Source organism: Nocardioides sp., assembly GCF_030150155.1.
In the GTDB taxonomy this organism is placed as follows: domain Bacteria; phylum Actinomycetota; class Actinomycetes; order Propionibacteriales; family Nocardioidaceae; genus Nocardioides.
In genome coordinates, this window is the sequence record NZ_JASLGR010000035.1 from 1 (window position 1) to 56885 (window position 56885).

Here is a 56885-nt window from a genome sequence, read left to right on the forward strand (position 1 = left end):
TCGGTGGGCACGGTGGCGCCGCCGCTGATGAGCTCGAAGGTAGCCTCGGGCGCTTCGGCCTCGACCATCATGATCGCGACGTCACCGGTCTCGGTGACCCGGCCCGCGACGACCATGTCGAACACGGCCTTCTCCAGCTGGCTGTGGGTCGGGAACGCCACCCACTGGCCCTCGATCAGCGCCACGCGGGTGGCACCGACGGGACCGGAGAACGGCAGGCCGGAGAGCTGGGTCGACATCGACGCGGCGTTGATGGCCAGCACGTCGTAGGGCATGTTCGGGTCGAGCGCCATCACGGTGATGACGACCTGGACCTCGTTGCGCAGACCCTTCTTGAAGGTCGGGCGCAGCGGGCGGTCGATCAGGCGGCAGGTGAGGATCGCGTCCTCGCCCGGACGACCCTCGGACCGGAAGAACGAGCCGGGGATCTTGCCCGCGGCGTACATCCGCTCCTCGACGTCGATCGTCAGGGGGAAGAAGTCGAAGTGGTCCTTGGGCTGCTTGGAGACCGTGGTCGCCGACAGCAGCATGGTCTCGTCGTCGAGGTAGGCGGTCACCGAGCCGGCGGCCTGCCGGGCCAGGAGGCCCGTCTCGAACTTGACGGTGCGCTTGCCGAATTTGCCGTTGTCGAGAACGGTCTCGACAGCAGAGATGACAGGTTCAGTCACTATGTTCTCTTGTTCCTACTGTGTGGGGCCGCGTCTTGAGTGGGCCGCCACGATGAATTGGATGTCGTAGATCACGCCGATTCTATCCGGGTCGCGCAGAAAATGACGAAAGCCCCTGACCGAAGTCAGGGGCTTCCGTGGACTGACGCAAGGCGTCAGAAGATCAACGGCGCAGGCCGAGACGCTCCACGATGCTGCGGTAACGGTTGATCTCCGTCTTCTGCAGGTAGTTGAGCAGGCGGCGACGACGACCCACGAGCAGGAGCAGACCACGACGGCTGTGGTGGTCGTGCTTGTGCTGCTTGAGGTGCTCCGTCAGGTGCGAGATGCGGTGCGAGAGCAGCGCGATCTGGACCTCGGGCGAGCCGGAGTCACCCTCGGTGATGGCGTACTCCGCGATGATCTTCTTCTTGGTCTCCGCGTCGGTACCGATCGACATGTGGCGACTCCTATCCCCCATTGCTGGGCCTCGTTGCACGGCGCGCCCGGGCTTGTTCACCGGGGCACTCTTCATCCGTGGCCGTTCGACGGCATGCTGTCCGAAGACAACCCGAGAACTCTAGCGCCGATCACTCCAGGCGCCCAATCACAGCGACGGGGCGGTCGCGACACCCGCGACCACCCCGCCTCTGCACACCCGACCTGGCGACTCAGCCGCCCGAGCCGACCAGGACGGGCTCCACCACCCGGTCCCCCACCGGGCGGCCGATCCGACCGGGCCACCAGACCCGCTCGCCGAGGACCACCAGGGCCGCCGGCAGCAGCACCTGGCGGACCAGGGTGGCGTCGAGCAGGATCGCGACCGCGAGCCCGACGCCCATCGTCTTCATCTCCAGCATCGACAGCGTCGCGAAGATGGCGAAGACCGAGACCATCACCGCGGCGGCACTGGTCACCACCCCGGAGGTGTCGGCGATCCCGCGCTGGACCGCGAGCCGGGGCGGCAGCCCGGCGGCGACGTGCTCACGGACCCGGCTCAGCACGAAGACGTGGTAGTCCATCGAGAGCCCGACCAGGACCACCATCACGAACAGCGGCAGCCAGTCGACGATGAAGCCCGGCGAGTCGAAGCCCAGCAGCCCCGAGCCGACGCCGTGCTGGAAGACCAGGGTCAGCACACCGAAGGCCACCCCGACCGAGGCCAGGTTCAGCACGCAGGTGAGCAGCGCCAGCGCCACGCTGCGGAACGCGAGCCCCATCATCACCACCGTGAGCAGCAGCACCAGCCCGATCACCCAGGGCATCCGGTCGTGCAGCTGGTGGGTGGCGTCGTACCCCTGCGCGGCCATGCCGCCGACGGCGACGTCCCCGGCATGCTGGCTGCCGAAGGCGGTCGGCACCAGGGTGTGGCGCAGGGCCAGGACGGCGTCGTCGGCGCGACCGTCGTCCTCGGTGTACGTCGTGGTGAGGTCGAGCACGGCGAGCCGACCGTCCTGCGACCAGCGCAACTGGGAGCCACCGGGGAGGAAGTCGGGAGTGGACTCAGCGGCCTTCTGCAGGGCGCTCAGCGAGCGGCGTACGTCGGCCTGCTGACCGGCCCCGACCGGGACCACCACATCGGCACCGACCAGCTGGGACGGGAACGCCGCCTCGATCGCCCTGAAGGTCTGCACCTGCGGGATCGACTGCGGCAGGGTCGCCAGGTTGGACTGGTGCAGCCGCATCCCCAGCGCCGGGGCGGCCAGCGCCAGCACCAGCACGCCACCGCCGACCAGGGCGGCAGCCGGGTGCCGCAGCACCGGACCGAGGAGGCGACGGCTGATCGCGCCGCTGCCCATCCGGCGGGTCAGGCGCCACAGCAGCGGCACCCGCGGTCGGTCGACCCAACGCCCCAGCCCGGCGAGCAGGGCGGGCAGGACGGTCAGGGAGCCCAGCACCGCCACGGCAACGACGATGATCGCGCCCGAGGCCAGCGAGCTGAAGGTGGCGGCGCCGACCAGGTAGAGCCCCGACATCGCGGCGATCACAGCACCGCCGGAGATCAGGATGGAGTGGCCCGAGGTGGCGGCGGCGATCTCGACGGCGTCGACGGTGGTGCGCCCGGCGGCCCGCTCGGCGCGTTCGCGCTTGAGGAAGAACAGGGAGTAGTCCACGCCGACGGCCATCCCGATCAGCACGATCATGCTGCTCACGGTCGGCTCGGAGTGGATCAGGTGGGACAGCGGCGCCATCAACCCGATCGTGGCGGCGACGCTGGTGGCGGCCACCAGCACCGGGATCCCGGCGGCGATCAGGGCCCCGAAGGCGAGCAGCATCAGGATCAGCGTGATCGGCAGGCTGATCCCCTCGGCCGAGGAGAGGTCGCGGGCGACCTGCTCGCTGACCGCGTCGTTGACCGAGACGTCCCCGGTCTGGCGGACCTGCAGGTCAGGGTGGGCGGCCTGGACCGCGTCGGTGGCGGCCTGGATCGCCGCGACGTCCTCGGTGCCGTCGGTGAGGTCGACGGTGACCAGCACGGCGGTGCCGTCGGGGCTGGTCACCGGGTCGCCGATCGAGGCCACCCCGGCGGCATGGCCGGCGCGACGGGCGAACTGGGCGGCAGCCGCCGTGCGTTGGGCGGCGTTGCCGCCGGTGATCAGGACGTTCTCGGTAGCGGCGGGGTCCATCCCGGCGCCGCGGACCAGGGCGGCGGCACGGCCGGACTCGCCCATGTCGTAGTCGGCGTCGCTGGTCTGGGTGGTCGGGATGGCTACCGCCAGCCCGACGGCGACGGCGACGAAGGCGAACCAGGCGGCGACCGCGCGCCAGGGATGGGTGGCGCTCCAGCGGGCGACGCGGAGGGGGACGCCCTGGTGGTGTGGGGTGCGAGCTCTCATCGGAGGACTCCTTCTGAAGGGGAGCCTCCAGCCTCGCGATCAGCGGCGCCGGTGTCGGTGGTCCCTGCGCCCGAACCGATGGTGGTGCTGGCACTACTGCGCCGGCCCAGCCAGCACGACAGGATGGACCGGTGACCTCCCTGCTCCGCGTCCCGGCGCCGGTGACCGCCTCCCCGGGGCGGGCTCGCCTGACCCTGTACGCCGCCACCCAGCTGCTGCTGTGGACGCCGACGTTGCTCGCCTTCCTACTCACCCTGATCGGTGGGGTGCTGGCCCTGGCCTGGGTCGGCCTGGCGATCGTGGTGTGGGCGCTGCCGCTGCTGCGCTGGAACGCCGACCGGCACCGCGCGATGGCAGCACGGACCCTCGGCGTGGAGCTACCCGACGAGCACCTGCCGGTCCCCGATGGAACGCACCTGGTCGGCCGGGTGATGCTGTGGGCCCGCGACCCGATGACGTGGCGCGAGCTGGCCTGGGCGCTGGCCTCGATCACGCTCGGCCTGGTGCTGTCGATCCTGGTCGTGCTGCTCTTCGTCTGCGTCGTCACCGGCGCGCTGTGGTGGTTCGGCACCGAGCCGATCATGCGGGCCCGCGCCCAGCTCGACTGCTTCTTCCTCACCTCGGGGCGTACCGAACGGCTCGAGCAGCGGGTGGCGCACCTGACCGAGAGCCGCGCCGAGGCCGTCGACCACTCCGCAGCGGAGCTGCGCCGGGTGGAGCGGGACCTGCACGACGGCGCCCAGGCCCGTCTGGTCGCGGTGACGATGAGTCTCGGCCTGGCCGAGCACGCCCTGGACGAGGACCCCGACCAGGCCCGGCGGCTGATCCACGAGGCCCGCTCCACCGCCTCGGCGGCCCTGAGCGACCTGCGGGCCGTCGTACGCGGCATCCATCCGCCGGTGCTCGCCGACCGGGGGCTCAGCGGGGCGGTGCAGGCGCTCGCCCTCGACCTGCCGTTCCCGGTCGCCCTGGACGCGGCCGTCGAGGGACGGCCCCCGGCCCCGATCGAGTCGGCGCTCTACTTCGCCATCGTCGAGTGCCTGACCAACGTCGGCAAGCACGCCGAGGCGGCCAACGCCTGGGTCCGGCTGCGCCATGCCGACGGCGTCCTGCACGCCACCGTCGGCGACGACGGGGTCGGGGGCGCCGAGCCACGCGGCGGCACCGGGATGCTGGGAGTGATGCGACGGCTGAGAGCGTTCGACGGGACAATGGCGGTGTCCAGCCCACCCGGTGGCCCCACCCTGATCGACCTGGAAGTGCCATGCGTCTTGTCCTCGCCGAAGACAACGCCCTCCTCCGCGCCGGCCTGACCCAGGTCCTGGAGGGGTTCGGCTTCACCGTCCTGCACGCCGTGGACAACGCCGGTGACCTCGCCGACGCCCTGACCGATCCCGCAGCCGAGGCGGCCGTGCTCGACGTACGGATGCCGCCGACGTTCACCGACGAGGGCCTGCGGGCCGCGATCGAGGTCCGCCGCACTCGACCGCGCTTCCCGGTGATGGTGCTCTCGCAGTATGTCGAGCCGCTGTACGCCCGGGAGCTGCTCGCCTCGGGCACCGGCGCGATCGGCTACCTGCTCAAGGACCGGGTCGCCGACGTCGCGGAGTTCGCCGACGGGGTACGTCGGGTCGCCGCGGGCGGCACCGTGGTCGACCCCGAGGTGGTGGCGACGGTGCTCGCCCGCCAGCGGGTGGAGCCGTTGGACCGGCTCAGCCCGCGTGAGCGCGACGTGCTCGGTCTGATGGCCGAGGGCCACTCCAACCTGGCGATCGCGCAGCGTCTGAGCGTCACCGAGAAGGCGGTCGCCAAGCACATCAACGCGATCTTCACCAAGCTCGACCTGCCCCTGGACGAGGACGATCACCGCCGGGTCAAGGCGGTCCTGGCCTGGCTGGGGATCTGAGGCACCCCGTTCCGCTCCCTCACGGGACGGGTACCCTCAGAGTGCGAGGACCTCGCGGGTCTTGGCGACGTCATCGTGCATCTGCTCGATCAGCGGGTCGATGCCGGTGAAGGCGACCATGCCGCGCAGCCGGTCGACGAACTCGACCTGGACGTTGACGCCGTAGAGGTCGAGGTCGGTGCGGTCCAGCACGTAGGACTCGACCCGGCGGCCGACCACGCCCTCGAACGTCGGATTGGTGCCGACGCTGATCGCTGCGGGGAAGCGCTCGGTGGTGTCCAGACGCGTCAGCCAGCCGGCGTACACGCCGTCCGGCGGGACCGCGTCGAGAGCCTCGGTGGGGACGTTGGCGGTCGGGAAGCCGAGCTCGCGACCACGCTGGTCGCCTTTGACCACGACACCACGCACGGAGTACGGCCGGCCGAGGGCCTCGGCGGCACCGGCGACGTCGCCGGCGGCGATGCAGGTCCGCACGTACGTCGAGGACCACACCTGCGGGCCCCCGTCGAGGGCGACCGCCTGGACGTCGAAGTCGTGGCCCAGCCCGAAGTCGGCCAGGCAGGCCACGTCACCGGAGGCCTTGTGCCCGTAGCGGAAGTTGGCGCCGACCACGGCGTGCTTGGCACGCAGGGTCTCGACCAGCACCCGGCGGGCGAAGTCGTCGGCCGACCAGCCGGCCACCTCACGGTCGAAGGGCACCGAGAGCACCGCGTCGGCACCGTAGAACTCGAGCAGCTCGGCACGGTGCTGGAGCGAGGTCAGCGTCGTCGGGGCATGCTCAGGACGGAGCACCGCCATCGGATGCGGATCGAAGGTGACCGCGATGACGTCGAGCCCCTCAGCATCGGCCTTGGCACGGGCGGTAGCCAGCACGTGCTGGTGCCCGCGATGCACACCGTCGAAGTTTCCGATGACGACGACCGTGCGACCGAGATCGGCAGGCACCTCATCGAGCGAACGCCACAACACGCGGACCACTCTAGCGAGGCCGGGTTCAAGACCCGTGACCCGTCCCACGTCTGGGACGTCGTGAAGGTGTGACATCGGCGTCAGACGAAGACGGCCAGGGCCTTGGCCCGGCCACCCGAGATCGGCTCGTACAGGGCCAGGAACTCCCCCGTCGGCGCGAACAGCGCGCTCAGCGCCGCCAGGTCGAGGGTGAGCTTGCGTCCGAGACGGACGTCGGCGGCCTGCTCGGCGCTCAGCTCCACGCTGGGGAACGCCGCGCGGGCCGCGTCGGCGATCGGGAGCTGGACGTAGGACTCCTGCAGCTCTTCGATGGAGTGCGCCTGCACGACGGTGTAGGGACCCACGGCGGTACGCCGCAGCGCGGTGAGGTGTCCGCCGACGCCGAGCAGAGCACCGACGTCGCGGGCGATCGCCCGGATGTAGGTGCCCGAGGTGCACCGCACGGTGATGTCGACGTCGGTGACGCCGGGAGCGTCGGCCGGGGCCGGGCGGACGGCGTGCACGGTCAGCTCGTGGATCGTCACCGCCCGCGCCTTGAGCTGTACGTCGACACCCTCACGCACCAGGGCGTAGGCGCGCTTGCCATCGACCTTGATCGCACTGACCGCGGTCGGAACCTGCTGGATCTCCCCCACCTGGGTGGCGAAGGCAGCACGGATCTGCTCCTCGGTCAGGGCCGCGACGGCAGCGCCGTCAGCACGGACGAGCAGGTCGCCCTCGGCGTCGTCGGTGTGGGTGGTCTCCCCCAGCCGGACGGTGGCGGTGTAGGTCTTGTCGGTCAGCATGAGGTGACCGAGCAGGCGGGTCGCCCGCTCCACGCCGACGACGAGCACGCCGGTGGCCATCGGGTCCAGGGTGCCCGCGTGGCCGACCTTGCGGGTGCCCGCGAGACGGCGGACGCGGGCCACCACGTCGTGAGACGTGAGGCCCGCGCCCTTGTCGATGATGACGAGGCCGGAGTCAGCCACGGTGGTGGCTCACTCCTCTTCCTCGTCGAGCTCGTCGTCGTCGAGCTCGTCGTCCTCGTCCTCGTCACGAGGCTTCTTGTACGGGTCGGCCTCACCGGCGTACTCCGTGCCGCGGGTGGCGGCTACGGCGTCGTCGGCGGCCTTGGCCCGCGCGAGCACCTCGTCGAGGTGTCGCGCGGTCTCGGGCAGCGCGTCGTGGATGAACTCCAGCGACGGCGCGTGCCGCATGCCGAGCTGCTTGGCCACCTCCGAGCGGATCAAGCCCTTGGCGGACTCGAGCGCTGCGGCGGTGGAGGCAAGCTCGGCCGGGTCGGCCGACATCGCGGTGTAGAAGATCGACGCCTGCTGGGAGTCGCCGGAGACACGCACATCGGTCACGGTGACGAAACCGATGCGCGGGTCCTTGATCCGGCGCTCCAGCATCTGAGCGACGATCACCTGGATCCGATCCGCGATCTTGCGAACACGGGGACTAGCCATGCTTCAACAACCTCACTTACGCGGGATCTCGACGAGCTCGAAGGCCTCGACGATGTCGCCTTCCTTGACGTCCTGGAAGTTCTTGACCACCAGACCACACTCGAAGCCCTCGCGGACCTCGGAGGCGTCATCCTTCTCGCGCTTGAGCGAAGCCAGGTCGGCGTTGTTGTACACCACGTTGCCGTCCCGGATGACCCGGACCTTGGCGTTGCGGCGGATGACACCGTCGATGACCATACAACCGGCGATGTTGCCGATCTTGGAGCTGCGGAAGATGGCGCGGATCTCGGCCTGGCCGAGCACCTTCTCCTCGTACTCCGGCTTGAGCATGCCCTTGAGCGCTGCCTCGATCTCCTCGATGGCCTGGTAGATGACGGTGTAGTACCGGATCTCCACGCCTTCCTTGTCGGCCATCTCGGTCGCCTTGCCCTGCGGGCGGACGTTGAAACCGATGATGATGGCGTCGGAGGCGGCGGCCAGGTCGACGTTGGTCTCGGTGATCGCACCGACACCGCGGTCGATGACGCGGATGCCGACCTCGTCGCCGACGTCGATCTTGGCCAGAGCGTCCTCGAGCGCCTCGACCGAACCGGACACATCGCCCTTGAGGATGAGGTTGAGCTCCTGGCTCTCGCCCTTCTCCATGGAGGCCATGAAGTCCTCGAGCGTACGGCGGACACGACGCTTGGCCTGGTTGGCCGCACGCTCACGTGCCTCACGCTTCTCGGCGATCTGGCGAGCCATCCGGTCGTCCTCGACGACCAGGAAGTTCTGGCCGGCACCGGGGACCGCGGACAGACCCAGGACCATCGCCGGGCGTGCCGGGGTGGCCTCGGTGAGCTCGTTGCCGAACTCGTCGATCATGGCCCGGACACGACCGTGCGCCGGACCGGCCACGATCGAGTCACCGACGCGGAGCGTTCCGCGCTGGACCAGGACGGTCGCGACCGGACCGCGACCACGGTCGAGGTGCGCCTCGATGACCAGACCCTGGGCGTCCTGCGTCGGGTTGGCGCGCAGGTCGAGGCTGGCGTCAGCGGTGACGACGATCGCCTCGAGCAGCTTGTCCAGGTTGAGGCCGGCCTTGGCCGAGACGTCGACGAACATCGCGTCGCCGCCGTACTCCTCGGGAACGAGGCCGTACTCCGAGAGCTGGCCACGGACCTTGGTCGGGTCGGCCTCGGGCTTGTCCATCTTGTTGACGGCGACCACGATCGGCACACCGGCGGCCTTGGCGTGGTTGAGCGCCTCGATCGTCTGCGGCATCACACCGTCGTCGGCCGCGACCACGAGGACCGCGATGTCCGACGACTTCGAACCACGGGCACGCATGGCGGTGAACGCCTCGTGACCGGGGGTGTCGATGAAGGTGATCTTGCGCTCTTCGCCGGCGACCTCGGTCTTGGTCTGGTAGGCACCGATGTGCTGCGTGATGCCACCGGCCTCGCCCTCGACCACGTTGGCGTGGCGCAGGGCGTCGAGCAGGCGGGTCTTACCGTGGTCGACGTGACCCATCACGGTCACGACCGGCGGACGGACCACGAGGTCGGAGTCGTCGCCCTCGTCGGCGCCGAACTCGATGTCGAAGCCCTCGAGAAGCTCGCGGTCCTCGTCCTCGGGCGAGACGACCTGAACGTCGTAGTTCAGCTCCTCACCGAGCAGCTCCAGCACCTCGTCGGAGACAGACTGGGTGGCGGTCACCATCTCGCCCAGGCTGAACAGCATCTGGACGAGCTGAGCGGCGTCGACGTTGATCTTCTCGGCGAAGTCGGTCAGCGAGGCGCCACGGGAGAGACGGACCGTCTCACCGTTGCCCTTGCGGACCCGGATGCCGCCGATGGTCGGGGCCTCCATGGCCTCGAACTCCATCCGACGGGCACGCTTCGACTTCCGTCCACGACGCGAGGGACCACCGGCGCGACCGAACGCACCCTGGGTCTGGCCACGCTGGCCGGGGCGGTTGCCACCGCCACCGGGGCGACCGGCACCAGCCGGGCCACCACCGAAGCCACCGGGACGAGCGGCACCACCGGCGCCACCACCGGGACGGCCAGCGCCGCCACCGGGACGACCGGCACCGCCGGCACCCGGGCGACCGGGACCGCCGGGACGACCGCCGCCACCCTGACGGGCACCGAAGGCGGCAGGCGACTTCGGCATCATCGCCGGGTTGGGGCGCGGCATGCCGGGACGCGGGGCGGCGCCGCCCTCACGGGCAGCCGGCGGACGCGGCGGACGCTGGGCGTCGTTCGGCGTCGGGGCGTTGTCACGCGGAGCCGGGGCGGGCTTGCGGCCCATGCCCTGGCTCGAGGCGAACGGGTTGTTGCCCGGGCGCGGAGCACCCGGACGGGGGGCGGGACGCGGGGCCCCACCAGCAGAGCCACCGGGCTTGGGGCCGGGGGCGGCGGGCTTCTCGGCAGCCGGCTTGGGGGCCGGAGCCGGGGCCGGCTTGGGCGCGGCCTTCTTGGCCGGGCCGGGGACCGGGGCCGACGGCGCAGCCGGGGCGGCTGACGCAGCGGGCGCGGCGGTCTCGGCAGCAGGCGCGGCGGGGGCGGCCGGAGCGGCCGGAGCCGGCTTCGGGGCAGCCTTCTTGGCCGGGCCGGGCTTGATCCCGGGGGTCGGCTTCGCCTCGGCGGCGGGCTTCGCCTCCGGGGCGGACGGGGCGGCCGGGGCCGGCTTGGCCGCGGGGGCCGCGTCAGCAGCAGGCGCGGCCGGCGCAGCGTTGGCGCGCAGCTCGGCGCCGTACGTCGCCTCGAACTTCTTCTCGGCGGGCAGCTCGATGCTCGACGACGCCGTCTTGACGAATTCGCCGATGGCGTTGAGCTTCTCGACGGCCTCCTTGGACGGGATGCCGTACTTCTTAGCGAGTTCGGAAACTCGGGTCTTAGCCACAATGCTCCTTGCGTGGGCGGCCACAGACCCGGTTCTCGGGTTGCGACCTAGGGGATGAACATGCTCATCGGGAGGTACTCATCGAGTGCTCATGAGCTGCTGCTCCGATTCCTGGACGATGGGTGAACGGTCACGGTCGCGACGTACTCCCGCACGGCATCGCTCGGGGGGCCGTGTCCGAGCTTGAGAGCCCGTCCGAAAGCCTTCCTGCGCACCGCGAGGTCGTAACACGCGGTCGTGGGGTGCAGATGCGCTCCACGACCAGGTGCGGTGCCCGCAGGATCCGGCTGCACGACCTCTCGGCTGTGCTCGTCGACCCCTGAGGTCACCCGTAACAACTCGCTTTTGGCGGCCCGCTGCCGACATCCGATGCAGGTCCTGACCGGACCGTGCGCGGAGGTTTGATCGAAGAGAGTCACCAGGGCAGAACTCTACCGGCTCGGCGGTACGGATGACGAACCGGTAGAGCCCTGCCGGGGTTTCAGGCCTGAGCCGTCTCCTCGTCGGAGCGGATGTCGATCCGCCAACCGGTCAGACGCGCGGCCAGACGGGCGTTCTGGCCCTCCTTGCCGATGGCCAGGGAGAGCTGGTAGTCCGGCACCACGACACGGGCGGCCTTGGCGTCGGCGTCGACGATCTCGACCGAGTTCACCCGGGCCGGCGAGAGCGCGTTGGCGACCAGGGTTGCCGAGTCGTCGCTCCAGTCGATGATGTCGATCTTCTCGCCGTGCAGCTCGGCCATCACGTTGCGCACCCGCTGGCCCATCGGGCCGATGCAGGCGCCCTTGGCGTTGACGCCGGAGACCGAGGACTTCACCGCGATCTTGGTGCGGTGACCGGCCTCACGGGCGATCGCGGCGATCTCGACGGTGCCGTCGGCGATCTCGGGGACCTCGAGCGCGAAGAGCTTGCGCACCAGGTTGGGGTGCGAGCGCGACAGGGTCACCTGGGGGCCACGCATGCCCTTGCGCACGCTGGTGACGAGCGCCTTGATCCGGGCGCCGTGGACGTACTCCTCGCCCGCGACCCGCTCGGCCAGCGGCATCACTGCCTCGAGCCTGCCCAGGTCGACCAGGACGTCGTCGGGGTTGCGGCCCTGCTGGATGACGCCGCTGATCAGGTCGCCCTCGCGGCCGGAGAACTCGCCGAACTTCACGTCGTCCTCGGCGTCACGCAGGCGCTGCAGCATGATCTGCTTCGCCGTGGTGGCAGCGATCCGGCCGAAGTCGGCAGGCGTGTCGTCGTACTCGCCAACAGCATTGCCCTCCTCGTCGACCTCGGTGGCGAGCACGCTCACGTGCCCGCTCTTGCGGTCCAGGACCACGCGGGCCTTGGCCTGCGACCCGGGGGTCTTGTGGTACGCCGTCAGCAGTGCCTGCTCGATGGCCTCCACCAGTACGTCGAAGGAGATCTCCTTCTCGCGCTCCAGCGTGCGCAAGATGCTCATGTCGATGTCCATGTCAGTCCTCCTTCTCGTTGTTCTCGTTCTCAGACACGTCGGTGTCGTCGTGCTCGGACACGTCGGTGTCGTCGTGCTCGTCGTGCTCGTCGCTGTCGGGGTCGATCTCGGCCTCGTCGCTCATCTCGGCGGCCACCGGGCCGGGCCGGTTGAACTCGATCTGGACCATCCCCTTAGTGATCTCCGCGATCGCGACGGTGCGCTGGCGCCCCGTCACCTCGAAGGTCACCGACTCCTCGTCGGCGGCCACGATCCGGCCGGTGAAGACGGCCCCCGTGGTCGGCGTGACCTTGACCAGCCGGGTGACGTTGCGCCGCCAGTGCCGCGGCAGGGTCAGCGGCCGGTCCACACCACGCGAGGTGACCTCGAGCGTGTAGGGCTGCTCCCCCATCACCGGCGACTGGTCCAGCACCTCGTTGATCGCTCGGGTGGCCTCGGCGACGTCGTCGAGCGTCACGCCGCCGTCCTTGTCCACGGCGATGCGCAGCATCCGCCGCTTGCCGGCAGGACTCAGCTCCACGGCTTCGAGGTCGAAGCCCAGGTCAGCGAGCGGAGGGGTGAGTGTGTCGATGATCCGCTGTGTGGTGGCGTCATTCCCTGTCGTCACGGGTGAGCCTCCCTTTCGTGTCGCTGTCCTGTTGTGCGGTGCAGTTGTGGGGGCCAGCCTATCGGTTCACAGCAGGGACGCGAACCGCACGCGCGGCTGCGTGGCGCCGTCGGCCGCTCGGTAGGGTCGTGCCATGCTCACCGTCTCCCGTCGCGCCGTCGGCGGCCTCGCAGGGCTGGCAGGACTGGTCGTCTCCACGGCCGCCTGCGACCCGCTGCACCGCAGTTCCTCGGGTACGACGAAGCCCTCGGCCGACGCCACCCTGGTCGCCCAGGTGATCACCCAGATCGGTGTCGCCCGGGAGGCGGCCGCCGGCTCCGACATGAGCGCCCTCGTCGCGATGCACGACGCCCATCTGAGCCTGCTCGGAGCGGCGCCCGCGCCGTCGGCGTCCGCTTCGGCGTCTACCTCGGCCTCTGCCTCGGCGTCGGGGACGGCGACGGGATCCGCGACCGGATCGGCGGGCGCCTCCGGGTCGGCCGCTGCGACGCACGCGCCCGCGACGATCGCGCCGGTCACGGCCGAGACCCAGTTGCAGGCCCAGCTGAGCGCTGCGGCGCTCCAAGCCAGGTCCGGGTCGCTGGCCCGTTCGCTGGCCTCGATGGCCGCCGCCGTGGCCCAGCGGGTGGAGCTGCTGCGATGACCGAGAGCCTCTCCCCCACGCCCGACGCGAGCACCAGCACCAGCAGCGCGAGCCTGCCGGCTGACGATCCGCGTCAGGAGGCGCTCGCTGCCGAGCATGCGGCGGTGTGGACGTACGCCGTGCTGGCGGCCCGCACCAGCCGCTCGGCCGACGCCGCTCTGCTGCACCGGTTCAAGGCGAACTACGACGCCCACGAGATCGCCCGGGACACGCTGCTGGCCGCCCTGGCCGACGTCGAGGGCGGCCCCGTGGTCGCCTCGCCGGCCTATCCGCTGCCGGCACGGCTCTCCACGCCCGCGACGCTCAAGGCGGCCGCTGCCGACGTGGAGAAGCACTGCAACGAGGTCTACGCCTGGGTGGTCTCCCGGACCACCGGGGCCCAGCGCGCGGCGGCCATCACCGGCCTGAACAGGGGTGCGGTCCGCGAGCTGGGACTTCGAGGAACTCCCGAGATGTTCCCCGGAGCCGAAGAGCTCGCGGACCGCGTTGGCCTGGACACTGGGCCGTTGGAGGGCTCCGCCTGATGTGGGGACCGACGGTGGGACCGCCCTCGCGTTCTCCATCTTGCAGGGTCCGGCGGCCCGAGACCATGCACTGACTTCCCCAACTCTTTGCAGTGCAGAAACCTGCAACTCCGTGCCGAAAGTGTGCTACGGGTGAACGCACGATGACGCGAGCAGGCCGAAGCCTGCCCGCGTCATCGGGTGAGCCGGTGGACCGGCGGCGCTCAGCGGCGCAGGTCAGCCCCGCACGATGCTGGTCAGCGTCGCCACGGCGTCGTCGATCGCGATCTCGGTGCGCTCGCCGGTGCGACGGTCCTTGGCCTCGATCAGGCCGTCGGCCAGGCCGCGCCCGACGGTGACGATGGTCGGCACACCGATCAGCTCGGCGTCCTTGAACTTCACTCCGGGGCTGATCTTGCCCTCACGGTCGTCGAGCAGGACGTCCAGCCCGGCCTCGCGCAGGTCCTCGGCGAGCTTCGCGGCCCCGGCGAGGACGTCGGCGTCCTTGCCCGCAGCGACCACGTGGACGTCGTACGGGGCGATGTTGCGCGGCCAGGCCAGACCGATCTCGTCGAGGGTGCCCTCGGCGATGGCGGCGACGGCGCGGGTGACACCGATGCCGTAGGAGCCCATCGTGACAGTGACCAGCTTGCCGTTCTCGTCGAGCACCTGGAGTCCGAGGGACTCGGCGTACTTGCGACCGAGCTGGAAGACGTGGCCCATCTCGATGCCCTTGGCGGTCTCCAGGATGCCCTCTGCGCAGTTCGGGCAGCCGTCGCCGTCACGGACCTCGGCGGCCTCGATGGTGCCGTCGGGGGTGAAGTCGCGGCCCGCGACCAGACCGATCACGTGCGCACCCTCGGCGTCGGCGCCGGTCACCCACGAGGTGCCCTCGGCCACGCGGGGGTCGACCAGGTAGCGGATGCCGGTGGCGCTCTCCTCGCCGAGCACCTTCGGGCCGATGTAGCCCTTGACCAGCACGTCGAAGGACTTCAGCGTGGTCTCGTTCATCGGCTCGACCTCGATCGGCTCGAGCTGCCCCTCCAGGCGCTTCGTGTCGACCTCGCGGTCACCGGGCAGACCGATCGCGAGCGGCTCGCGGGTGCCGTCGGGGTGGTGCAGCATGACGAGCACGTTCTTGAGGGTGTCGGCGGCGGTCCAGGCCCGACCGTCGGTGCGCGGGTGCTGGGCGTTGAGCACCGCGACCAGGGACTCGATCGTCGCCGAGTCGGGGGTGTCGACGACCTGGGCCGCAGCGGCGTCGTCGTACCCGATCGGCGCGGGCCGACGGGCGGTGACAGCCTCGACGTTGGCCGCGTAGTCGCAGTGCGTGCACCGGACGTAGGTGTCCTCGCCGACGTCGGCCTTGGCCAGGAACTCCTCCGAGGCCGAGCCGCCCATCGCACCCGAGGTCGCCTTCACCACGGCGTAGTCGAAGCCGAGCTGGTCGAAGATCTTGATGTACGCCGCCCGGTGAGCGTCGTAGGAGGCCTGCAGGCCCTCGTCGGTGTAATCGAAGGAGTACGAGTCCTTCATGATGAACTCGCGCCCGCGCAGCAGACCGGCCCGCGGACGGGCCTCGTCGCGGTACTTGGTCTGGATCTGGAACAGGCTCACCGGCAGGTCCTTGTAGGAGCCGTAGAGGTCCTTGACCAGGAGCGTGAACATCTCCTCGTGGGTGGGCCCGAGCAGGTAGTCGGCGTCCTTGCGGTCCTTGAGCCGGAAGATGCCGTCGCCGTACTCCGTCCACCGGTTCGTGGCCTCATAGGGCTCACGCGGCAGCAGCGCCGGGAAGTGCACCTCCTGCGCACCGATCGCCTGCATCTCGGAGCGGATGATGCCCTCGACCTTGGCCAGCACCCGCAGCCCCAGCGGCAGCCAGGTGTAGATCCCCGGCGCGGCCCGACGGATGTAGCCGGCACGGACCAGCAGCTTGTGGCTGGGGACCTCGGCGTCGTTGGGGTCCTCGCGCAGCGTGCGCAGGAAGAGCTGGGACATACGATCGAGCTGAGAGGTCACCGTCCAAGCCTACGGCCGCAGCACCGTCGGGCCCTACTCGGTTATGGCCTCGACCACTACAGCGCGTCGAGGATCGCCCGGCGCTTGGCCTCGTACTCCTCGGCGGTGATCAGCCCCTTGTCCCGCAGCGCGCCGAGCTCGGCCAACCGGGACTCCGCGCTCGGGGCGGTCGCGGAGGTCTGTCCGCCGCGGAGCTGCTGGGCCAGGTACGCCGTCTCCAGGCCGTGCTCGCTGGTCAGCGCCAGACCGGTGGCGTCGGCCTCACTCAGCCCCGACTGCTGCGCGAGCCGCTTGGTGGTGCGGTAGCGCACCACGCCGGACACGATGGCGCTGCCGAACCCCAGCACCACGATGATCCCCATCACGATCAGCGCGACCTTGAAGAACGTCGGCATGCCGGTGTCCAGCACCGGGTCGTTGAACTCGTCGAGGCGGAGGACCTGAGTGAGCATGCCTGGACGCTACGACCTCGGCGCCCCGCCGTCGAGCCCGGCGCGCCAGCGCACCGCAGCGCATCTCCCCTGCTCAGCCCCAGCGCAGGGCGAGCACGGTGCTGACGTCGGAGGGCGACTCTCCGCCGACGAGGTAGCCGACCCCGTGGTCGGTGGCGACGGCCGCGTCGCTCAGCGGCCTCGGCAGCCGGCCCGCGGGCGAGGTGCGCAGCGTGGCCGGGTCGAACCAGGTCATCCGGTCGGTGATCGCATCGGTGCTGGTCCGGCCGCCGGCGATCAGGATCCGGCTGCCGAGGACGACGGCCGACGCGTGCCCGATCCGGTGCGGCAGGTGCGCCACCACGGTGGCGGCTCCGGTCGCCGGGTCGACCTTCTGCACGGCGGTCTGCATGGCGTGGGAGACCTCGCCGCCGATCACCCAGATCTTGCCGTCTGCCACCGCCGTGGCGGCGTAGCGCACCGGCACCGGGAGATGTCCGATCGTGCGCCAGGTGCGGCCATCGGTCGAGGCGAGGATCGCCGGCTCGGCGGGTCGGGTGCCGTTGTAGCCGCCGACCACGACGACCTTGCCCCCGACGTCGAGCGCCGACAGGTCCGAGCGGGCCGCCGGAAGGTGGCCCATCACCCGCCACGCTCCGCCGGCGAAGGACTGGACCACGTCCTGCTCGCTGGCGTTGCCTCCGCCGATCACCAGGCCACGGATCCCGGCCTGGCCCCCGGCGGTGTCGTGCACCTTGACCGCGAGGTTGGGCAGGGCCGTGGTGGCACCGGTACGCAGGTCGAGCCGATAGGCCTGGTCCGTCGAGCCGTCACCGGGCAGCAGCCCGCCCGCGACCGTCACGACCGGGCCGGAGCCGATGATCGCCTCGCGGGCAACACCAGCCGGCAGGTGATAGCTGGCCCGGTGGACGTGCAGGGTCGGTGCCGCAGCGGCGCCGGTCGCCGCCGCGCTGCTGGAGCCGGTGGAGCCGGTGGAGGCGGTGCCGGTCGTGGCCGCGCCGGCGGGGCTGGCGGTGCTCGACGTCCCACCGACGGCCGGGGTGGAGCCGCCCGTGGCCGACGTACCCGCGCCACAGCCGGCCAGCAGAGCCAGCCCCGCCAGTCCCGCCACTGCCGGCACCCAGCGCGGGCTCATCGCATGTTCCCGGTGTGGCCGAGGGAGTACGTGCCTGGCTGCGGCCAGACCAGCAGGCCGTGCGGACTGGAGCCGGGCACCTTGATGTTCGCGATCAGCTTGCCGGTGGTGGTGTTCCAGCCGTAGACCCGGCCGTCGTAGCGCCCCGAGAGCCACAGCGTCGAGCCGTCGGCCGACAGGCCGCCCATGTCGGGTGAGCCACCGCCGGGGATCTTCCAGGTCCGGGTGAAGCGATGCGTCGCCAGGTCGAAGACCTGGACCGCCCCCGACATCCGCATCGAGACGTAGAGGTACTTCTCGTCCCGGCTCGGGTAGATCCCGTGCGGCATCATCAAGGTCTTCCACGAGCGACGTACGGCGAAGTGGTTCCACGGGATCCACAGCAGCCGGTCGCGCCCCATGTCGGCGACATAGAAGCCACGTCCGTCGGGCGCCAGCCGGACGTCCTGCGGCTTGGCACCGCTGGGCAGCGCGATCCGGCCGAGCACGCGGTGGGTCAGCGTCGACACCTTGAGCAGCGAGCCGGAGAACTCGCAGCTGACCACGAAGTAGCGCCCGTTGGCGGAGAAGTCAGCATGGTTCGGGCCGCTGCACGAGGGATCGGTGAGGACGTCGCGCCGGGCGAAGGTGCGCGGGTTGGACCACACGATGCCCTGGTGCTGCTCGTCCATCACGATGGCGTTCTTGCCATCAGGGGTGAAGTAGAGGTTGTAGGGCCGCTCGACCGGGATCGTCTTCCTCATCTTCCCGGTGGCGGGGTCGATCACCGCGAGCCGGTTGGCCTCGCTCGCCTCGACGTAGAGGTGGCGCAGGTCGTAGGACGGCGTCACGTGCTGGGAGAGCATCCCGCTGGGCAGGGTCCTGATGATCTTGTGCGTGTGCTGGTCGATCACCCAGGTGACGCCGGGGCCCTCGGGTGCACTGTCGGGGACGTAGAGCAGCTGTGGGTCCGAGGCGACCGAGGCGGCCACGTTCCCGGGGGCATCGGCGGCGTAGACGTGGCCCGGCGTCCCCACCGGCATGCCGGGCAGCGGGTTGGCCCAGGGGCCGGTGGCGGCGACCGCGGTGCTGGAGCCGGTCGCGGTGGCGCCGGGGGTGGCCGCGGTGCTGGCCGAGGCTGCCGCCGACGAGGTCGCCGGGGACGTGGAGGCCGTCGGTGCCGTGGCTGTCGACGTCCCGCATCCGGCGATCACCGAGGCGAGAGCGAGCAGGCCGAGGGCAGAGGAGATGCGGGACACTCAGCGACCCTAGCCACGCCGGAGGGTCGGGCCAACGGTTCTGCCTGACTACAACATGACTGCCGTGGGTCAGAACATCACGGTGGAGAAGCTCGCACTCTGCCGGAACCCGACGCGCTCGTACGCCGTGCGCGCCGGAGCGTTCCACTCGTTGACGTAGAGGCTCACCACCGGGGCGATCTCGCGCCGTACGATCTCGGCGACGGCGGCCATCCCCGCAGTCGCCAGGCCGTGGCCACGACGGTCCGGGACGACGTACACGCCCTGGATCTGCGCCGCCGAGCCCGAGGTGCAGGCGACCTCGGCCTTGAACAGCACCCGGCCGTCGTCGTCGTCGAAGCGGGCGAAGGACCAGCCCCGGCTCATCAGCTGGAGCACCCGGGCGCGGTAGAGCTCGCGGCCACCGCCGAGCTCGGGCGAGACGCCGACCTCCTCGGTGTACATCGCCACGCAGGCCGGGTAGACGGCCTCGAGGTCCTCGCGGGTGGTGCGCCGCACCAGCGGGTCGGCGGCGACCAGCGGCGGCCCGACCAGCTCCAGGTGCGGCTGGCGCCAGCGGATCTCGCGCGGACTCCCCCACACCCCGGCCACGGTCTGCCACAGCGCCTCGACGGCCTCGTGCGGACCGACGATGGTCGACACGGTGCGCGGACGGGCCAGCGCACGCTCACCGAAGGCGCGGGCATCCTCGGCGGTGCAGCCGATCGGCACCAGGTTGGCGCCGACGTGGCAGGCCGCCACCAGCTCACCGTCGCGGAACCGGCCCCACATCTCCCCGCCGAGCCAGCGCGGCTCCAGCCGGGTCGAGCGGCCCCGGTAGTCGGCGAACACGTTGACCACCGGGTCCCTCGCGACCAGGGCGAGGAACGCGTCGAGATCGGCGGGGCCGAGCACCCGGATCCCCTGACGCATCGCAAGCATGGGCGCAACCCTAGTGGCCACAGCGCCGGCTGTACGCCGACCCGGCCCGCAATGGGACTACGGCCCCGTGCGGCTCCCTCAGCCGACGGTGACCGAGGGCGCGGCGCCGTCGGCGGGCTCCATCGACTCGGCGAGCTTCATCGCCTCCTCGATCAGGGTCTCGACGATGGCGTGCTCGGGGACGGTCTTGATCACCTCGCCCTTGACGAAGATCTGGCCCTTGCCGTTGCCCGAGGCGACGCCCAGGTCGGCCTCGCGGGCCTCGCCGGGACCGTTGACGACGCAGCCCATCACGGCTACCCGCAGCGGCACCTCGAGACCGTCCAGACCGGCGGTGACCTGCTCGGCCAGCGTGTAGACGTCGACCTGGGCGCGACCGCACGAGGGGCACGAGACGATCTCGAGCTTGCGCGGGCGCAGGTTGAGGGACTGCAGGATCTGGATGCCGACCTTGACCTCCTCGACCGGCGGGGCCGAGAGCGAGACCCGGATGGTGTCGCCGATGCCCTTGCTCAGCAGGGCACCGAAGGCGGTGGCGGACTTGATCGTCCCCTGGAACGCCGGGCCCGCCTCGGTGACACCGAGGTGGAGCGGCCAGTCGCCACGCTCGGCGAGCAGCTCGTAGGCCCGCACCATCACGACCGGGTCGTTGTGCTTGACCGAGATCTTGAAGTCGTGGAAGTCGTGCTCCTCGAAGAGGCTGGCCTCCCAGACCGCGGACTCGACCAGCGCCTCGGGGGTGGCCTTGCCGTACTTCTCCAGCAGGCGCTTGTCCAGGGAGCCGGCGTTGACGCCGATCCGGATCGAGGTGCCGTGGTCCTTCGCGGCCGCAGCGATCTGCTTGACCTGGTCGTCGAAGGCGCGGATGTTGCCCGGGTTGACCCGGACCGCGGCACAGCCGGCCTCGATCGCGGCGTAGACGTACTTCGGCTGGAAGTGGATGTCGGCGATCACCGGGATGTTCGCCTTCTGCGCGATCGCGGGCAGCGCGTCGGCGTCGTCCTGGCTCGGGCAGGCCACCCGGACGATGTCGCAGCCCGAGGCGGTCAGCTCGGCGATCTGCTGCAGGGTCGCGTTGACGTCCGAGGTCAGCGTGGTGGTCATGGACTGCACCGAGATCGGGCTCTCCGAGCCGACTCCCACCTTGCCGACCTTGATCTGGCGGGTCTTACGGCGAGGGGCGAGCACCGGCGCCGGGGCCTCCGGCATTCCGAGGGAGATAGCAGTCACGAGATCGATTCTAGGCCGCGGGGCCACGGAGGGCTCAGGAGGTCAGATGCACCGGGACGACCAGGTCGCCCACGATCAGGACGACCCCCATCACCAGCATGGCTGCGGCGACGACGTACGCGATGGGAAGGAGCTTCGCGGCGTCGACGAAACCGGGGTCGGGACGCCGCCACAGTCGGGCCCAGCCGCGCCGGATGCCCTCCCACAGCGCCGAGGCGATGTGGCCCCCGTCCAGCGGGAGCAGCGGGATGAAGTTGAACAGGCCGATGAAGAGGTTGAAGCCGGCCACCAGGCTGAGCAGGAAGACCAGCTTGTCGACCAGCGGGAAGTTCTGCTCCGAGACCGTCTCGCCGGCGATCCGGCCGCCGCCGACGATCGAGACCGGGCCGTTCGGGTCGCGCTTCTCGGCGCCGACGATGGCCTTGGCCACGCCCCAGACCTTGGTCGGCAGGTGCACGAACGAGGAGACCGATTCCTTGGTCATGGTCCACATCTGCTTGACCGTGAAGATCGGGCCGCCGTGGGTCACGGCGGTGTGCGAGGTCGGCGTCACGCCCAGGAAGCCGACCTGGTGCAGCGTCTCGCTGGTCGCCGAGGTGGGCCGGGCCTCGACGGTGGTGTTGGTGGTGGCGGTGTGCTCGGTGCCGTCGCGCAGGTAGCCGATGACGGCCGTTCCCGAGGCGTTGGCCTGCACCATCGAGCGCAGCTGGTCCCACGACGTCACGGCGGTGCCGTTGAACGAGGTGACCTCGTCACCGGGCTTCAGACCCGCGATCGCCGCCGGGGACTCGGGGTCGGTGCTGGTGCAGGCGGTGCGCTGGTCGGCGTACGGGATCACGCACTGGGTGACACTGGCCAGGACCGGGCGACCGTCGTTGACCACCGTCTCGCGGACGCCGTAGGCGCCGAAGATCAGCACGTAGCAGACGAAGGCGATCAGGATGTTCACGCTCGGCCCGCCGGCCATCACGATGGCCTTCTTCCACCACTGCATCTTGTAGAACAGCCGCGGCTCGTCCTCGGGCTGGACCAGGTCCCACTCGGCCTTGCGGGCGTCGCTGATCAGCTGGGTGAACATGCCGGTGTTGGAGTCGCGCTGCTCCCCGTCACGCCCCGGCGGCAGCATCCCGATGATCTTGACGTAGCCACCCAGCGGGATCGCCTTGACCCCGACCTCGGTCTCGCCCCGTCGGCGCGACCAGACGGTCGGGCCGAAGCCGATGAAGTACTGCGTCACCTTGGCGCCGAACCTCTTGGCAGGGATCAGGTGACCGAGCTCGTGGAGGCCGATCGAGACGAGGATCGCCGCGAAGAAGACGACGATCCCGAGGGTGTAGAGCAGCGCTGTCAACGTGATCCGATCAGGCGGGTGGCTTCGGTCCGGGCCCAGGCGTCGGCGGCGAGGATGTCGTCCACGGTGAGGGTCGCATCTGAGGGTACGTCGGCTGCCTGAGCAACCACTGAGGCCACGGTGTCGACGATGCCGGTGAAGGGCAGCAGGCCGGTACGGAACGCGTCCACGGCGATCTCGTTGGCCGCGTTGTAGACCGCAGGGACGGTGCCGCCGCGAGTGCCTGCGGTGCGGGCCAGGCCCACGGCGGGGAACGCCTCGTCGTCGAGCGGGAAGAACTCCCACGTGTTCGCCGTGGTCCAGTCCACCGCCGGCGCGGCGGCCGTGACCCGCTGGTCGACGTCGAGGCCGAGCGCGATCGGGATCAGCATCGTGGGCGGGCTGGCCTGGGCGATCGTGGAGCCGTCGACGAACTCGACCATCGAGTGCACCACGCTGGTCGGGTGCACCACGACCTCGATCCGGTCGAACGGGATGCCGAAGAGCAGGTGCGCCTCGATCACCTCCAGGCCCTTGTTGACCAGGGTGGCGGAGTTGATCGTGATCACCGGCCCCATCGACCAGGTCGGGTGGTGCAGCGCCTCGGCGACCGTGACCGTCTCCAGCGAGGCCCGGCTACGGCCGCGGAACGGTCCGCCCGAGGCGGTCAGGACGAGCTTGTGCACCTCGTCGGCGCGGCCCGCACGCAGGCACTGCGCGATCGCGGAGTGCTCGGAGTCGACCGGCACGATCTGGCCGGGCTTGGCCCGCTCCAGGACCAGCGGTCCCCCCATGATGAGGGACTCCTTGTTGGCCAGTGCCAGGGTGTTGCCCGCATCGAGCGCCGCGAGCGTGGGTCGCAGCCCGACCGCACCGGTGATGCCGTTGAGCACCACGTCGCACGCCCGGCTCGCCGCCTCGATGCTGGCCTCCTCCCCCAGCCCGGAGAACGCCGGAGCGAACTCGGCGACCTGGGCCTCGAAGAGCTCCTTGTTGCCGCCCCCCGCCGTCAGCCCGACCACCCGGAACCGTCCCGGGTTCGCCCGGACCAGGTCGAGTGCCTGGGTGCCGATCGAGCCGGTGGAACCGAGGATGACGACGTCGCGTGGAGCAGCCTGCATGGGGTCATCCTCCCAGGAGTGCGGAGGGCACGCGACATGCCCCGACTCTGGTCGTTCGCCCTCCGTCGCCCGTTCCTGTGCCTAGGCTGTGACCCCGGCACCAGCGCCCGTCTATCTCGGAGGACACTCGTGGATCACCCCCGCCGCAACCGACTGGTGCGACGACTTGTCAGCGTCCTAGCCCCTGGCGGCCTCATTGCTGCCTTGCTGACGCTGCCAACAACCGCTGCATCGGCAGCGCCAGTCTTGGATGTGCCCGACGCGCCAAGCGGCGTCATCGGGGTGACCGCCCACCTGGCGCCGCAGGACGCACCGTACGTCGCGGTGGCGATCAACCACAGCACTGTCTTTGCCTCCGCCACGGCAGCGGTCACACCGCTCGTGCCGACCGATGTCGGCGGGAGCACGCCGATCACGGTGGAGACGTGGGGACTGACCGGGAGCTCTGCCTTCACGCTCATGGGCTGCGCAGCCGACGATCCCTCCACCTGCCTCCCGATCGGCGATCCGGTGACGCGTGACGTCCGGCAACCTGCACAACCGAAGATTGTGTACAGCGCCGAAGGTGTCATCTTCACCCCCGAAGAGACCGTGACCGTGACCATCCCGACGACCATCGGAGGGGTACGCCGAGCGTTCCTCACCGCACAGGGCGCGACCTCCTCCGTGACGTTCGACGCGAGCGCCCCCTACTCCTTCAACCTGTCGCAGGTCTCTGGCAGTGCTCGCCTTGATATCGACGTGTGCAGCACCTACAACACCACCCTGTGCACCGTCCTCAGCGGACGGACGGTCACGGTGAGCCCCGCGCCTGCCCCCTGGAGCGTCAGCCGGACCGATGGGGATCATCCGCTCAGCACCGTCCGCGGCAACCCCGGAGCAGCCCTCCATCTCGCCAGCGTCAACGCCGGTTCCACCGCCACCAGCCCCCTCGTCCAGTGGTCACTCGACAACGCGTCTGGCCACACCGTGATCGCCCCAGTGACTGCCACGACAGCCATCCAGCCCTCGGGCGTCATTGCCTTCACCGCGATTCCTGCCAACGCTGCCACGTCGGTCCTACCCGATGGGCTCTACACCTTGCGGACGACGGTGACGTACTCCAACGGCCGCATCACCCGCACCGCCGCGTCGACGCTGCCGGTGACCTTGTTGGCGAAGCCTTCGGCTCCGCCGGCCCCGAAGGTCGTGAACGCCAAGAACGATGTGCACATCGACGCCTACACCGAGACCAGTCCCGACCAAGCACACTGGACCGTCACCCCTCACCCGTTGGAGAGCCAGGTCCTCACCCTGACGATCACCAACACAGCCGGCACCGCCGTGCACCGGGAGACCTTCGGATGCGCCTCCTGCGGCGCCGCCACCTACGCCATGACCTGGGACGGCACCGTCGACGGCACCAGGACACAGCGGCCCGGCATCTACGTCGCCACGGTGACCTCGGTCGACACCTACGGCCGCCTCCAGTCAGTCTCCCTCGGGCGTGTCCGCGTTCTCGCCCAACATGTCGAGACCAAGCGGGTCGTGATCCGAGCCGACAGGGCCATGATCGCGTCGGGCCACTTCGTCGGTCGGTGTTCGTCGATCAGGACGTCCGCCGCCGGGACCCGGCAGGCCCGCGTCGTCCTGACCTCGAACTCACGCTGCGCCTCGCGTCGCGGGAGGGCTGATGAGGCAGTGCAGCGGTTCTCCGTACCGACGCCCTCCGTCCCCGCGGACGCATCGGTCTACCAGGTCTCGAGCCGCATCGTCGCCCGCTCCGCCCGCCCGCACCGCTCGGCGACGGCGTGGCGCCGCATCGCACTGCCGAGCCGGAACACCGGATGGTCGCCCCCCAGCAAGACCAGCGTGCCGTCCTCGGAGCCGCTCTGGTGGGCAGACAGTCGGGCCACCGATCCCACCCTGCACCCGCTCCGACAGTGGCGCAGCGGCAGTCCCCTGCTGCTCGAGCTGGCAGTGCACAACGGCAACTGGGTGGGGATTCACGCGATCGAAGTGACGATTCGCTCATGGCGCTGGACCACCGATGCCGCGACCGCCCGCCCCGCCGTGCCGATGGTCTGAGGCTCGCGACCGCGGCCGTGTCGAACACAGCGTGCGACCCCCCTTCAGACGGTCTGCCCCGAGCCGTACGCTGAGGCCATGACTGAGACCGGCGGCCCCGCCCTCGCCCAGAAGCGCAACCTCGTCACGGCCATCCCCGGCCCCCTCTCGATCGAGCGGATGGAACGGAAGAAGCAGTACGTCGCCGGAGGCGTCGGCACCAGCCTGCCGGTCTTCATCGTGGCCGGTGGCGGCGGGATCCTGGTCGACGTGGACGGCAACTCCCTGATCGACCTCGGCTCCGGGATCGCCGTGACGACCGTCGGCAACGCGGCCGAGCGCGTCGTGGCACGTGCCACCGAGCAGGTCGCGGCGTTCACCCACACGTGCTTCACGGTGACGCCGTACGACGGCTATGTCGACGTTGCACAGAAGCTGGCCGAGCTCACCCCGGGCGACTTCGCGAAGAAGTCGGTGCTGCTCAACTCGGGGGCCGAGGCGGTGGAGAACGCGATCAAGATCGCCCGCCACCACACCGGGCGCAACGGGGTCGTCGTCTTCGACCACGCCTACCACGGCCGGACCAACCTGACGATGGCGATGACGGCGAAGAACATGCCGTACAAGGACGGCTTCGGGCCGTTCGCCGGGGACGTCTACCGGGTGCCGATGTCCTACCCGCTGCGCGACCAGCTCAGTGGCGAGGCGGCCGCCGCCCGGGCGATCGACGCGATCAAGGTCCAGGTCGGCGCCGAGCGTGTCGCCGCGATCGTGATCGAGCCCATCCAGGGCGAGGGTGGCTTCATCGTGCCCGCCCCCGGCTTCCTGGGCGCGCTGGCCGAGTTCGCCCGCGAGAACGGCATCGTCTTCATCGCCGATGAGATCCAGGCCGGCTTCTGCCGTACCGGCACCTGGTTCGCGGTCGAGGAGGAGGGCATCGTCCCCGACCTGATCACCACCGCCAAGGGCATCGCCGGCGGCCTGCCGCTGGCGGCGGTGACCGGCCGCGCCGAGATCATGGACTCCGTCCACGCCGGTGGCCTGGGCGGTACCTACGGCGGCAACCCGGTCGCCTGCGCTGGTGCCCTCGGTGCCATCGAGGAGATGGAGACCCACGATCTGGCAGCGCGCGCCCGCGAGGTCGGCGCGATCATGCAGACCCGCCTCGACGCCCTCAAGGACGCCTTCGGCGTGATCGCGGAGGTCCGCGGCCGTGGCGCGATGATGGCGATCGAGCTGTGCCGTCCCGGCACCCTGGAGCCCGACGCCGCCCGCACCGCCGCGGTGGCGACGTACTGCGCCGAGCAGGGCGTGCTGATCCTGACCGCAGGCACCTGGGGCAACGTCTTCCGGTTCCTGCCGCCGCTGTCGATCAGCGACGACCTGCTGAACGAGGCCTTCGACGTGGTGGTGGAGGCGTTCGCCGCCACCGCCTGACCCCTTGTGAGTGTCTGGACGGCCGATAGACCGTCCAGACACTCACAAGGCGGATCAGCGGACTGGGTCGTCGGAGCCCGACAGCTTCTGCGCCAGCCAGATCGGGATCACCGAGAGCACGATCAGGGTTGCGGCGACGACGTTGACCACCGGCGCCTGGTTGGGCCGGAACAGGTTGGCGAAGATCCAGATCGGCAGGGTCTGGCTGTTCGGCCCCGCCGTCAGCGTGGTCACCACGATCTCGTCGAAGCTGAGCGCGAAGGCGAGCAGGCCACCGGCCAGCAGCGCCGAGCGCAGCAGCGGGAAGGTGACCAGCCGGAACGTCGTCCACGGGCCTGCGCCGAGGTCGGCCGAGGCCTCGGTCAGCGAGCCCTGCAGCCGCCGCAGCCGGGCCTGGACGTTGTTGAAGACCGTCACGATGCAGAACGTGGCGTGCGCGATCACGATGGTGAGCATGCCGAGCTGGAGTCCCAGCACCGAGCCGAACATGTTGTTCAGCGCGACACCGGTGACGATGCCCGGCAGCGCGATCGGCAGGATGATCAGCAGCGAGACGACGTTGCGGCCGAAGAAGGCCCGACGTTGCAGGCCGAAGGCGGCCAGCGTGCCGAGCACCAGCGAGATCGCCGTGGCCAGCAGGCCGACCTCGACCGAGACCAGCAGCGCATGGCGTGCCCCGGTGGAGTGTGCCGCGGCGTCCCACCACTGGAAGGTGAACCCGGTCGGGGGCCACGCGAACGAGCGCGAGACGTTGAACGAGTTCACCACCACCAGCAGCAGCGGCGCGTAGATGAAGACCAGCACCACCGCGGTGGCCAGCCCGTAGAAGCCCTTCAGGCGCGAGGTCAGCATCAGAGGTTCTCCAAGGCTCCGGTGCGCCGCACGGCCCACAGATAGACCAGCATCACCACGACCGGGACGAACGACAGCGCCGCAGCGAACGGCAGGTCGTTGGCGGTGCCGACCGACTGGTAGATCACCCCACCGAGCACCTGGACCGGCCCGCCGACGATGCTGACCGCGACGTAGTCACCCAGCGTCAGCGAGAAGGTGAAGATCGACCCCGCGACCAGCGAGGGGAAGATCGCCGGCACGATCACCCGCCGGAACGTCGTCCCCGCCGAGGCCCCGAGATCGGCCGAGGCCTCCAGCAGCGAGCCCGGCAGCCGCTGCAGGCCGGCGTACACGGGAAGGATCATGTAGGGCAGCCACAGGTAGGACAGTGTGATCACCAGGGCCGGCAGCCCGTAGCCGACATGGATCCCGATCGAGCTCAGCGGTCCCTCGGCGGAGAACAGCGCCCGCCAGGCATAGGCCTTGACCAGGTACGACGCCCACAGCGGCATCAGAACGGCGATCACCAGGACCCGCTGCCAGCGGGCCGAGGCCACCTTCGCCATGAAGAACGCGATCGGCAGCGCCAGCACCGCGTCGATCAGCGTGACCGCGATCGCGATCCCGATCGTGCGCAGCGCGACGGTGCGGTAGACCCCGTCGGTGAGCAGCGTGGAGAAGTTGTCCAGGTTGAAGGTGTGGATGACCTGCGGGGTGTACTCGTTGACGGTCCAGAAGGCCGTCAGGAGCAGGGCAGCCAAGGCCCCGAGATAGGCGACGCCCAGCCACAGCATCGGTGGCGTCAAGAATGCCGCCGTCACCCAGCCCGCACGGGACCCTGGCTGCTTCGGCATCGATCAGCCCTTGATCTCGGTCCAGGCCTTCGCCCAGTCCGAGTACGGCACGCACGTGGTGTCGGTGCGGCCGTCGAGGCACTGGGAGATCGGCGTGGTCCAGTAGTAGATCTTCTTCGCGTACGCCTCGTCGCCGGCGTGGAAGGTGTCGCAGAACGTCGGGTCCTTGTCGACCGTCGCGATCGTGTCGCAGGCCTTCGCGTTGGCCGGAGCCTCACCGAAGTAGTACGCCGAGGCCGCGTTGCCCTCGGGCCCACCGATGTAGTCCAGCCAGGCGTAGGAGCAGTTCGGGTTCTTGGTCTTGGAGTTGATCATCCAGGTGTCCGACCAGCCGGTCGCGCCCTCGCTGGGGATCAGGCTCTTGATCGGCTTCTTGGAGGCCTCGATGCCGTTGACGATCACCTGCCACGACGTGCCCAGCACGTCGTCGCCCTTCTCGAAGGCGCTCTGCTGGGCGGCGTAGTTCGACCAGTACTCCCCCACGATCTTGCGCTGCCCCTTGAGCAGGTCGACCGCAGCGTCGAACTGCTTCTGATCCAGGGCATAGGGATTAGTGATCTTGAGCTCGGGCTTGGTGCTCATCAGCACCACGGCCGCGTCGGCGATGTAGATCGGACTGTCGTAGGCCGAGATCTTCCCGCTGTACGGCGAAGACGGGTCGAACATCGCCGACCACGAGGTCGGGGCAGGCTTGACCACGTTCGGGTTGTAGGTCAGCAGGTTGGCGCCCCAGCCCTGCGGCATGCCGTACATCTGGCCGTTGACCGAGTTGTACGACGTGTCCTTGAGGAACGGCTGGATGTCGGCGTAGTTCTTCAGCAGGCTGGTGTTGACCGGCTGGACGTAGCCGCCGGCGATCAGGCGAAGCGTCGCGTCGCCGGAAGCCGACACCACGTCGTAACCCCCGTTCTTCATCAGGTTGAGGGCCTCGTCGGAGGAGCCGAAGTACTTCACCGTGGCCTGGCACCCCGTCGCCTTCTCGAAGGGCGTCACCCAGTCCACGGCCTTGTCGGTGGAGCCGTCCTCGGCGTAGCCGGGCCAGGCCAGGATGTTGACGGCACCCTCTCCGGCACCCAGGGACTTCACCATCGGGACGTCGGGGGCGGTGAACCCGCCGCCGGCCTTGGTACCTTCGGAACCGGACGAGCCACAGGCCGAGAGCGCGAACGCCCCGGCTGCGACCACGGCGCCGGCCCGCACTGCGAGCGACTTCTTCATCAACTTCCTCCTTGGATGGGGGTCAGCGCTCAGGCTGTCCCGAGGGAAACCAGGTCGTCGGGCCGCCAGCAGACGGTGACGGGGGCACCACGCTCGACCGTGACGGCGACGTGGTCGGCGCGGGTGTTGGGCCGCGAGACCGTCACCGAGCCACCGCCGTCTAGCGCGACGATCGCGTGCGTCGAGGAGCCGAGGAAGACGATCTCGCTGACCGTCCCGCGGGCGCTCTGGTCACCGGGCTCCGGGGTGCCGAGGCGGAGTCGCTCGGGGCGGATCGCGACAGCGGTCTCGCGTCCGGTCAGCGCCGGGTCGAGCAGGTTGGAGGTGCCGACGAAGCCGGCCACGAACTCGCTGGCCGGGTGCTCGTAGAGCTCCACCGGCGAGGCGACCTGCTCGATCCGGCCGGCGTTGAAGACGGCGATCCTGTCGCTCATCGTCAACGCCTCCTCCTGGTCGTGGGTGACGAAGACGAAGGTGATGCCGACGTCGCGCTGGATCTCCTTGAGCTCGAGCTGCATCTGCCGACGCAGCTTGAGGTCGAGGGCGCCCAGCGGCTCGTCCAGGAGCAGCACGGTGGGTCGGTTGACCAGTGCCCGGGCCAGGGCCACGCGCTGGCGCTGCCCACCGCTGAGCTGGTGCGGCTTGCGGTCGCCGTACCCGTCGAGGCGGACCTGCGCCAGTGCTGCCTCGGCGCGCTCGCGGCGCTCCTTGGCGGGGACCTTGGCCACCCGCAGGCCGTACTCGACGTTGCCCCGCACGGTCAGGTGCGGGAAGAGCGCGTAGTCCTGGAACACGGTGTTGACGTCACGCAGGTGGGCCGGGCGGGTGGTGACGTCCTTCCCGCCGAGCTCGATGGTCCCGGCCGTCGGCGTCTCGAACCCGGCGATCAGCCGCAGCACCGTGGTCTTGCCCGAACCCGACGGTCCGAGCATGGAGAAGAACTCGCCCTCGCCGATCTCCAGGGTGAGGTCGTCGACCGCCGTGACGTCGCCGTACTCGCGCCGCAGGCCGTTGAGTCTGATCGCCATCGCGCCCATGCTTCTCCGCTCACCGGGGACTGAGAACTAAATCCTATGGATCCATATGTTAAGTCTGGTGGTAAACCATGTCAGCAGGTCGTGAAAAGTGCGACCGTGACATGCCGGCAGTCGGCCGAAAGGTGGAGCAGATGGGCGCTGAGGTTCGGCCCGCGCTGAGCCCGGCCCGAGCGGCGATCTTCTCCCCGATCGGCGACGAGGGCCGCGCCCTCCTGGTGGAGCGACGGATCGCCGAGGCGATCCACACCGGCCTGCTCAGTGACGGCGAGCGCCTCCCGACCGAGGCCGAGCTCGCCCAGCTCTTCGGCGTCGCCCCGGTCACCGCCCGCGAGGCACTGGTCGCCCTGCGCGCCGACGGCCTGGTCACCACCGTCCGTGGCCGCAACGGCGGCTCCTTCATCACCGCCCCGCACGGCGACGACATCACCCACCGCCGTCTGGCGGCGATGTCACGCGTCGAGTTGCGCGACCGGGCGAGTCAGTACCTCGTCGTGCTGACCGGCTGCGCCGAGCTGGCCGCCGAGCGGGTCGACCCCGACGAGGCCGAGTACATCCGCGGCCTGATCCCCGACCTCGACGACCCCGATGTCGGCGCCTGGCGCCGGGCCGAGACCGAGTTCTGGCTCGCCGTCGCGGCACTCACCCAGTCCGCACGGCTGACCCGGGAGGTGATCCGGCTCGAGGCCGACTTCGGCACCCTGCTCCGGCTCCCGCTCCAGGTCGCCGAGCACCGCGCCGCCACCACGACCCGGCTCACCGCCCTAGCCGATGCCCTCGAGACCGGTGCCGCAGCCGACGCCCGCCGACTCACCCGCGAGCAGCTGAAGGATGCGATCGAGGGTCTAGCCGACCTCCACGCCGCGATGCCATGATGCCCGAATGGTGCTGGCGACGGCGACGGGCGTGCAGGAGACGGTGCGCGCCGTCGAGAGCCACTTCAGCCGGATCTTCACCGAGCTGGCCCAGTGGCACGACGCGCTGAGCGAGCTCTTCGCCGCCGGCCCGGTGACCGCCGCGATGGCCTCGGCCGCCCTGATGGCACGCGCGATCACGTTCCTGGACGGCCCGCACCACGTCGTCGGCGGCGGCTTCGTCGCCTCCCGTGACGCCCTCGCCGACCAGTCGCTCTACCTCGCGTGGTGGCAGGGAGAGCACCGCCAGCTCCTCGCCGAGCCGGCCCTCAACGCCGCCACCCCGCTGGCCTACGACTACACCCGGCGCCCGTGGTTCTCGAACCCGGAGCGCACCGGTCGCCCGACCCTGACCGGTCCGTACGTCGACTTCGTCTGCACCGACGAGTACACCGTGACCGCGACGGTGCCGGTACGTGCCGCGGGCAGGATGGTCGGCGTCGTCGGGGCCGACACCCTGGTCGAGACGCTGGAGCGCGTGCTGCTGCCCGGCCTGCGCACCGTCGGCGCCACCCTGGTCAACGAGCACGGCCGTGCGGTGGTCTCCGCCGACCCGCACATCGGGCCCGGCGACCGGGTCACCGGGCACCCGCACCCGATCGGCGACCTCCCGCTCACCCTGGTGTTCCCCGTGTGAGTGTCTGGACGGTCTATCGACCGTCCAGACACTCACACGCCGAGGGCTCTCAGGTCCCGCGCCAGCCTGGCCGGGTCGTCGCGCAGCTCCCGCGCCGTGCACCGCACCACCACCCGTCCCGCACCGCTCAAGGCTCGTTGGCGAGCCAGATCCGCCTCCCACTGGTCGACGTCCATGTGGAAGAGCCCGTCGACCTCCAGGATCAGCGTCCGACCATCACTGAGTAGCCACTCACTGTCGGTGTAGCGCAGCTGGCCCTCGCTGTCGCGCCGCTTCACCTGCCGACGCGGTGCAGGGAGGCCGAACCGTCGACACACCCGGGTGAGGTCGATCTCGGCCAGTGACTGGGCGCCGCCGGCCATCTGGGTCAGCGCCTCGCGCAACAGCGGCGCCCTCCGCAACGGCGTCAGCCGGTCGAGCCAGTCCAGCAGGCCCTGAGGTGTCGCCAACCGCTGCTGCACCACTGCCGCGAGCAGCCCCTGCGCCGTCCTGGGAGAACGATCGCCGGCGGCGAAGAGCAGGACCGCGGGCTCGACGCGCAAGCGCGGCACCCCCGATTCGCCGCTGCCCATCGCCACCAGGTCCCGCCGCGACCGGGTATAGGTGACGCCCTGCATCCGTGGCGGCACCTGGTCGCGGTAGGGCACCAGCACCGCGATCTCGTCGCGTTGCCAGTTCTTCAGTCCGGCGTGTGCTGCCGCCGAGATCCCCGCCAGCCGCGCCCCCTCGCCACCGTGCAGCACCGCAGCCCACTGCTGCTGCTCCAGCGAGGGCGGGCCCGTGGTGGTGGCGATCACGGTCGGGGACAGCACCGCCCACCGATCCGTCCTGACCCGATGGCTGACCGCATCGGCGTCGACCCCGACCTCGCGCAGCTGCCGGCGGGTGACCACACCGGCCTGCCCCGCTGCCACCTCCCGCCACCGATCCATGCGCAGAAGGGTGCCGCAGATCAGCCAGGCCCGTCGGTCGTCCTCCACAGGCCCTGCCTTGTGAGTGTCTGGACGGTCTATCGACCGTCCAGACACTCACAACACGCTAGTGCCCGATGTAGCTCATCACGTGCTTGATCCTCGTGTAGTCCTCGAGCCCGTAGACCGACAGGTCCTTGCCGTAGCCGGAGTGCTTGAAGCCGCCGTGCGGCATCTCGGAGACGAACGGGAGGTGGGTGTTGATCCAGACCACACCGAAGTCGAGCCGCTTCGCCATCCGCATCGCCCGGCCGTGGTCCTTGGTCCACACACTGGAGCCGAGGCCGTACTTCACCCCGTTGGCCCAGCGCAGTGCCTCGGCCTCGTCTCTGAACCGCTGCACCGTGATGATCGGGCCGAAGATCTCGGACTGGATCTGCTCGTCGTCCTGGCGCAGCCCGCTCAGCACGGTCGCCTCGTAGAAGTAGCCGCCCTCGCCGCCGGCCACGGTGGCGCGCCGGCCCCCGGCGGCGATCTCGGCGTGATCGGGCAGCCGGTCAACGACGCCCTCGACCCGGGCCAGCTGGTCGGGGTTGTTGAGTGCCCCGAAGAAGGTGGAGTCGTCGTACGGCAGTCCGGTGCGGGTCGCGCGGGCGGCCTCGGCCAGGGCCGCGACGAACTCGTCGTGGACGGCATCGGCGACCAGCACCCGGGTCGCCGCGGTGCAGTCCTGGCCGCCGTTGAAGTAGCCGGCCTCCGCGATCGCGGCGGCGGCGGCAGCGAGGTCGGCGTCCTCGAAGACGACCACCGGGGCCTTGCCGCCGAGCTCGAGATGGACCCGCTTCACGTCGTCGGCAGCCGCCTTGGCCACCTCGATCCCGGCCCGCACCGAGCCGGTGATCGCGATCATCTGCGGCGTCGGGTGGACGGTCATCGCCCGCCCGGTGTCACGGTCCCCGGCGATCACGTTGAGCACGCCCGGGGGCAGGAACTCCGCGGCGATCTGGCCCAGCAGCAGGCTCGCGGCCGGGGTGGTGTCACTGGGCTTGAGCACGATCGTGTTGCCCGCCGCGAGCGCGGGGCCGATCTTCCAGGCCATCATGTTGAGCGGGTAGTTCCACGGCGTCACCTGGCCCACCACGCCGATCGGCTCGCGCCGGATGATGCTGGTGTGGCCGGCGAGGTACTCCCCCGCCGAACGCCCCTCCAGCGTCCGGGCCGCGCCGGCGAAGAACCGCAGGTGGTCGATGGTGGCCGGCATCTCCTCGGACTTGGTCAGGCCGTAGGGCTTGCCGGTGTCCTTGACCTCGGCCGCCAGCAGCTCCTCGGCCCGGTCCTCCATCGCGTCGGCGAGCCGGAGCAGCCGCTCCGAGCGCTCCCGGGGCGTGGTCTCGCCCCAGGTCTCGAACGCCTTCTCCGCAGCCCGGTAGGCACGATCGACGTCAGCCTCGCGCGAGAGCGGCGCAGCGGCGTAGACCGCCCCGGTGGCCGGGTCGACGACGTCGTAGGTCGCCCCGTCGGCGGCGTCGACGAGCTCGCCGTCGATCAGGTTCTGGAACTGCTGGTCAGCCATGCGTGGCACCTTCGTGGGTGGGGTCGGTCGGGTCAGCGCTGAAGACCAGGGTGCCACCGACCCAGGTCGCGACGACCCGGGTGGCGGCGATCTCGGTGGTCGCGGCGGCGAACGGGTCACGGTCGTGGAGCGCGAGGTCGGCGACGTACCCGGGCGCAATCCGGCCGGCGTCGTCACGGTGGTTCACCCAGGCGCTGCCCGCGGTGTAGGCGCTCAGCGCGGTCGCGAGGTCGATCGCCTGCTCGGGGTTGAGCGGCTCTCCCCCGTACGTCGGATCCGTGCGGTTGACCGCGACGTGCAGCGCCTGCCACGGGTCCGGGGTGGAGACGGGCCAGTCGCTGCCCGCCACCAGCCGGGCTCCGCTGTCCACCAGTGCGGCCCACGGGTACTGCCACCCGGCCCGCTCGGCACCGACCTGCGGGATGACCAGGTCGGTCATCTCCTCGTCGTGACAGGCCCACAGCGACTGGACGTTGGCGGCCACGCCGAGGGCACCGAAGCGCTCCCGATCGGCGGGCCTGACGAACTGGAGGTGGGCGATGTGGTGACGCAGGTCGGCCCCGGGGCAGGCGGCCTCGGCACCGGCCAGGGCGTCGAGCGCCTCGGCCACGGCGGCGTCGCCGATGGCGTGGATGTGGATCTGGAAGCCCTCGGCCGCCAGGGCCGGGGCCGCCTCGCGCAGCACGGCGGGGTCGACGAAGGAGTGGCCGCGGTTGTGGGTGGCGTGGCCGCAGCGGTCCAGGTACGGCTCGGCCATCGAGGCGGTGCCATTCTCCGGGACGCCGTCCTGCATCACCTTGATCGAGGTCGCCCGGAAGCGCCCGTGGCTGAGCGTGGCCCGCTTGTCCACCAGCTCGGGGATCTGCTCCAGACCCCGGTCACGGTCCCACCACAGCGCCCCGACCACGTCGGCGGTGAGGGCACCGGAGCGCGCGGCGGCGCGGTAGGTCTCACCGGCGTCGTCGACCCCGGCATAGTCGCCGATGATCGCGTCCTGCCAGCCCGTCACGCCGACGGAGTGGAGGTAGCGCTGCCCCTCGGCCAGCGCTGCCTCCAGCTCGGCGGCGCCGGTCGCGGGGACCAGCTGGGAGACGAGGTCCATCGCTCCCTCGTGCAGGGTGCCGTTCGGTACGCCGTCGGCGTCACGCTCCAGCCGGCCGTCGGCCGGGTCGAGGGTGTCGGCGGTGATCCCGGCGAGCCGCATCGCTGCGGTGTTGACCCAGGCTCCGTGATGGTCGCGGTTGGGCAGGAAGACGGGGCGGTCGGCCACCGCGGTGTCGAGCTCGGCCGCGGTCGGTGCCCCGCCGGGGAACGCCGCCATCGCCCAGCCGCCGCCCAGGATCCAGGGCAGGTCCGGGTGCGCGTCGGCATACGCCCTGATGGCATCGAGATAGGCCTGCCGATCCTCCAGGTGGCTCAGGTCGCAGCGGATCCGCTCCAGGCCGCCCTGGACGGCATGCACGTGTGCGTCGACGAACCCGGGGGTGAGCAGGCCGCCGCCCTGGTCGATCACCTGATCGGCTGCGGGCCGTTCCTCACCCACGGCGAGGATCCGATCGATCCGGCCGTCGACGACGAGCACGCCGCCGACGGCGTCGAGGTAGCGGTGTCCGTCGAAGACCGGACCGTTGCGGAAGAGGGTGGTCACCACGGGACCTGTCTATCAGGCCCACGCCAACTTCGCATCAGGACGGTGTTACGGAGTCGTGACAACGAAATCAGTTGTCTTCATCACCACCGGATACTGAATCGGTGGCTTTCGCGGGGATCGGGGCTACAGTGTCGTCATGGCTCTCGACTATGACCAGATGCAGCGCGCTGCGAAGGACAACCTGTGGATGCACTTCACGCGCCACTCGTCCTACCAGGACGCCGACGTGCCGATCATCGTCAAGGGCGAAGGTGCCTACATCTGGGACGCCAAGGGCAAGAAGGTCCTCGACGGTCTGGCCGGCCTCTTCGTCAACATGGCCGGTCACGGCCGCACCGAGCTCGCCCAGGCCGCTGCCAAGCAGGCCGAGGAGCTCGCCTTCCACCCGCTGTGGTCCTACGCGCACCCGGCCGCGATCGAGCTGGCCGCCCGGCTCGCCGAGGAGGCGCCCGGTGACCTCAACCGGGTCTTCTTCACCAGCGGCGGTGGGGAGGCGGTCGAGACCGCCTGGAAGCTCGCCAAGAACTACTTCAAGCTGGTCGGCAAGCCCGGCAAGCACAAGGTGATCTCGCGCGCGATCGCCTACCACGGCACCACCCAGGGCGCCCTGTCGATCACCGGCATCCCCGCGCTCAAGGAGCCGTTCGAGCCGCTGGTGCCCTCGACCTTCAGGGTGCCCAACACCAACGTCTACCGCGCCGGCGAGATCACCGGCGGCCTGCTCGACGGCTCCGACCCGGAGCGGTTCGGCCGCTGGGCCGCCGACCAGATCGAGATCGCGATCCTCGCCGAGGGCCCCGACACGGTCGCGGCCGTCTTCCTGGAGCCGGTGCAGAACGCCGGTGGCTGCTTCCCGCCGCCGGCCGGCTACTGGCAGCGCGTGCGTGAGATCTGCGACCAGTACGACGTCCTGCTGGTCTCCGACGAGGTGATCTGCGCCTACGGCCGCCTGGGCACGATGTTCGGCGCCCAGAAGTTCGACTACGTCCCCGACATCATCACCTCGGCCAAGGGCCTCACCTCGGGCTACTCCCCGCTGGGCGCGATGATCGCCTCGGACAAGCTGATGGAGCCGTTCCTCACCGGCGGCACGACGTTCTACCACGGCTACACCTTCGGCGGTCACCCCGTCAGCTGCGCCGTCGCGCTGGCCAACCTCGACCTCTTCGAGTCCGAGAACCTGCTCGGCAACGTGCTCGAGAACGAGGACGCGTTCCTCGCCACGCTCTCCAAGCTCAAGGACCTCCCGATCGTCGGCGACGTCCGCGGCTCGGGCTACTTCTACGGGATCGAACTGGTCAAGGACAAGGCCACCAAGGAGTCCTTCAGCGACGAGGACTGCGAGCGGATCCTCTACGGCTACGTCTCCAAGGCGCTGTGGGACAACGGCCTCTACTGCCGTGCCGACGACCGTGGCGACCCGGTGATCCAGCTCGCCCCGCCGCTGATCATCGGCCAGCGCGAGTTCGACGAGATGGAGCAGATCATCCGCACCGTCCTGGAGAAGGCCTCCACGATGCTCTGAGGCCGACCGCACGGAGCCAGGCAAGGCCCGGACCAGTTCGTCACCGAACCGGTCCGGGCCTTGCTCGTTCCGGCCTCAGGAGTCGAAGCCGAAGCCGAGCCGGTCCATCGACCTCAGGAACAGGTTGCGCCGCCCCTGATGGGCGTCGGAGGACTCCAGCGACTTCGTCATCAGCTTGATCCCGGTGTAGCGCAGCGGCTCGGGCGGGAACGGCAGTGGCTTGGAGCGCACCATCTCCAGGGCGGTGCGCTCGGTCGCCTCCCCGCTCAGCAGGTCGAGCATCACCTGCGCCCCGAAGCGGGTGGCGCCCACCCCGAGACCGGTGTAGCCGAGCGCGTACGCCACCCGGCCGCCGTACGCCGATCCGAAGAAGGCCGAGAACCGGGTGCAGGTGTCGATCACGCCCGCCCAGCGGTGCGTGAACCCGAGCCCCTCCAGCTGCGGGAAGGTGGTGAAGAACTGCTCGGCGAGCAGCTCGTGGGTGCGCCCGGCGGTCTCCAGCACCGGCGAGATCGCCGAGCCGTAGTGGTACACCGCGTCGTAGCCGCCCCACAGGATCCGGTTGTCCCGGGTGAGCCGGTAGTAGTGGAAGAGGTTCGCCGAGTCGCCGATCCCCTCGCGCCCCTGCCAGCCGATCGCTGCCATCTGGGCGTCGCTGAGCGGCTCGGTCATCAGCACGTAGTCGTAGACCGGCACCGTCATCAGCTTGAGCCGGCGCAGCAGCGGCGGGAAGGCGTTGGTGGCCAGCGCGACCTGCCCGGCCGTGACCCAGCCCGCCTCGGTCCGCACCTGCATCCCGGCACCGTCACGCTCGATCCCGGTGACCCGCGATCCCTCGTGGATCACGACGCCGAGGTCCAGGCAGGCCCGGCGCAGGCCCCAGGCCAGGCGGGCCGGCTCGACCAGGGCGGTCTCGTCGGGCAGCGCGATCCCACCGAGGTACGTCGGCGAGTCGACGCGTCCGCGCAGGGCCGCCTGGTCCAGCACCTCGTTCCTGACCCCGTGCTCGGCCATCGCGGCGGCGTACTCGACCAGTTCCTCGACCTGGTGCGGCTGGGTGGCCACGGCGAGCTCGCCGGTGCGCTGCCAGTCGCAGTCGATGCGATGCCGGGCGATCGTCTCCCCGATCTCGGCGAGGTTCTGGGCACCGAGGCGGTCCAGGGTGGCGAGCTCGTCGGGCCAGCGCTCCAGACCGTTGCCGAAGCCGTGGGTCAGGCTGGCCGAGGCGAAGCCGCCGTTGCGACCGCTGGCCTGGTCACCGCACTGGCCGCTCTCCAGCAGCAGTACCGACAGGTCCGGGAACCGCTCGCGGGCCAGCAGCGCCGTCCACAGCCCGGAGTAGCCACCGCCGACGACCACCAGGTCCGCGCTCGCCTGTCCCACCAGGGGCGGCAGCGGGTCGGGGCGGTCAGGGTCGTCGAGCCAGTACGGGAGAGCGTGCGCCTCCCGCAGAGCGGCATGCATGGTCAGGCCTTTCGCCGTCGGGAGGAGAGCAGTTCGCCGGAGACCACGATCGCGATCGCCAGCACGAACATCACGGTACCGATCACGTTGACCTGCATCGGCAGACCGCGCAGGGCGGCACCCCAGACGAAGATCGGGAACGTGGTCACGGTGCCCGCGTTGAGGTTGGTGATGATGTAGTCGTCGAAGGAGAGCGAGAACGCCAGCAGCGACGCTCCGAGGATGCCCGGGAAGACCAGCGGGAAGGTGACCCGCCAGAACGTCTCGGTCTCGTTGGCGTACAGGTCCATCGCCGCTTCCTGCAGCGTGTCGTCGAAGCCCGCCAGCCGGGCCTTGACCGTGACCACCACGTAGGAGAGGCAGAACGCCACGTGGGCGATGATGATCGTCACGTAGCCGAGGTGGCCGCCCTGACGCAGCGCCACGAAGAAGGCCAGCAGCGAGGTGCCCATCACGATCTCGGGGGTCGCCATCGGCATGAACAGGATCGTGTTGCTCGCACTGCGCCCGACGAACCGGTGCCGGACCAGGGCGAAGGCGGCCAGGGTGCCGATCACGGTGGCGATCAGGGTCGCGACCGCGCCGATCCACAGCGAGGTCACCACCGAGGAGCACATCTGGGCCGGCTTGCAGACGTGCAGCCAGTTGTCGAAGCCGAAGCCGTACCACTGGTACGTCGTCTTCTTGCCGTGCTCGATGTTGAAGCTCATCGCGGCCACGACGACGTTCGGGATGTAGAGGTAGGCCATCACCAGCAGGCCGAGGAAGCCGATGATGTTGCCCCGGATCCACCGGATCACGTTGAGGATCGGGGCCCGGCCCTCCAGCCACCGGCTCGACTCCGAGGTGGAGATCAACGCCAGCGAGGCTGCGCTCGCCACGGCCCACAGGCCGGCGATCACGGCGGCGACGTCGTACCCCAGGTTGGCCAGCTTCACGGTCAGGATCACCAGCAGCACGACGGCCGCGGCACCGAAGCCGAAGAGCCGGTCGCGGGCGCCGGTGTCGTCGGCCAGGGTCTTGTTCGCCGAGCGCACCCCGAGGGCGGCGACCACGGCGAGGGCGACCAGCACCAGCATCAGGAAGCCGAACGCCGGTCCGGCGAAGTTCAGCGAGGTGCCGTCGACCTGGTAGCGCCGGATCGAGAGTCCGACGGCACTGGCGATCAGGGCCACGGCACCGGCGGCGCTCAGCGCCCGGGCGATCTGGACGCCCCAGTACAGGCTGGCGGGGCGTCGCATCGTCTCCGTCATCTGAGGAGTGCTCACAGCAGTTCCTCCGTCCCCGCCTTGCGGATGTAGACCAACGTCGAGACCAGGATGACCATCAGCAGGATCACCGAGAGCGCGCCTGCGGAGGCGTAGTCGCCACCGGAGGTGAAGAGACTCTGGATGTCGGAACCGATCACCCTGTCGTTGGTGCTGCCGAGCAGCTGGGCGTTGATGTAGTCGCCGACTGCGGGGATGAACGTCAGCAGGGTCGCGCTCACGATGCCGGGCATGGTGAGCGGCAGGGTCACCTTGAGGAAGGCACGGAACGGGCTGGCGTAGAGGTCGCCGGCGGCCTCGATCAGGCGCTGGTCGACCTTCTCCACGCTGGCGTACAGCGGCAGGATCGCGAACGGCAGGAAGTTGTAGGTCAGACCCGCGATCGCCGCCACCGAGGTGGCCAGCAGGCGCCCGTCGGCCGGCATCAGGTGCAGGTCCTTGAGTGTGGTGACCAGCCAGCCGTGGTCGGCCATGATCAGCTTCCAGGCGTTGGTGCGGATCAGGAAGCTGGTGAAGAACGGGGCGACCACCATCACCAGGACGACGTTCTTCCAGCGCCCGGTCTTGAACGCGATCGTGTAGGCCAGGATGTACCCGAGTACCAGGCACAGCGCGGTGGCGATCAGCGCCCACCACACCGAGCGCCACAGGTGCGGACCGTACTCGCTGATCACGTGCGGGAAGTTCCCGAAGTGCCACGACATCGAGTAGCCGGTGAGCACCGACCCGTTCGGGTCGTAGAGGCTGGTGGCGATCAGGGACAGGAACGGCACCAGGAAGAAGAGCAGGAGCCAGATCCCTGCCGGCAGCAGCAGGAAGTACGGAAGCTTCTTCGAAGTGCGCATCATTCCTCCCCGATACCGGCGGAGGCGTCCTGGTCGGGCGGGAGCAGGAAGGCGAACTCGGGACGCCAGGAGAAGTCCACCGACGTGCCCGGGGCCATCACGCCCCGAGCGCCGGTGTTCTGCTCGAAGGCCGAGATCTCCTGGCCCCACGCGGTCTTGACGACGTACTGCGTGGAGACGCCGATGAAGCTGGTGTCGACGATGGTGCCGCCGGTGAAGTGGTTGCCCGGCGCGTCGATCGGCTCGCCGGCGGGCGCGACCAGGACCTTCTCCGGGCGGATGCCGACCCAGCCCTCACCGGAGGTGACCCGGGCCCGCTCGCGCGGGATGGAGACCACGGTGCCGGCCATGTCGACGCTCACCACGGCAGCGCCGGCGTCGGTCCCCTCGCCACGGACGGTGCCACGGATCAGGTTCGACTGGCCCAGGAAGTTCGCGACGAAGGTGGTCTGCGGGTTCTCGTAGAGCTCGGTGGGGGTGCCCATCTGCTCGATCCGCCCGGCGTTCATCACCGCGATGGTGTCGGCCATCGTCATGGCCTCCTCCTGGTCGTGGGTGACGTGCACGAAGGTGAGGCCGACCTCGGTCTGGATCCGCTTGAGCTCCAGCTGCATCTGGCGCCGCAGCTTGAGGTCGAGGGCACCGAGCGGCTCGTCGAGAAGCAGCACCTCGGGCTGGTTGATCAGCGCCCGGGCCAGCGCGACCCGCTGCTGCTGGCCGCCGGAGAGCTGGCCGGGCTTCTTCCGCGCCTGAGTGTCGAGCTCGACCAGCTGCAGCATCTCGGTGACGGTGCTGTCGGTGTTCTTGATCCCCCGGCGCTTGAGGCCGAAGGCGACGTTGTCGGCGATCGAGAGGTGCGGGAAGAGGGCGTAGTTCTGGAAGACGGTGTTCACCGGCCGCTTGTACGGCTTCTCGTAGGTGATGTCGGAGCCGCCGATGGTGATCGCACCGGCGGTGGGGATCTCCAGCCCGGCGATCATCCGCAGCGTCGTGGTCTTGCCGCAGCCCGAGGGACCCAGCAGCGCGAAGAAGCTGCCTTGGGGGACGACCAGGTCCAGCGGGTGCACCGCGGTGAACCCGTTGGTGTAGGTCTTCTCCAGCTGGGAGAGCTGGAGGTCGCGGGAGTCAGACGCCTGAGACATGGGTGTAGTCCCTTTCGTAGTCACGGATCTGGGCCTCGGTCAGTGACATGAAGCCGTGGGTCTTGGCCAGGTAGGCATCGTCGGGCAGGATCAGGTTGGCCAGAGCCGGCTTCGCCAGTACGTCGGGGTCGAGCTCCTCCATGAAGGGCCGGATCCCCTGCACCGGGCTGACGTAGTAGTTGTAGTCGGCGAGCTTCGCCGCGACCTCGGGCTCGTAGTAGTAGTTGATCCACTTCTCGGCGAGCTCCTGATGCTGGGCCAGGTTCGGGATCAGCATGTTGTCCGACCAGATCATCATCCCCTCCTCGGGGACAAGGAAGCCGAGGTTCGGATCCTCCGACGCGGCGATGTCACCCGACCACGCCGTGCACGCCACGACGTTTCCCGACGTGAGGTCGTCGGTGTACTCCTGACCCTGGAAGGCGCGGATCTGACCATCGGACTTCGCCTTCTGCAGGAAGGCGATCGCCTCCTCCCACTGCGCCTGGGTGAACTTCTCCGGGTCGTAGCCCAGGGTCAGCAGCACCAGCCCGATCGTGTCGCGCATCTCGGTCAGCACTGAGACCTTCCCCTTGAGGTCGGGGCGCGTCAGCATCTCCTTGATCGTGCGTGGCGGATTCTTGATGTACTTCTTGTTGTAGCCGATGCCGGTGAAGCCCGCCTGCCACGGTGCGGAATACTTCCGCTCCGGGTCCCAGGTCGGCGCCTTCAGCGAGGAGATGATGTTGGCGTGCAGGTTGGGCACGTTCGCCGGGTTGTACTGCTGGACCCAGCCCATCTGGATCATCCGTGCAGCCATCCAGTCGGTGAGCATGAACATGTCACGCCCCGTCGACGCGCACGAGCCGAGCTGGTTGACCACCTTGTTGAAGAACACCACGTTGTCGGTGACGTCGGTGTGGTAGTTCACCTTGGCGCCGTACTTCTTCTGGAAGCCGGTCAGCGTCGAGACGTAGTCGTTCTTCGGATCGTCGGCGTCGATGTAGAGCGGCCAGTTGCTCACCGTCAACGTCGGGTCGCTGGCGGAGATGTCCTTGGCCGTGCAGGTCGCCGGGTTTTGGTGCCGGTCCGGGGTCGAGAAGAGCGGCAGCGAGGCGATCCCCGCGACGCCGAGCAGCGCCGCACCTCCGCCCGCGACGACAGTCCGGCGGCCGACACCCGCTCGGGGCACGATTGGCTGACTCAAGTCTCCCCCTCACTGCGTGTCCGGCTCGGGGATCCCACGATCACCCGGGTCATCGGATCGTTGCATGACACCGCTGTCACGACAAGCGATTCCGTCGCTAGGAAACATAAAAGCAACGAACTGCGAAGAACCGTGGGGTGCAAACTGCGGAAAACATCATCCACAATGGGCGCATGTCCCGAGACCTGACGCGCGACCGCTCGAAGGCGACGATGCCCCTGGATGACGTCAGCAAGGCGATCATCGAGCAGCTCCAACAGGATGGACGACGATCCTACGCCGCGATCGGCAAGGTCGTCGGCCTGTCCGAGGCGGCAGTGCGCCAACGGGTGCAGCGACTCACCGAGTCCGGGGTGATGCAGGTCGTGGCCGTGACCGACCCCCTGCAGCTGGGCTTCGCCCGCCAGGCGATGGTCGGCCTCAAGGTCACCGGCCAGCTCGAAGGCGTCGCCGACGCGCTCGAGGCCCTCGACGAGGTCGACTACGTGGTGATCACGGCCGGCCCCTACGACATCCTGGTCGAGGTGGTGTGCGAGTCCGACGACCACCTGCTGCACTTGCTCTCCACCCAGATCCGCACCATCCCGGGCGTGGTCAGCAGCGAGACCTTCATGTACCTGCGACTCCAGAAGCAGGTCTACAACTGGGGTGTGCGATGAGCCGGTACGACGACCTGTCGCTGTGGCACGCCACCGCCGGCGACCCACTCCTGCCCCGGCCGGCCCTGTCCCGGGACCTGACCTGCGACGTCGCGATCGTCGGCGCCGGGTTCACCGGGCTCTGGACCGCGCTCTACCTCGCCCAGGCTCGCCCCGATCTGCGGATCGCGGTGATCGAGAAGGAGATCGCCGGCTTCGGCGCCTCGGGCCGCAACGGCGGCTGGGCCTCGGCGCTCTTCCCCGCCGGACTCGCCACCCTGGCCCGGATGGGGAGCCGCGACTCGGCGCTCGCGCAGCACCAGGCGATGCGGGCCTCGGTCGACGAGGTGATCGCCCAGGCGAGCGCGCTCAGCATCGACGCCGACATCGCCAAGGGCGGCACCATCGTGCTGGCCCGGTCCGCACCCCAGGCGGCACGCGCACGGGCCGAGGTGGCCGACGCCCGGTCGTGGGGCCGGGGCGAGGACGACGTACGGCTGCTGTCGGAGTCCGAGGCGCGGGCGCTGCTCAACGCCACCGACACCGTCGGTGGCACCTTCACCCCCGACTGCGCGGCGATCCACCCGGGCAAGCTGGTCCGCGGGCTGGCTGCGGCGGCGGAGGCGCACGGCGTCACGGTCTACGAGGGCACACCCGCCCTGGAGATCGGCGACCACCGGGTCCGCACCCCCGGCGGCACCGTGAGCGCCGACGTGGTGGTGCGGGCCACCGAGGGCTACACCGCCACCCTGCCGGGCCACGAGCGCGACGTGATCCCGGTCTACTCCCTGATCATCGCGACCGCGCCACTGCCGGCCTCGGTCTGGGACGAGATCGGGCTGCGTCGCCGCGAGACGTTCAGCGATCACCGCAACCTGATCGTCTACGGCCAGCGCACCGCCGACGACCGGCTGGTGTTCGGCGGTCGCGGCGCGCCGTACCACTTCAACTCCGCGATCACGCCGGGCAACGACCGCGACGAACGGGTCTTCGCCTCGCTCTACGCCACCCTGATCGAGATGTTCCCGGTGCTGCGCGGCACCACCGTGACGCACTCCTGGGGCGGTGCGCTGGGGATCGCGCGGGACTGGTGCGCCTCGGTCGGGCTCGACCGGGCCACCGGCCGGGCGTGGGCCGGAGGCTACGTCGGCGACGGCGTCACCACCACCAACCTGGCCGGACGCACGCTGCGGGACCTGATCCTGGGTGAGACCACCGGGCTCACCACCCTGCCCTGGGTCGACCACCGCTCACCGCGGTGGGAGCCCGAGCCGTTGCGCTGGCTGGCGGTCAACGCCGGGCTGCGCACGATGACGTTCGCCGACACCGAGGAGCGGCTCAGCGGTCGACCCTCGCTGGCGGCACGGCTGATGGCGCCGTTCCTGGGCGGTCACTGAGCCGCTGCGGTCCCCCGGGTCGCCCAGGCCCGTTCGATCGGGACCGGGCGGCCGAGCACGTTCTCGGCGGCGCGGTGCCCGGAGTAGAACGCTCCCGCCACCGTGGCCGGGTCGTCGGTCCAGGTGGCCTCGCCCGCCAGGTGCAGCACGCCCCCGATCGGGACGGCGAGGGCGTCGTGGTCGGCGGTCGTCGCGCCGGGGCGCATGAAGGCGTACGACCCGAGACTGAACGGGTCACGCCACCAGTCGGTCACGGTGACGTCGATCGGTTCGGGCACGCCGGCGCCGTACAGCCGACGCAGCTGGACGAGCACCGAGGCCGCGACGTCGCGGTCGCTCCATCCCCGGATCTCCCGAGCGGCCGGGCCGGCGGCGAAGGTGAGCAGGGTCGGGGTGCCGTCCAGCGCGGTCAGGTCGTACCAGGAGTGCCACCACCGGCCCTCGGGTCCGAGCTGGCGGATCACCCTGACGTCGTCGTCCCAGAACCGCTCCTCGAACCGGAGCACGACCTTCTCGAAGGCGTTCATCTCCAGCCGGTCCAGGGCTGCGGCGTGGGCGGCGGGCAGCGGCGGGTCCAGGGTCAGGCCATCGGCCTGGAGCACCCCGACCGGCACCGTCACCACTGCCTGTCGGGCGGCGATCTCCTCCCCGGCCCGCACCTCGACACCGTCAGCCTGCCAGCGGACCTGGGAGACCTCCTCCCCCAGCCGTACGTCGATCCCGCGCGCCAACGCGGCGGCCAGGGCGTCATAGCCCTGCGGGAAGACGACCTCGTCGCCCTCGACCTGGTCGTCGTCGAGGCCGTGCGCGGCCAGGTCCGCGATCCAGACGCCGTACTGCTCCTCGGCGCGGTGCTCGAGGAACTCCCGCACCCGTGCCGTCCGCTCCGCGGGCCAGCCCATCAGGGCCAGTGCCGCGTCGGTGACGTCGCGATAAGTCGCCTCGGGAGCCGACGTCGCGACCACCTCGACCAGGGCCGCGTCCAGGGCGTGCACGTCGGCGGCGAAGGCGTCCTGCTCGGCCTCGGACAGGCGGTGGCCGTCGGGACCGAGGTAGGCCATCGGTCGGCCGTCGACCTGGTAGGAGCCGACGGTGAGCTCGACGGTGGGCAGCCCGAACGCCGCCGCGGCCTCGGCGACCGCACTGCCGGTGATGCCGTGGATCCAGGAGGCGCCGCGGTCGGTGACGTGGCCGTCGCTGCGCTCGGACCAGACCCGGCCACCGATCCGGTCGCGGGCCTCCAGGACGACCACCCGCTGGCCGGCGTCGGCGAGCAGGCGAGCGGTGACCAGACCGGCGATGCCGGCTCCGACGATGACGGTGTCGACCTGTTCCACGTAGCGACATTAGTGGCTCGTGTCAGAAGTTTGGGGATGGTTGGCGTGCTCGGGGTGCGTGCCTCGCAAGGCGGAGGACCGAAGGCGGGCCGGAGGCCCGTCGAGTGTTCGACAACGCAGCGAGGTGCGTGCCCCGAGTGCGCGAACCGACCAACAACTTCTGACACGAGCCACTAACGGTTCGTGTCGGTGGGCGGCACCGGTGAAAAACCCGTTGCGTCGGGTCGGGGACGGGTGAAGGCTGGCCCTCGGATCGAGCACCGTGCTCGGCGAGCACGAGAGGAGGCGACCTCGATGTCTGTCGTTGTCGGCATGCCCTACAGCCCTCCCTCTCACTCTCACCGGAGCACTCGTGTCCTCTCCCTTCACCTCGGGTCACATCCCTGACCCACGTTTCACCTTCGACTTCGTCGCCCTCGACCCCGACGACGAGCTCGACTCCTCGACCAGCCGCTGGTCGACCTGGCTCTCCGTCGAGCCGCTCTCGCGCGGTCCCGAGCCGCGTCCCGACTGGGTCGTGACCTCCCAGGCCGCGATCGACACCGAGCTCGGCCTGCTCAAGACCGGCAAGGAGGCCGACGCCTTCCTGCTCGAACGTGCGGTGCCCGACTCGGACCGGGTCGGCGAGGCCTGCCTGATGGTGGCCAAGCGCTACCGCAACGACGAGCACCGCACCTTCCATCGATCGGCGGCCTACACCGAGGGCCGACGGATCCGGAACACCCGCGACATGCGGGCACTCCAGGGCCGCTCGACCTACGGCCGCTCGGTCGCCGCGGGCCAGTGGGCCCGGGCCGAGTGGGAGGCGCTGGTGCGCTGCTGGCAGCTCGGCCTGCCGGTGCCCTACCCGGTCCAGGTCGACGGCACCGAGATCCTGATGGAGTGGATCCACAGTGACGGCGAGACCGCGCCCCGGTTGGCCCAGACCCGACCGGGGCCCGCCCTGCTGGCGTCGTACTTCGAGCAGATGCGCGCGGTGCTGCTGCGGCTGACCGAGGCGGGCCTGGTGCACGGTGACCTGTCGCCGTACAACGTGCTCGCCGCCGGCGAGCGTCTGGTCGTGATCGATCTGCCTCAGCTGATCGACCTGGTCGCCAACCCGAGCGGCACCGAGTTCCTGCTGCGGGACTGCACCAACATGTGCCGCTGGTTCACCGCCCGTGGGCTCGAGGTCGACGAGCAGGCCCTGTTCGGGGAGCTGCTGGCCGCGGTCTTCTGAGACCCGGCCCGCTCAGATCCGGGCCCTGCCTCACCGGCACGGGACGACCACGTCGTGCGCACCTGCGCATAGGGTCGTCCCGTGCGGCGTGAACGGGGACGGGTCATCCTGGTGGAGACCCTGGCGGACTTCGATCGACGGCTCTCCCAGGGCGTGACCTCGCTGCGAGGCTGGCGGCTGCGCGGTCTCGACCTGCGCGAGCGCTCCGTCATGCTCGGCGCCGTCAGCCTCGGCGGGGCGATGTTCGTCGGCTGCACGTTCGCCCCCGGCGACGCCGAGTGGGTCGAAAGCCGCGGGGCCCTGGTGATGCCGGTGATCCGGGAGTCGCCGTTGGATCCCTACCGCGGCACGCTCTACACACCCGACGAGCTCTACGACACCCCCGACTACCCGTCGTGCCTGGACGCCCGCGCCTACGCCTGGTCGCAGACCGGCGGCAACGGCGAGGCGACACTGGCCCGGGCGCTGCACGACCATGCCATCGACGAGGCTCTGGAGCGCTGGATCCAGGGCCGCCGGATCGTCGGGGTGATGGGCGGCCACGACGCCGACCGCGGCTCGCAGGCCTTCGGCGAGGCCGCCGGGCTGGGGCGCCACCTGGCCCGGATCAGCGGTGTCACGGTCGCCACCGGTGGCGGGCCCGGCGCGATGGAGGCGGCCAATCTCGGCGCCCGGCTCAGCCTCGGAACGCAGACCACCCTGGACGAGGCGTGCGCCCGGCTGAGCACCGCCGCGTCCTTCCGCCCCTCGATCCAGGCCTGGGTCGACGCCGCCCGTGCCGTCCTCGCTGAGACCGCCGACACGGTGGAGACGACCGAGTCCCTCGGCATCCCGACCTGGCACTACGGCCACGAGCCGCCCAACCTCTTCGCCACCTCGATCGCGAAGTACTTCCGCAACTCGCTGCGCGAGGCCACCCTGCTGGCGATCTGCGGCGGCGGCGTGGTCTTCCTGCCCGGTGCGGCCGGCACCGTCCAGGAGGTCTTCCAGGATGCGTGCGAGAACTACTACGCCGATCCGAGCTCGCTGGCCCCGATGGTGTTGGTCGGGCACGACTACTGGACGCAGACCCTGCCGGTGTGGCCGCTGCTCACCCGCCTGGCCGGCGAGCGTGACATGGCGCCACTGCTCCACCTGGTCGACAGTGCTGCCGAGGCCGCCGACGTGATCGGCTCATACGCCGGCTGACGCGCCCGGGCGCCTGGGCTCAGGCAGCCGACGGCGAGCTCGGCGCCGGGGCGTGCGGCACCGGCACGTGGGTCGCGATCACGTCGCGGTAGTGCTCCACCAGCTGAGCGTTGATCACGTCCCAGGAACGGCCCTCGACCCGCATCCGACCGAAGCGCCCCATCCGCCGCCCCAGCCGCGGGTTGCGGTGCAGACAGCCGACGAACCGCTCCAGGTCCCCGACCGAGCCGGGCTCATAGAGGTAGCCCGACTTGAGGTCGTCGACCACGTCGATCGGCCCACCCTGGCGGGGCGCCACCACCGGCACGCCGGAGGCCAGCGCCTCCTGCGCCGACTGGCAGAACGTCTCGTGCCGTCCGGCGTGGACGAAGACGTCGAAGGAGGCGTACGCCGCGGCCAGCTCCTCAGCGTGCAGCACCCCGAGGAAGCGGGCCTGGGGCATCAGCGCCCGCAGCCGCTCCTCCTCCGGTCCCCCGCCCACCAGCACCACCGCGTAGCGCGGATCGGCTGCGAGTCCGGCGAGCAGGCCGAGCTCCTTCTCGGGCGCGAGCCGGCCGACGTACCCGACGATGGTCTCGCCGGCGGGCGCCAGCGAGAGCCGCAGCCGATAGTCGCGCCGGTCGGGGTGGAACAGCTCGGTGTCGACGCCGCGCGGCCATAGTGCGGTGCCGCCGATCTCCAGCTCGGCGAGCTGGGCGAGGCTGGCCGTCGAGGGCACCAGGGTGCGGTCGACCTTGGTGTGGATCGTGCGGGTCAGCGCGGCGGCGGCCTTCGCCCCGCCCGAGACGCTGAGCAGCGGGTAGCGCTCGGCGAAGCCGACCAGGTCGGTCTGGTAGATCGCCACGGTCGGGATGTCGAGCTCGGCGGCGACCTTGATCGCCTGGTAGCCCAGTGTCGCGGGGCTGGCCACGTGGATCACGTCGGGCCCGAACCGCTCGAAGATGGCGCGCAGCCGCCCCCGCGTCTCCAGGCCGAGCCGGAAGTCCTTGTAGAACGGCAGGCTCGCCCCGCGCACCCGGAGCACCGGGAAGCCGGCGTACTCCGCGGGCCCGGTCGGCGCGATCAGTGCCGCCTCGTGTCCCTCGGCCTCGAGATGCTCCAGCACGCGGCGCACCGAGTTGGTGACACCGTTGATCTGCGGCAGGAACGACTCGGTCACGACGAGGACCCTGAGGCTCATGCTCCGACGGTGGGCCCGCCACCTGACCTCAGGGGTGCACCCCGGTGTCGCTCAGATGAATGTCGTACGACGCCCTCGCACCGATCGATGAAGCGTGACAGTCACCAGGTGACGCTCACGCTCCGCAGTTCACCCGCGTCACTCCTTGGCGGCCAGCTGCCCGCACGCCCCGTCGATCTCACGGCCCCGGGTGTCACGCACCGTGGTGGAGACGCCCTTGGCCTCCAGCCGGCGGACGAACTCCCTCTGCGCGCGCCGCGTGGACTCACGTCTCTCCATCCGACAGCGATTGGGAGCGAATCGGCCCGCCTTGCAGCACAGAGTCAGCATGAGTACACATCCAGGTCATCACAACCGCCCCACACCAACTCTCCCCCAAACCTGGCAGCTGTCGGAGGTCGGTTGCATGATCGGCACCGTGGGCAGCCACTTCTTCATCGATGAGACCAAGGCCGAGAGTTACGTGGTCGTCGCCGCGCTCGTCCCCGACGCCTCGCTCAACCCAGCCCGTCGCACCGTCACGCGAATGGTCCTGCCAGGACAACGCTCGATCCACATGAAGCACGAGAACGCCCGACGCCGGGAGCAGATCGCCCGCGCTATGTGTGAACTCACCGAACTCGGTGTACAAGCGACGATCTTCGACGCAGGCCGCGGACCCGCACCTGAAGTCGTACGCCGCGAGCGGGCCCTTCGTGCGCTCGTCGGGCGCGCATCCGCTGAACCGACGGCAAGCCTCGTACTGGACCTCGACCAGACCTTGCTCGCCCGAGACGCGCGAATCCTCTCAGAAGCGATCCGGGAGGCCCGATCACCTTCGTTGACCTACAGCCACCAACTGCTCGCAGCACAGCCCCTGCTGTCGATCCCCGATGTCATCGCGTGGTCTTGGGCCCGGGGCGGCGACTGGCGCCGCCGAGTGGATCCGCTCATCTCGGCGGTGATCCAGGTCTAGGAAGCGCAAAGCCCGAGCGCCACGTCCGTCCGGACGGGTCTCGGGCTCACTTCCTGACGCGGACCGCGTCAGGCGTCTCTAGTATGGACCGGACTCCTCGCTGAGCCAAGGGTCCGAGGGAAACGAACTACTCCTTGGCGGCGAGCTGCCCGCACGCCCCGTCGATCTCACGGCCCCGGGTGTCGCGGACCGTGGTGGAGACGCCCTTGGCCTCGAGCCGACGGACGAACTCGCGCTCGTCGGCGGGGTCCGAGGCGGTCCACTTCGAACCCTCGATCGGGTTGAGCGGGATCAGGTTGACGTGGGCCCAGCCGTGGGCGCGCTCGTTGAGCACGTCGGCGAGCAGGTCGGCGCGGTGGGCCTGGTCGTTGATGCCCCGCATCATGGCGTACTCGATCGAGACCCGGCGGCCGGTCTTCTCGAAGTAGTAGTACGCGGCGTCGACGGTCTCGTCCACGCTGAAGCGGGTGTTGATCGGGACCAGCTCGTTGCGCAGCTCGTCGTCGGGGGCGTGCAGGCTGAGCGCCAGGGTGACCGGGATGCCCTCGTCGGCCAACTGCCGGATCCGCGGCACCAGGCCGACGGTGGAGACGGTGACGTGCCGGGCCGACAGACCCAGGCCGTCCGGGGCCGGGTCGGTGAGACGACGTACGGCACCGATCACGGCCTTGTAGTTGGCCAGCGGCTCCCCCATGCCCATGAAGACCACGTTGGAGAGGCGGCCGACGCCACCGGCGACCTCGCCACGGGCCATCGCCCGGGCACCGACCATCACCTGGTGGACGATCTCAGCGGTCGACATGTTGCGCTGCAGGCCGCCCTGGCCGGTCGCGCAGAACGGGCAGGCCATCCCGCAGCCGGCCTGGGAGGAGATGCAGATCGTGGCGCGCTCGGGGTAGCGCATCAGCACCGACTCGACCAGGGAGCCGTCGAAGAGCTTCCACAGCGTCTTGACCGTGGTGCCCTTGTCGGCGGTCTGGGTGCGGATCGGGTGCACCAGGTCGGGCAGGAAGCCCGCCACGATCTCCTCGCGCTGGGCGGCCGGGAGATCGGTCATCTCCTCGGCGTCGAACGAGAGCCGCTCGAAGTAGTGCTTGGCGACCTGCTTGGCGCGGAAGCCGGGCAGGCCCAGCTCCTTGGCGGCCTCGGCACGGTCGGCGGGGTCGAGGTCGGCGAGGTGGCGCGGCGGCTTGCCGCGCCCCTTCGGCGGCGCCATCACCAGCGGCAGGGGCGTCGGGTTCACCTCGGCCGGGGGGATCTGGCGACTCTCGGACATGGCCCCATTCTCCCATCGCACGCACACTCCGCCGAAATGCCAACGGCCCCGGGGATCGCCCGGGGCCGCTGGTGGTCTACGCGCTCGTCATAGAAGGCGCAGGCCGGGTGACACGGAGAGTCACGTCACTTGAGGCTGGCCTGGACCGCCTTGTAGGCAGCGAGCTGAGCCTTGAGCGTCTTCTTCTTGGTGCCCTTGGCCTTCTTGATCTGCTTGGTGAGCTGAGCGATCTTGGTGGCGACCTGGTTCTTGAGCTTCGCCGGCACAACCTCCTTGGTGACGGTCTTGGTCTCGGTCTTGGTGACCGTGGTGACCTCGCCCTTCGGGTCCTTGATCTTGGTGACGTCGGACTGGTCACGGAAGATGTCGACCTGGTCCTGGACCGACCCGATGGGCGCGGCGACGCCGGCCAGGTTCGGGCCGAAGCCGGTCACGTTGCCCTTGCGCAGCGCCGGGTTCGGGCTGGTGTCGTCACCGGAGCGGATGTTCTTGACCTGGAGGCCCTTGTCGTTGACCGTGACCTGGATGTACGTCGGGACGTGCTCCTGGTTCTCCACCGAGTTGGCCCAGTGCCGGGTGTGGCCGGCGGTCTCAGGGCCACCGGTCAGGGTGTCGGGGCCATAGCCGGCCTTCGTGGCATCGGGCTCGGTGAGGTCGTAGTACTTCGACCCCGACGCCGAGTTCGCCGTCACGTAGATGACGCCGCCGGGACCCTCGACCACGGTCGAGGCGCCGGGCTGCTCGGCAGCATTGGCCTTGACCGCGTCCTGCCCGGCCGCGGTGCCCTTCAGGGCGTAGGACCGCGAGTAGGAGTGGTCGTGACCCTGGAGGACCAGATCGACACCGAGGTCGGAGAACGCCTTGGTGAAGTCCAGACGACGCTGCTGGTTGTCGGTGTCGTTGGCGTGATCGGCCGGCGAGTAGATCGAGTGGTGGTAGACCAGCACGACATGCTGGGCCTTGCCCTTGTGGTTCTTGATCGTGTTGCGGACGAAGGCCAGGTGGGCGTCGTCGGAGCCGTTCGCGGTGGAGTACGCGTTCGAGTTCAGGTCGATGAACAGCACACCCTTGTAGGTGTAGTAGTAGTCGCCGCCCGAGGTCGTGGTCGTCGACGCCGGCGTCTTGTAGAGCGAGCCGTTGCGGTCGACAGTGGTCGGCAGCGCGAAGTGCTGCTCGTAGCCGTAGCCACCAACATCGTGGTTACCGATCGTGGCGGCCCACGGGATCGAGGTGAGCTCCGAGGGGCGCAGGAAGTTGTCCCACTCGACCTCGCGGTTGGCGTTGTTGATCTGGTCGCCACCGGAGACGTAGAGCTCGGCCTTGGGGCTGTGGATCCGGGACTGCGCCAGCGTGTACTGCCAGCCGTCACCGTCAGCGACGGCGTCAGCGTCCGCGGTCCCGGACGAGCCGATCTGCGGGTCGCCGAAGAAGAGGAACTGGAAGTCGCCGTTGCCGAACTCGCCGGTGGAGAACTCGTAGGTCTTCGACACGTTGCTCGTGCCGTCCTCGACGATGCGGTAGTAGTACTGCGTCTTCGCCTTGAGGTCGCTCAGCAGCACCTTGCCGTTGGCAGCAGCAACGGCCAGACCCTCGGTGGTGACGTTCGCCTTGAGGGTGGCTCGCACAACGGTCTTGTCCGAGAAGTCGGCCTTCGTCGCGAGCTCGACGTTCTCGCCCCCGGTCGGGTTGGTGCTGGAGTACCACGCGAGCGTGCGCGAGGACTCGGTCACGCCGACGCCGAGCACGACGCCGGTGAACTTGGCCGCGTCGGCACCGTTGGCCGTCATGCTGAGACCGGTGCCGGCGACGGCTGCTGCCGCGAGCGACGCGGTCACGATGCCCGCGCCGATGCGGCGGCGGGTCAGGTCGAACTTCATTCAGGAGCTCCCTTTGCCTAAGACGGGTCTGAGAGTGGGCTGACACTCTCATGAACAGGAGCACCGTTTCGGTCGGAGGTGAACAGTCAGCGACGGCCGTCCGACCGCCGGCTGCACACTCGGCGAGGCATCGCGGCAACTGCCGTTCTGGCTTGGAAACGGCGCCACGTGCCGGATAGGAAAGGGGCGTGAATCGATCACCCCGTGTCTGCCGCACCGTCGCGCTCCTGTTCACCTCTGCCGCGACAGCCCTGGTCGCGGGGTGTGGGCTGAGCACCGCCGACGGCAGTGCCTCGACCGGATCACCCACGGCCGCCGCGACACTCACGCAGATCACGCCCAGCCCCGGAACCGGTTCGCTCGGCCCCGGTTTCGCGACCGACTCCGCCCTGCCCCCGCCCGGCGGAACGATGACGCCGAGTCCCGCCTCCTGGTCCGGGGTGACGGTGCCGGAGGGCTACACCGCTGTGCTGGTCTCGACCGACGACAACGCCTCGGCCCGTGTCCTGACCGCCGCCGTGAAGACCTGGGCAGCGGCCCACGACGTCACCCTCTCGCTGGTTCCCGCGCACGACCCGGCGACATATGTGGCATCGATCCAGAAGGCGATCGATCTCAAGAAGAACCTCGTGATCAGCGCAGGTGACCCGCTGGCCGACCCGATGGCGTTGGTCACGGCAAGCTGGCTCGACCAGAAGTTCCTCGTCCTCGGCGCCGAGCTCGCCGAGCCGACCGCCAACGTCACCGCAGCGATCTGGGCCGGAGTGAACAACCGCGGAGGCGGTGCGACCCACGCTGCGTCCGATCCCAGCACCTTCACCGCCGACCGCGCCGGACGGGCGATGGACGCCGGAGTGGCTGCGGTGCTGCGGGGCTACTCGGGGTTCGTGGTCAAGGTCGACTGAGTTCCGGGCCGCGCCTGCTCAGGCCCGGTCCGGCTCGGCCCTCCCCCGGCTCAGCCCGGCAGCAGGGTGAAGCCGAAGACCCGCTGCACGAACCACACCAGCCCCGCCACCGCCACCACGACACCGATCGCCGAGGTCAGCCAGAGCGCGACCCGCGGGCTGCGCCGGCGCAGCAGCACCAGGATCGGGAAGATCAGGGCGATCAGGCAGAGCTGGACGGTCTCGATGCCGATGTTGAAGACCAGCAGCGACCACAGCAGCGGCCAGGACCAGGCGTGGTCGATGCCGAGCGCCCCGGCGAACCCCATCCCGTGCACCAGGCCGAAGCAGAACACGATCCCGAGCCGTGACCAGCCCGCACGGTCGAGGGCGACGTGGCTGGTGCTGGTGGTGTCGAGGTCGGTGACGTGCTCGCCGCGGCGAGCCACCCGCCACAGGTACCAGGCGGCGGTGGCCGCGATCGAGAGCGCGATCAGCGGCTCGACGATGCTCGACCTGACGTGCACGACGCCGAACGCGGCCAGCACCAGGGTGAGCGAGTGCGCCAACGTGAACGTCGTCGCGGCCAGCACGACCTCACGCAGCCGGCGCGAGCCGATGATCAGCGCGGTGAGGAAGAGCAGGTGGTCGGCACCGTGCAGCAGGTGCTCGATGCCGAGGCGGTAGAACTCCCAGAACCGTTGGCCCCAGGACTGCTTGGTCGAGAACGAGCTGTGCGAGCCGTCTAGCGCCGCGCTGCCGGTGGTGCCGTCGAGGTCGTAGGTCACGATCGTCTTGGCCCCCGTGACGTAGCCCTCGTCGTCGCCGAAGACCTTGCTGGTCACGATGTGCCCCTGGTGCAGTACGTCGGCATCGGCATCGTGCGGGCAGGTGTAGTCCAGCCGCACCGAGGCGTAGGGCACCGACTGCTCCTTGTTCATCGCGACGGAGAAGCCACCGAGCGGGCCGAGGGTGCAGGCGGTGCCGCCGTACGCCACCGTCAGGCGGCTCTGGAGGTAGCTGCGCAGCGAGGAGGCG

At 70.0% G+C, this 56885-nt stretch carries 50 protein-coding genes and 1 pseudogene (1 of these 51 running past the window's edge); 15 read left to right on the forward strand and 36 right to left on the reverse strand.

Annotation, left to right across the window (positions count from 1 at the left end):
- The 3 genes and pseudogenes from Q1V88_RS11275 to Q1V88_RS11285 form a co-directional block, all read right to left on the reverse strand.
- Nucleotides 1–668: pseudogene (locus Q1V88_RS11275) on the reverse strand (polyribonucleotide nucleotidyltransferase); the annotation flags it as partial.
- Between the two features lie 163 nt (nucleotides 669–831).
- Complete coding sequence (gene rpsO, locus Q1V88_RS11280) at nucleotides 832–1107, reverse strand: 30S ribosomal protein S15 (RefSeq protein WP_300681292.1); 276 nt, start codon at nucleotides 1105–1107, stop codon at nucleotides 832–834.
- A gap of 211 nt (nucleotides 1108–1318) precedes the next feature.
- Entirely contained in the window at nucleotides 1319–3484 is a 2166-nt protein-coding gene (locus Q1V88_RS11285) for an MMPL family transporter (RefSeq protein WP_300681293.1), read from the reverse strand.
- Between the two features lie 131 nt (nucleotides 3485–3615).
- Here Q1V88_RS11285 and Q1V88_RS11290 point away from each other — a divergent pair, with 131 nt between their 5' ends.
- Together Q1V88_RS11290 and Q1V88_RS11295 are read left to right on the forward strand one after the other, a co-directional pair.
- A complete protein-coding gene (locus Q1V88_RS11290; protein WP_300681294.1) occupies nucleotides 3616–4797 on the forward strand; it encodes a histidine kinase in 1182 nt (393 codons plus the stop codon).
- Nucleotides 4749–5390, forward strand: coding sequence for a response regulator transcription factor (locus Q1V88_RS11295; protein ID WP_300681295.1), 642 nt, complete (start codon nucleotides 4749–4751; stop codon nucleotides 5388–5390). The genes Q1V88_RS11290 and Q1V88_RS11295 overlap by 49 nt, the downstream gene beginning before the upstream one ends.
- Before the next feature lie 36 nt (nucleotides 5391–5426).
- Here Q1V88_RS11295 and Q1V88_RS11300 read toward each other — a convergent pair whose 3' ends face one another.
- The 7 genes from Q1V88_RS11300 to rimP form a co-directional block, all read right to left on the reverse strand.
- Entirely contained in the window at nucleotides 5427–6359 is a 933-nt protein-coding gene (locus tag Q1V88_RS11300) for a bifunctional riboflavin kinase/FAD synthetase (RefSeq protein WP_300681296.1), read from the reverse strand.
- Nucleotides 6360–6439: 80 nt separating this feature from the next.
- Entirely contained in the window at nucleotides 6440–7327 is an 888-nt protein-coding gene (gene truB / locus Q1V88_RS11305) for a tRNA pseudouridine(55) synthase TruB (RefSeq protein ID WP_300681297.1), read from the reverse strand.
- A 9-nt stretch (nucleotides 7328–7336) separates the two neighbouring features.
- On the reverse strand, nucleotides 7337–7807 hold the full coding sequence (gene rbfA / locus Q1V88_RS11310; protein ID WP_300681298.1) for a 30S ribosome-binding factor RbfA: 471 nt from the start codon (nucleotides 7805–7807) through the stop codon (nucleotides 7337–7339).
- A 12-nt stretch (nucleotides 7808–7819) separates the two neighbouring features.
- Nucleotides 7820–10699, reverse strand: coding sequence for a translation initiation factor IF-2 (infB, locus tag Q1V88_RS11315; protein ID WP_300681299.1), 2880 nt, complete (start codon nucleotides 10697–10699; stop codon nucleotides 7820–7822).
- 89 nt (nucleotides 10700–10788) lie between these two features.
- The gene (locus tag Q1V88_RS11320) at nucleotides 10789–11118 is read right to left on the reverse strand and encodes a YlxR family protein (protein WP_300681300.1); all 330 of its coding nucleotides are present in this window, start codon (nucleotides 11116–11118) and stop codon (nucleotides 10789–10791) included.
- Nucleotides 11119–11180: 62 nt separating this feature from the next.
- Nucleotides 11181–12158, reverse strand: coding sequence for a transcription termination factor NusA (nusA, locus tag Q1V88_RS11325; protein WP_300681301.1), 978 nt, complete (start codon nucleotides 12156–12158; stop codon nucleotides 11181–11183).
- A 1-nt stretch (nucleotide 12159) separates the two neighbouring features.
- A complete protein-coding gene (rimP, locus tag Q1V88_RS11330) occupies nucleotides 12160–12765 on the reverse strand; it encodes a ribosome maturation factor RimP (protein ID WP_300681302.1) in 606 nt (201 codons plus the stop codon).
- A 133-nt stretch (nucleotides 12766–12898) separates the two neighbouring features.
- Here rimP and Q1V88_RS11335 point away from each other — a divergent pair, with 133 nt between their 5' ends.
- Together Q1V88_RS11335 and Q1V88_RS11340 are read left to right on the forward strand one after the other, a co-directional pair.
- Nucleotides 12899–13408, forward strand: a complete 510-nt coding sequence (locus tag Q1V88_RS11335) for a hypothetical protein (protein WP_300681303.1) — start codon at nucleotides 12899–12901, stop codon at nucleotides 13406–13408.
- Complete coding sequence (locus Q1V88_RS11340) at nucleotides 13405–13932, forward strand: DUF4439 domain-containing protein (RefSeq protein WP_300681304.1); 528 nt, start codon at nucleotides 13405–13407, stop codon at nucleotides 13930–13932. Before Q1V88_RS11335 ends, Q1V88_RS11340 begins: the two co-directional genes overlap by 4 nt.
- Nucleotides 13933–14148: 216 nt before the next feature.
- On the opposite strand, the gene Q1V88_RS11345 is transcribed toward Q1V88_RS11340, so the two are convergent.
- From Q1V88_RS11345 to Q1V88_RS11380, 8 genes are all read right to left on the reverse strand, one after another.
- Nucleotides 14149–15909, reverse strand: a complete 1761-nt coding sequence (locus Q1V88_RS11345; protein WP_300681340.1) for a proline--tRNA ligase — start codon at nucleotides 15907–15909, stop codon at nucleotides 14149–14151.
- A gap of 77 nt (nucleotides 15910–15986) precedes the next feature.
- Nucleotides 15987–16382, reverse strand: coding sequence for an SHOCT domain-containing protein (locus Q1V88_RS11350; RefSeq protein WP_300681305.1), 396 nt, complete (start codon nucleotides 16380–16382; stop codon nucleotides 15987–15989).
- Between the two features lie 73 nt (nucleotides 16383–16455).
- Nucleotides 16456–17517: a hypothetical protein gene (locus Q1V88_RS11355; RefSeq protein ID WP_300681306.1), complete on the reverse strand. Its 1062-nt coding sequence runs from the start codon at nucleotides 17515–17517 to the stop codon at nucleotides 16456–16458.
- A complete protein-coding gene (locus tag Q1V88_RS11360; protein ID WP_300681307.1) occupies nucleotides 17514–18755 on the reverse strand; it encodes a beta-propeller fold lactonase family protein in 1242 nt (413 codons plus the stop codon). The genes Q1V88_RS11355 and Q1V88_RS11360 overlap by 4 nt, the downstream gene beginning before the upstream one ends.
- Nucleotides 18756–18824: 69 nt before the next feature.
- Nucleotides 18825–19676 carry a GNAT family N-acetyltransferase gene (locus Q1V88_RS11365; RefSeq protein ID WP_300681308.1) on the reverse strand — a complete coding sequence of 284 codons (852 nt, stop codon included), beginning with the start codon at nucleotides 19674–19676 and terminating at the stop codon, nucleotides 18825–18827.
- Nucleotides 19677–19754: 78 nt separating this feature from the next.
- Nucleotides 19755–20885: a flavodoxin-dependent (E)-4-hydroxy-3-methylbut-2-enyl-diphosphate synthase gene (ispG, locus tag Q1V88_RS11370; protein ID WP_300681341.1), complete on the reverse strand. Its 1131-nt coding sequence runs from the start codon at nucleotides 20883–20885 to the stop codon at nucleotides 19755–19757.
- A gap of 55 nt (nucleotides 20886–20940) precedes the next feature.
- Nucleotides 20941–22257 carry a site-2 protease family protein gene (locus Q1V88_RS11375; RefSeq protein ID WP_300681309.1) on the reverse strand — a complete coding sequence of 439 codons (1317 nt, stop codon included), beginning with the start codon at nucleotides 22255–22257 and terminating at the stop codon, nucleotides 20941–20943.
- Nucleotides 22254–23357 carry a 1-deoxy-D-xylulose-5-phosphate reductoisomerase gene (locus Q1V88_RS11380; RefSeq protein WP_300681310.1) on the reverse strand — a complete coding sequence of 368 codons (1104 nt, stop codon included), beginning with the start codon at nucleotides 23355–23357 and terminating at the stop codon, nucleotides 22254–22256. The genes Q1V88_RS11375 and Q1V88_RS11380 overlap by 4 nt, the downstream gene beginning before the upstream one ends.
- 204 nt (nucleotides 23358–23561) lie before the next feature.
- Between Q1V88_RS11380 and Q1V88_RS11385 the strand changes: the two genes are divergently transcribed.
- Nucleotides 23562–25424: a hypothetical protein gene (locus tag Q1V88_RS11385; protein ID WP_300681311.1), complete on the forward strand. Its 1863-nt coding sequence runs from the start codon at nucleotides 23562–23564 to the stop codon at nucleotides 25422–25424.
- Between the two features lie 78 nt (nucleotides 25425–25502).
- Complete coding sequence (gene gabT, locus Q1V88_RS11390; RefSeq protein ID WP_300681312.1) at nucleotides 25503–26840, forward strand: 4-aminobutyrate--2-oxoglutarate transaminase; 1338 nt, start codon at nucleotides 25503–25505, stop codon at nucleotides 26838–26840.
- 54 nt (nucleotides 26841–26894) lie between these two features.
- On the opposite strand, the gene Q1V88_RS11395 is transcribed toward gabT, so the two are convergent.
- Genes Q1V88_RS11395 through Q1V88_RS11410 form a run of 4 tightly spaced genes read right to left on the reverse strand, consistent with a single transcriptional unit; the run spans nucleotide 26895 to nucleotide 30774 of the window.
- A complete protein-coding gene (locus tag Q1V88_RS11395) occupies nucleotides 26895–27692 on the reverse strand; it encodes an ABC transporter permease (RefSeq protein WP_300681313.1) in 798 nt (265 codons plus the stop codon).
- Nucleotides 27692–28528, reverse strand: coding sequence for an ABC transporter permease (locus Q1V88_RS11400; RefSeq protein WP_300681314.1), 837 nt, complete (start codon nucleotides 28526–28528; stop codon nucleotides 27692–27694). The genes Q1V88_RS11395 and Q1V88_RS11400 overlap by 1 nt, the downstream gene beginning before the upstream one ends.
- Nucleotides 28529–28531: 3 nt before the next feature.
- Nucleotides 28532–29746, reverse strand: coding sequence for an ABC transporter substrate-binding protein (locus Q1V88_RS11405; protein ID WP_300681315.1), 1215 nt, complete (start codon nucleotides 29744–29746; stop codon nucleotides 28532–28534).
- A gap of 29 nt (nucleotides 29747–29775) precedes the next feature.
- Nucleotides 29776–30774, reverse strand: coding sequence for an ABC transporter ATP-binding protein (locus Q1V88_RS11410; RefSeq protein ID WP_300681316.1), 999 nt, complete (start codon nucleotides 30772–30774; stop codon nucleotides 29776–29778).
- A gap of 140 nt (nucleotides 30775–30914) precedes the next feature.
- Here Q1V88_RS11410 and Q1V88_RS11415 point away from each other — a divergent pair, with 140 nt between their 5' ends.
- Both Q1V88_RS11415 and Q1V88_RS11420 read left to right on the forward strand, forming a co-directional pair.
- The gene (locus Q1V88_RS11415; RefSeq protein WP_300681317.1) at nucleotides 30915–31655 is read left to right on the forward strand and encodes a GntR family transcriptional regulator; all 741 of its coding nucleotides are present in this window, start codon (nucleotides 30915–30917) and stop codon (nucleotides 31653–31655) included.
- Between the two features lie 7 nt (nucleotides 31656–31662).
- The gene (locus Q1V88_RS11420) at nucleotides 31663–32331 is read left to right on the forward strand and encodes a cache domain-containing protein (RefSeq protein ID WP_300681318.1); all 669 of its coding nucleotides are present in this window, start codon (nucleotides 31663–31665) and stop codon (nucleotides 32329–32331) included.
- A 32-nt stretch (nucleotides 32332–32363) separates the two neighbouring features.
- Here the strand turns inward: Q1V88_RS11420 and Q1V88_RS11425 are convergent, their stop codons facing one another.
- The 3 genes from Q1V88_RS11425 to Q1V88_RS11435 form a co-directional block, all read right to left on the reverse strand.
- Entirely contained in the window at nucleotides 32364–33263 is a 900-nt protein-coding gene (locus tag Q1V88_RS11425; RefSeq protein WP_300681319.1) for a hypothetical protein, read from the reverse strand.
- A gap of 106 nt (nucleotides 33264–33369) precedes the next feature.
- Complete coding sequence (locus Q1V88_RS11430; protein ID WP_300681320.1) at nucleotides 33370–34815, reverse strand: aminobutyraldehyde dehydrogenase; 1446 nt, start codon at nucleotides 34813–34815, stop codon at nucleotides 33370–33372.
- Complete coding sequence (locus Q1V88_RS11435) at nucleotides 34808–36466, reverse strand: amidohydrolase (RefSeq protein ID WP_300681321.1); 1659 nt, start codon at nucleotides 36464–36466, stop codon at nucleotides 34808–34810. Before Q1V88_RS11435 ends, Q1V88_RS11430 begins: the two co-directional genes overlap by 8 nt.
- 136 nt (nucleotides 36467–36602) lie before the next feature.
- Here Q1V88_RS11435 and Q1V88_RS11440 point away from each other — a divergent pair, with 136 nt between their 5' ends.
- On the forward strand, nucleotides 36603–37991 hold the full coding sequence (locus Q1V88_RS11440) for an aspartate aminotransferase family protein (protein ID WP_300681322.1): 1389 nt from the start codon (nucleotides 36603–36605) through the stop codon (nucleotides 37989–37991).
- Nucleotides 37992–38066: 75 nt separating this feature from the next.
- On the opposite strand, the gene Q1V88_RS11445 is transcribed toward Q1V88_RS11440, so the two are convergent.
- The 5 genes from Q1V88_RS11445 to Q1V88_RS11465 are packed head-to-tail and all read right to left on the reverse strand — an operon-like array spanning nucleotide 38067 to nucleotide 43896.
- A complete protein-coding gene (locus Q1V88_RS11445; protein WP_300681323.1) occupies nucleotides 38067–39455 on the reverse strand; it encodes an FAD-dependent oxidoreductase in 1389 nt (462 codons plus the stop codon).
- Nucleotides 39456–39457: 2 nt separating this feature from the next.
- On the reverse strand, nucleotides 39458–40723 hold the full coding sequence (locus Q1V88_RS11450; protein ID WP_300681324.1) for an ABC transporter permease: 1266 nt from the start codon (nucleotides 40721–40723) through the stop codon (nucleotides 39458–39460).
- The gene (locus tag Q1V88_RS11455) at nucleotides 40720–41568 is read right to left on the reverse strand and encodes an ABC transporter permease (RefSeq protein WP_300681325.1); all 849 of its coding nucleotides are present in this window, start codon (nucleotides 41566–41568) and stop codon (nucleotides 40720–40722) included. Before Q1V88_RS11455 ends, Q1V88_RS11450 begins: the two co-directional genes overlap by 4 nt.
- Entirely contained in the window at nucleotides 41568–42710 is a 1143-nt protein-coding gene (locus Q1V88_RS11460) for an ABC transporter ATP-binding protein (protein ID WP_300681326.1), read from the reverse strand. The genes Q1V88_RS11455 and Q1V88_RS11460 overlap by 1 nt, the downstream gene beginning before the upstream one ends.
- A complete protein-coding gene (locus Q1V88_RS11465; protein ID WP_300681327.1) occupies nucleotides 42694–43896 on the reverse strand; it encodes a spermidine/putrescine ABC transporter substrate-binding protein in 1203 nt (400 codons plus the stop codon). The genes Q1V88_RS11460 and Q1V88_RS11465 overlap by 17 nt, the downstream gene beginning before the upstream one ends.
- Before the next feature lie 173 nt (nucleotides 43897–44069).
- On the opposite strand from Q1V88_RS11465, the gene Q1V88_RS11470 reads away from it, so the two are divergent.
- Both Q1V88_RS11470 and Q1V88_RS11475 read left to right on the forward strand, forming a co-directional pair.
- Nucleotides 44070–44555 carry an Lrp/AsnC family transcriptional regulator gene (locus Q1V88_RS11470; protein ID WP_300681328.1) on the forward strand — a complete coding sequence of 162 codons (486 nt, stop codon included), beginning with the start codon at nucleotides 44070–44072 and terminating at the stop codon, nucleotides 44553–44555.
- Nucleotides 44552–45931 carry an FAD-binding oxidoreductase gene (locus tag Q1V88_RS11475; RefSeq protein ID WP_300681329.1) on the forward strand — a complete coding sequence of 460 codons (1380 nt, stop codon included), beginning with the start codon at nucleotides 44552–44554 and terminating at the stop codon, nucleotides 45929–45931. Before Q1V88_RS11470 ends, Q1V88_RS11475 begins: the two co-directional genes overlap by 4 nt.
- On the opposite strand, the gene Q1V88_RS11480 is transcribed toward Q1V88_RS11475, so the two are convergent.
- Nucleotides 45925–47268 (reverse strand): NAD(P)/FAD-dependent oxidoreductase, encoded by a 1344-nt coding sequence (locus Q1V88_RS11480; RefSeq protein WP_300681330.1) that lies wholly within the window; start codon nucleotides 47266–47268, stop codon nucleotides 45925–45927. The genes Q1V88_RS11475 and Q1V88_RS11480 overlap by 7 nt on opposite strands.
- A 352-nt stretch (nucleotides 47269–47620) precedes the next feature.
- Here Q1V88_RS11480 and Q1V88_RS11485 point away from each other — a divergent pair, with 352 nt between their 5' ends.
- On the forward strand, nucleotides 47621–48487 hold the full coding sequence (locus Q1V88_RS11485; protein WP_300681331.1) for an RIO1 family regulatory kinase/ATPase: 867 nt from the start codon (nucleotides 47621–47623) through the stop codon (nucleotides 48485–48487).
- An 81-nt stretch (nucleotides 48488–48568) separates the two neighbouring features.
- The gene (locus tag Q1V88_RS11490; RefSeq protein WP_300681332.1) at nucleotides 48569–49675 is read left to right on the forward strand and encodes a Rossmann fold nucleotide-binding protein; all 1107 of its coding nucleotides are present in this window, start codon (nucleotides 48569–48571) and stop codon (nucleotides 49673–49675) included.
- Between the two features lie 19 nt (nucleotides 49676–49694).
- On the opposite strand, the gene Q1V88_RS11495 is transcribed toward Q1V88_RS11490, so the two are convergent.
- Together Q1V88_RS11495 and Q1V88_RS11500 are read right to left on the reverse strand one after the other, a co-directional pair.
- Entirely contained in the window at nucleotides 49695–50855 is a 1161-nt protein-coding gene (locus tag Q1V88_RS11495; RefSeq protein WP_300681333.1) for a glycosyltransferase family 1 protein, read from the reverse strand.
- Between the two features lie 138 nt (nucleotides 50856–50993).
- On the reverse strand, nucleotides 50994–51134 hold the full coding sequence (locus Q1V88_RS11500; protein ID WP_300681334.1) for a hypothetical protein: 141 nt from the start codon (nucleotides 51132–51134) through the stop codon (nucleotides 50994–50996).
- Nucleotides 51135–51261: 127 nt separating this feature from the next.
- Between Q1V88_RS11500 and Q1V88_RS11505 the strand changes: the two genes are divergently transcribed.
- Nucleotides 51262–51810: a hypothetical protein gene (locus Q1V88_RS11505; protein WP_300681335.1), complete on the forward strand. Its 549-nt coding sequence runs from the start codon at nucleotides 51262–51264 to the stop codon at nucleotides 51808–51810.
- 127 nt (nucleotides 51811–51937) lie between these two features.
- Here the strand turns inward: Q1V88_RS11505 and rlmN are convergent, their stop codons facing one another.
- The gene (rlmN, locus tag Q1V88_RS11510; protein ID WP_300681336.1) at nucleotides 51938–53086 is read right to left on the reverse strand and encodes a 23S rRNA (adenine(2503)-C(2))-methyltransferase RlmN; all 1149 of its coding nucleotides are present in this window, start codon (nucleotides 53084–53086) and stop codon (nucleotides 51938–51940) included.
- A 125-nt stretch (nucleotides 53087–53211) separates the two neighbouring features.
- Nucleotides 53212–54963 (reverse strand): metallophosphoesterase family protein, encoded by a 1752-nt coding sequence (locus Q1V88_RS11515; protein WP_300681337.1) that lies wholly within the window; start codon nucleotides 54961–54963, stop codon nucleotides 53212–53214.
- Between the two features lie 188 nt (nucleotides 54964–55151).
- Between Q1V88_RS11515 and Q1V88_RS11520 the strand changes: the two genes are divergently transcribed.
- Nucleotides 55152–55868, forward strand: a complete 717-nt coding sequence (locus Q1V88_RS11520; protein WP_300681338.1) for a hypothetical protein — start codon at nucleotides 55152–55154, stop codon at nucleotides 55866–55868.
- 50 nt (nucleotides 55869–55918) lie between these two features.
- On the opposite strand, the gene Q1V88_RS11525 is transcribed toward Q1V88_RS11520, so the two are convergent.
- Nucleotides 55919–56885 carry the 3' portion of a HupE/UreJ family protein gene (locus Q1V88_RS11525; RefSeq protein ID WP_300681339.1) on the reverse strand. 278 nt of this gene lie beyond the right edge of the window, so only the last 967 of its 1245 coding nucleotides appear in the window; its start codon lies beyond the right edge, outside the window; its stop codon occupies nucleotides 55919–55921.

Excerpts from the sequence above, each read along its gene's own strand:
- rpsO (WP_300681292.1), bottom strand. The coding sequence starts at position 1,107 with ATGTCGATCGGTACCGACGCGGAGACCAAGAAGAAGATCATCGCGGAG.
- Q1V88_RS11285 (WP_300681293.1), bottom strand. The coding sequence starts at position 3,484 with ATGAGAGCTCGCACCCCACACCACCAGGGCGTCCCCCTCCGCGTCGCC.
- Q1V88_RS11295 (WP_300681295.1), top strand. The coding sequence starts at position 4,749 with ATGCGTCTTGTCCTCGCCGAAGACAACGCCCTCCTCCGCGCCGGCCTG.
- rbfA (WP_300681298.1), bottom strand. The coding sequence starts at position 7,807 with ATGGCTAGTCCCCGTGTTCGCAAGATCGCGGATCGGATCCAGGTGATC.
- nusA (WP_300681301.1), bottom strand. The coding sequence starts at position 12,158 with ATGGACATCGACATGAGCATCTTGCGCACGCTGGAGCGCGAGAAGGAG.
- Q1V88_RS11335 (WP_300681303.1), top strand. The coding sequence starts at position 12,899 with ATGCTCACCGTCTCCCGTCGCGCCGTCGGCGGCCTCGCAGGGCTGGCA.
- Q1V88_RS11340 (WP_300681304.1), top strand. The coding sequence starts at position 13,405 with ATGACCGAGAGCCTCTCCCCCACGCCCGACGCGAGCACCAGCACCAGC.
- Q1V88_RS11345 (WP_300681340.1), bottom strand. The coding sequence starts at position 15,909 with ATGTCCCAGCTCTTCCTGCGCACGCTGCGCGAGGACCCCAACGACGCC.
- Q1V88_RS11350 (WP_300681305.1), bottom strand. The coding sequence starts at position 16,382 with ATGCTCACTCAGGTCCTCCGCCTCGACGAGTTCAACGACCCGGTGCTG.
- Q1V88_RS11355 (WP_300681306.1), bottom strand. The coding sequence starts at position 17,517 with ATGAGCCCGCGCTGGGTGCCGGCAGTGGCGGGACTGGCGGGGCTGGCT.
- Q1V88_RS11365 (WP_300681308.1), bottom strand. The coding sequence starts at position 19,676 with ATGCTTGCGATGCGTCAGGGGATCCGGGTGCTCGGCCCCGCCGATCTC.
- ispG (WP_300681341.1), bottom strand. The coding sequence starts at position 20,885 with ATGCCGGAGGCCCCGGCGCCGGTGCTCGCCCCTCGCCGTAAGACCCGC.
- Q1V88_RS11380 (WP_300681310.1), bottom strand. The coding sequence starts at position 23,357 with ATGCAGGCTGCTCCACGCGACGTCGTCATCCTCGGTTCCACCGGCTCG.
- gabT (WP_300681312.1), top strand. The coding sequence starts at position 25,503 with ATGACTGAGACCGGCGGCCCCGCCCTCGCCCAGAAGCGCAACCTCGTC.
- Q1V88_RS11395 (WP_300681313.1), bottom strand. The coding sequence starts at position 27,692 with ATGCTGACCTCGCGCCTGAAGGGCTTCTACGGGCTGGCCACCGCGGTG.
- Q1V88_RS11400 (WP_300681314.1), bottom strand. The coding sequence starts at position 28,528 with ATGCCGAAGCAGCCAGGGTCCCGTGCGGGCTGGGTGACGGCGGCATTC.
- Q1V88_RS11405 (WP_300681315.1), bottom strand. The coding sequence starts at position 29,746 with ATGAAGAAGTCGCTCGCAGTGCGGGCCGGCGCCGTGGTCGCAGCCGGG.
- Q1V88_RS11410 (WP_300681316.1), bottom strand. The coding sequence starts at position 30,774 with ATGGCGATCAGACTCAACGGCCTGCGGCGCGAGTACGGCGACGTCACG.
- Q1V88_RS11415 (WP_300681317.1), top strand. The coding sequence starts at position 30,915 with ATGGGCGCTGAGGTTCGGCCCGCGCTGAGCCCGGCCCGAGCGGCGATC.
- Q1V88_RS11420 (WP_300681318.1), top strand. The coding sequence starts at position 31,663 with ATGGTGCTGGCGACGGCGACGGGCGTGCAGGAGACGGTGCGCGCCGTC.
- Q1V88_RS11425 (WP_300681319.1), bottom strand. The coding sequence starts at position 33,263 with ATGGATCGGTGGCGGGAGGTGGCAGCGGGGCAGGCCGGTGTGGTCACC.
- Q1V88_RS11430 (WP_300681320.1), bottom strand. The coding sequence starts at position 34,815 with ATGGCTGACCAGCAGTTCCAGAACCTGATCGACGGCGAGCTCGTCGAC.
- Q1V88_RS11440 (WP_300681322.1), top strand. The coding sequence starts at position 36,603 with ATGGCTCTCGACTATGACCAGATGCAGCGCGCTGCGAAGGACAACCTG.
- Q1V88_RS11445 (WP_300681323.1), bottom strand. The coding sequence starts at position 39,455 with ATGCATGCCGCTCTGCGGGAGGCGCACGCTCTCCCGTACTGGCTCGAC.
- Q1V88_RS11455 (WP_300681325.1), bottom strand. The coding sequence starts at position 41,568 with ATGCGCACTTCGAAGAAGCTTCCGTACTTCCTGCTGCTGCCGGCAGGG.
- Q1V88_RS11460 (WP_300681326.1), bottom strand. The coding sequence starts at position 42,710 with ATGTCTCAGGCGTCTGACTCCCGCGACCTCCAGCTCTCCCAGCTGGAG.
- Q1V88_RS11470 (WP_300681328.1), top strand. The coding sequence starts at position 44,070 with ATGTCCCGAGACCTGACGCGCGACCGCTCGAAGGCGACGATGCCCCTG.
- Q1V88_RS11475 (WP_300681329.1), top strand. The coding sequence starts at position 44,552 with ATGAGCCGGTACGACGACCTGTCGCTGTGGCACGCCACCGCCGGCGAC.
- Q1V88_RS11495 (WP_300681333.1), bottom strand. The coding sequence starts at position 50,855 with ATGAGCCTCAGGGTCCTCGTCGTGACCGAGTCGTTCCTGCCGCAGATC.
- Q1V88_RS11500 (WP_300681334.1), bottom strand. The coding sequence starts at position 51,134 with ATGGAGAGACGTGAGTCCACGCGGCGCGCGCAGAGGGAGTTCGTCCGC.
- Q1V88_RS11505 (WP_300681335.1), top strand. The coding sequence starts at position 51,262 with ATGATCGGCACCGTGGGCAGCCACTTCTTCATCGATGAGACCAAGGCC.
- rlmN (WP_300681336.1), bottom strand. The coding sequence starts at position 53,086 with ATGTCCGAGAGTCGCCAGATCCCCCCGGCCGAGGTGAACCCGACGCCC.
- Q1V88_RS11515 (WP_300681337.1), bottom strand. The coding sequence starts at position 54,963 with ATGAAGTTCGACCTGACCCGCCGCCGCATCGGCGCGGGCATCGTGACC.